We start from the raw sequence: 56,829 nt of genomic DNA, 5'->3' as shown, positions 1-56,829 counted from the left end.
ATGGCCTGAAGGCCAAGGGTGAAAAGATCACCATGCTGACCTGCTACGATGCGACCTTTGCCAAGGCCTGCAGCCAGGCCGGCGTCGACGTGTTGCTGGTGGGCGACTCCCTGGGCATGGTCCTGCAGGGCCATGACAGCACGCTGCCCGTCACTACGGCCGAGATGGCCTACCACACCGCCTGCGTCAAACGCGGCAACGATGGCGCGCTGATCCTCGCCGACCTGCCGTTCATGGCCCACGCCACCCCCGAGCAGGCCTTTGCCAACTGCGCCACGCTGATGCAGGCCGGCGCCCACATGATCAAACTCGAAGGCGCCGCCTGGCTGGCCGAAACCATCCGCCTGCTGGCCGAACGCGGCGTACCGGTGTGCGCGCACATGGGCCTGACACCGCAGACCGTCAACGTGCTGGGTGGTTACAAGGTGCAGGGCCGCCAGGAAGCGCAGGCGCGGCAGATGCGTGCCGACGCCATTGCCCTGGAACAGGCCGGCGCGGCGATGCTGCTGCTGGAGTGCGTACCCAGCGAGCTGGCGGCGGAAATCACCCAGGCAGTGAGCATTCCGGTGATCGGCATTGGCGCCGGCAGCGCCACCGACGGCCAGGTGCTGGTGCTGCACGACATGCTCGGCCTGTCGCTGAGCGGCCGCGTGCCGAAGTTCGTGAAGAACTTCATGGCAGGCCAGCCCGATATCCACAGCGCCCTCGCCGCCTACGTCAAGGCCGTCAAGGACGTGACCTTCCCCGCTGCCGAACACGGATTCAGCGCATGAACACAGTCAAGACCGTCCGCGAACTGCGTGCCGCCGTCGCCCGTGCCCGCGGTGAAGGCAAGCGCATCGGCTTCGTGCCGACCATGGGCAACCTGCACAGCGGCCACGCCGCGCTGGTGACCAAGGCCGCCCAACGTGCCGATTTCGTGGTCGCCAGCATCTTCGTCAACCCGCTGCAGTTCGGTGCCAACGAAGACCTCGACAAGTACCCGCGCACCCTCGCTGCCGACCAGCAGCGCCTGCTCGATGCCGGCTGCCACCTGCTGTTCGCGCCCACCGTCGAAGAGATGTACCCCGACGGCATGGCCGTGCAAACCCGCGTCAGTGTGCCCAGCCTCTCCGAGGGCCTGTGCGGTGCCAGCCGCCCCGGGCATTTCGAAGGCGTGGCGACCGTGGTCAGCAAGCTGTTCAACATGGTCCAGCCAGACCTGGCCGTGTTTGGCGAGAAGGACTACCAGCAACTGGCGGTGATTCGTGCCATGGTCCGCGACCTGAACATGCCGATCCAGATCATCGGTGAGCCTACCGTGCGCGCCGACGATGGCCTGGCGCTGTCGTCGCGCAATGGTTACCTGACGCCTGAGCAGCGCAGCACGGCGCCGGTGGTGTATCGCACGCTGAAACAGATCGGCGAAGCGCTTGGCCGTGGCCAGGTGGATTTTGCGGCCCTGATCGAGCAAGGCAAGGCGGATCTGATCGCTGCGGGCCTGCGCCCGGACTACCTGGAAGTACGCCACGCGGTGAACCTGCGCCCGGCCGCGTTCGGCGACCGTGACCTGGTGATCCTGGTGGCGGCCTACCTGGGTAACACTCGCCTGATCGACAACCTGTATCTGCATCTGGACGAGAAGACCGCATAACCTTCCGGGGCTGCTTCGCAGCCCATTCGCGGGCAAGCCCGCTCCCACATGCCTATAATGATGGCCAGCCTGAACCCGGCAATCACTGCCCTGTCCAAGGCTCACCACGCATCAAGGAATTCCGCGCAATGGCGTATTACCGTACCCCCCACGATGTGACGGCCCTGCCTGCCTGGCAGGCCCTGCAGAAACACCGCGACGCCATGCAAGGCTTCAGCATGCGCGAAGCCTTCGCCGCCGATGCCAAGCGCTTCGATCAGTTCTCCCTGAGCTGCTGCGGCCTGTTCCTCGACTATTCGAAAAACCTGATCACCGACGAAAGCCGCAACCTGCTGGTGGACCTGGCCGAACAAGTCGGCCTGCAGGATGCGATCAAGTCGATGTTCAGCGGCGAGATCATCAACGCTTCGGAAGGCCGCCCGGTGCTGCACACCGCGCTGCGCCGCCCGGTAGGCGACAAGCTCAGCGTCAACGGCGTCAACGTGATGCCGGAAGTGCACAAGGTACTCAACCAGATCACCGAGCTGGTCGGCCGCATTCATGACGGCCTGTGGCGTGGCTACAGCGAAAAGCCGATCACCGATGTGGTCAACATCGGCATCGGCGGCTCGTTCCTCGGCCCCGAGCTGGTCTCCGAGGCCCTGTTGCCTTATGCCCAGCGCGGCGTGCGCTGCCATTACCTGGCCAACATCGACGGCAGTGAATTCCATGAACTGTCGGCCAACCTGCGCGCCGAAACCACGCTGTTCATTGTCTCGTCGAAGTCGTTCAACACCCTCGAGACCCTGAAGAATGCCATGGCCGCGCGTACCTGGTACCTGGCCCAGGGCGGCTCGGAAGCCGAGCTGTACCGCCACTTCATCGCGGTGTCCAGCAACAAGGCCGCCGCCGTGGCCTTCGGTATCCGTGAAGAGAACATCTTCCCGATGTGGGACTGGGTAGGCGGGCGCTATTCGCTGTGGTCGGCCATCGGCCTGCCGATCGCCCTGGCCATCGGCACTGCCAACTTCAAGGAATTGCTGTCAGGTGCCTACACCATGGACCAGCATTTCCAGACCGCGCCTTTCGACAAGAACATGCCGGTGCTGCTGGCCCTGCTGGGTGTCTGGTATGGCAACTTCTGGGGCGCAAGCAGCCACGCGATCCTGCCGTACGACCATTACCTGCGCAACATCACCAAGCACCTGCAACAGCTGGACATGGAGTCCAACGGCAAGAGCGTGCTGCAGGATGGCACCCCGGTCAAAACCGATACCGGCCCGGTGATCTGGGGCGGCGTCGGCTGCAACGGCCAGCATGCCTACCACCAGTTGCTGCATCAGGGCACCCAGCTGATCCCGGCCGACTTCATCGTGCCCGTGGTCAGCTTCAACCCGGTGGCCGACCACCATCAGTGGCTGTACGCCAACTGCCTGTCGCAGAGCCAGGCGCTGATGCTCGGCAAGACCCGTGAAGAAGCCGAGGCCGAACTGCGCCAGAAGGGCCTGAACGAAGCGGACATCGAAAAGCTCGCACCGCACAAGGTGATCCCGGGCAACCGCCCGAGCAACACCCTGGTGGTCGAACGCATCAGCCCACGCCGCCTGGGCGCGCTGGTGGCGATGTATGAGCACAAGGTGTTCGTGCAGAGCGTGATCTGGGGCATCAACGCCTTCGACCAGTGGGGCGTGGAACTGGGCAAGGAGCTGGGCAAGGGCGTGTACCAGCGCCTTGTCGGCAGCCTCGAAGACAGCGCCGAAGATGGCTCCACCCAAGGCCTGATCAACTACTTCCGCGGCCGTCACCGCGGTTGACCCCCGCCCATTCGCGGGCACGCCCGCTCCCACAGGTACTGCACAAGTTTCAGAAACTGCGTGGTTCCTGTGGGAGCGGGCGTGCCCGCTAAGAGGCCGTCACAGGTTGAACACCACCCCCAGCTACACTGTCCATCGAATAGCCGCTGCAGTCCCTCGCCCCTCACAAGAGCAGGACCACCCGCCATGTTCGATATCAAGCAGTATCCCGAGGCCCTGGCCGTCAGCCAGTCCGCCAGCCTCTCCCCCGACGACTACCGCCGCCTCTACCGTCAGTCGGTTGAAGACCCCGACACCTTCTGGGCCGAACAGGCCAAACGCCTGGAGTGGATCAAACCCTGGTCGAGCGTGCAGCAATGCGACCTGAAGACTGGCAAGGCCCGTTGGTTCGACGGTGCCCAGCTGAACGTCAGCTACAACTGCATGGATCGTCACCTGGCCCAGCGCGGCGAGCAGACTGCCCTGCTGTGGGAAGGCGATGACCCCAACGACTCCAAGGCCATCAGCTACCGCGAACTGCACCGCCAGGTCTGCCGCCTGGCCAATGCCCTGAAGGCACGCGGCGTGAACAAGGGCGACCGGGTGTGCATCTACATGCCGATGATTCCCGAAGCCGCCTACGCCATGCTCGCCTGCACGCGCATCGGCGCCATCCATTCGGTGGTGTTTGGCGGTTTCTCCCCGGATGCCCTGCGTGACCGGATTCTCGATGCCGACTGCCGCACCGTGATCACCGCCGACGAAGGCGTGCGCGGTGGCAAGCGCATTGCGCTGAAGCAGAACGTCGACAAGGCCCTGAGCAGCTGCCCGGCGGTCAGCAGCGTGTTCGTGGTGCGCCGAACCGGCGGCGATGTCGCCTGGACCGAGGGCCGCGACCTCTGGTACCACGATGTCACCGAACGGGCAGGCGACGATTGCCCGCCCGAACCGATGGGCGCCGAAGACCCGCTGTTCATCCTCTATACCTCAGGCAGCACCGGCAAGCCCAAGGGCGTGCTGCATACCACCGCTGGCTACCTGCTGCAGGCGACCATGACGTTCAAGGTGGTGTTCGACTACCGCGACGGCGAAGTGTTCTGGTGCACGGCCGACGTCGGCTGGGTCACGGGCCACAGCTACATCGTCTACGGGCCGTTGGCCAACGGCGCTATCTCACTGATGTTCGAAGGCGTACCCAATTACCCGGATACCTCGCGCTTCTGGCAAGTGGTGGACAAACATCAGGTGAACATCTTCTACACCGCGCCCACCGCCCTGCGCGCGTTGATGCGTGAAGGTTCGGCACCGCTGCAAGGCACCTCGCGCAAAAGCCTGCGCCTGCTCGGCAGCGTTGGCGAGCCGATCAACCCGGAAGCCTGGGAGTGGTACTTCGAAGAGGTCGGGCAGAAGCGTTGCCCCATCGTCGATACCTGGTGGCAGACCGAGACGGGCGGCATCATGCTCACGCCGCTACCGGGCGCCCAAAAGCTCAAGCCCGGCTGCGCCACCCAGCCGATGTTCGGTGTGCAACCGGTGCTGCTGGACGAAAAAGGCAAGCTGATCGAAGGCCCGGGCGCCGGCCTGCTGGTGATCAAGGCCAGCTGGCCCGGGCAGATCCGCAGCGTCTATGGTGACCACCAGCGCATGGTCGATACCTACTTCAAACCCATGCCCGGTTACTACTTCACCGGCGATGGCGCACGCCGCGATGCCGACGGCGATTACTGGATCACCGGCCGCATCGACGATGTGATCAACGTCTCCGGCCACCGCATCGGCACCGCCGAGGTGGAAAGCGCGCTGGTGCTGCACGACAGCGTCGCCGAGGCTGCCGTGGTTGGCTACCCGCACGACCTCAAGGGCCAGGGCGTGTATGCCTTCGTCACCACCATGAATGGCATCACCCCGGACGACACACTCAAGGCCGAACTGCTGGCGCTGGTCAGCAAGGAAATCGGCAGTTTCGCCAAACCCGAGCTGATCCAGTGGGCACCGGCCTTGCCCAAGACCCGCTCGGGCAAGATCATGCGGCGTATACTGCGCAAGATTGCCTGCAACGAACTGGACAATCTCGGCGACACCTCGACCCTGGCCGACCCGAGCGTGGTGCAGGGCCTGATCGACAAACGCCTCAATCAATAGCGGGCGGCCACTTTACCATGGCCGTCCTGAAGTACAGGACGCCATGGAAGCCCTACGCCGACGCATCGAAACCCAGGTCATGAGCCTTACCGGGCTGGCCCTCGGCCAGCTCGACCTCGAATCCCCCAAGGGCGACCCCGGCCTGTTCGGCCCGCACAGCATCAGCTGGCGGGTGCATGGCGACTTCCCGAGCATGCTGGTCGGCGGCATCAGCGCCCTGATGTTGCAACTGCTGCACCCGCTGGCCCTGGCCGGGGTGTGGGACCACTCCAACTTCCGCGAAGACCTGCTCGGCCGCCTGCGCCGCACCAGCCAGTTCATCTCCGGCACCACCTTCGGCTCGACCCGCGATGCCGAATGGTTGATCGACAAGGTGCGCACCATTCACCTGCAGGTGACCGGCACTGCACCCGACGGTCGCCCGTATGCCGCCAGCGACCCCGACCTGCTGACCTGGGTGCATGTGGCCGAAGTCAGCAGCTTCCTCGCCGCCCACCTGCGCTACCGCGACCCGCAGCTGTCGCGCGCCGACCAGGATGCCTACTATGCGGAAATCGCCCTCATCGCCGAACACCTCGGGGCGCGCAATGTTCCCCGCTCCTGCCAGCAGGTTGAGGACTACCTGCAGCGAATGCGCCCACAACTGCAATGCAGCGCGCGTAGCCTGGAGGTTGTCGGGATCCTGCTTGAAGCCCCAGCCCCGAGCCGCCTTGCCGAGCCGGTCGGCAAGCTGATGCTGCATGCCGGCATCGACCTGCTGCCGGGCTGGGCCCAGGCCATGCTCGGCCTGCAGCAAGGGCCGCTGCAACGGCGCATGATCCGCCTTGGCCTGCAACGCACAGCCCCGATCCTGCGCTGGGCCATGCGTGATGGTTCGGCACATCGGGCCAGGCGGCGCATGGGCATCGAGTGACGGGAAAATGGTCGCCTCAGCGGAACCGATTTAACGTGCCATACTCCAAGCACTCCGGCTTAGACAGACGAAGCGACACATGTACAAAGGATTGACTCGCGCCCTGGGCGCCCTGTTGGCTCTCGTGGCCCTCTACAGCCTGCTCGGCTTCCTCATTCTTCCTGGTGTCGCCTTGCGTATCGCCAACCAGCAGCTGGCGCAATACGCCGCCGTGCCGGCGCACCTGCAACGTATCGAACTCAACCCCTTCAGCCTCGAGCTGACGCTCTGGGGCCTGCAGCTCGGCGAGCCCGGCAAGGAGCAGGTCGGTTTCGAACGGCTGTACGCCAACCTGGCGCTCGACAGCCTGTGGCGCGGCGCCCTGCACCTGCAGGCCATCGAGCTCGACAAACCACGCAACGAAGTGCTGTTCGCCAAGGACGGTACGCTCAACCTGACCAAGCTGTTCAACTTGCCTGCCAGCGAACCCAAGCCTGAGCAGCCGCCCAGCGACCCGTTCCCGCTGCGTATCGGCAGCATCAAGCTCAGTGGCGGCTATCTGCATTTCGAGGACCAGCGCCCGAGCGAGCCGATCGAGTTCGTCTACGACGACATGAACCTTGAGCTGAAAAACCTCAGCACCCTGCCGGACGACAACGCCGACATGACCCTGGTGGCCAAAGGGCCCAACGGTGGCCAGGTCGATTGGGCCGGCACCCTGAGCCTGGCGCCGCTGGGCTCGGAAGGCACCCTGAAAGTCACCGATGGCAAGATGAAGCTGTTCTGGCCCTATGTGCGCGATGCCGTGCCCCTGGTGCTGGAAGACGGCGTGTTCAACCTCGATACCCATTACAAGCTCAACCTGGCCAAGGAAACCGAGCTGTTGCTGGACAACACCTCGGTCAAGGTTGCACCGTTCGCCATCAAGGCACCGGATGGCCGGCCGCTGGCACGTCTGGCCAGTCTTGAGGTGAGCGAGACGTCCATCGATCTGGCCAAGCAGCTGGTCACTGTCGGTAAAGTGCGCAGCGAAAAGCTGGAAACCTGGGCGGCCCTGGAAAAGGACGGCCAACTCGACTGGCAGAAGCTCTTCGCCAGCCAGCCGGCCAAGGCCACACCGAAAGAAAAAGCCGAGCCGGCGGCTGCCGAACCCACGCCGCAGGAACAAGCCGCGAAGGCGCCGAGCAAGCCATGGCAGGTGCTGCTCAAGGACGTGCAACTGCGCAACTACCAGGTACACCTTGCCGACCGCAGCCAGCAGGAACCGGTGGCGCTGGATGTCGGCCCGCTGAACCTCGACATGCAGGGCTTCGACAGCCTCAACCAGTCACCTTTCACCCTCAAGCTCGACACGGGGGTTGGCAAACAAGGCAAGCTGCAGGCGGCAGGTGAAGTGAACCTGGCGCCAGTCACTGCCAAGCTCGATGTCAGCACCCGCGACATCGACCTGCGTATCGCCCAGGCCTACATCAGCCCGTTCATCCGCCTTGAACTGCGCAGCGGCATGCTCGCCAGCGACCTCAAGGTCAACCTCAAGAGCACCGAGCCACTGGCTTTCACGGTCGCGGGCAAGGCCCAGGTCAACCAGCTGCACACCCTGGATACCATCAAGGGCCGTGACTTCGTCAAATGGCAGCAGGTGAACGTCGATGGCCTGTCGTATGTGCACGGTGATGCCTTGTCGATCGACAAGGTGACCCTGCTGCAGCCTTACGCGCGCTTCATCATCAACGAAGACCGCACCACCAGCGTCGACGACCTGCTGATCCCGCAACCGGCCGGCGCGCCGGCCAGCAAACCGGCCAAACCTGCCAGTGCCGCAGCCAGCAAGCCCCTGGGTATCCACATCGGCCAGATCGACATCAACGATGGCTCGGCCAACTTCGCCGACCTGACCCTGACACCGAACTTCGCCACTGCCATCCAGCAGCTCAACGGCCAGATCGGCACCATCGACAACCGCAAGCCGGCCCCGGCCAAGGTCGACGTCAAAGGCAAGGTCGACCGATATGCCCCGGTCACCATCAAAGGCGCACTCAACCCGTTCAACCCGCTGGCCAGCCTGGACATCGCCACCAGCTTCAAGCGCGTCGAACTGACCACCTTGACCCCGTACTCCGGCAAGTTCGCCGGCTTCCGCATCCGCAAGGGCCGTCTGAACCTCGACCTGCATTACCTGATCACCAATGGCCAGCTGAAGGCCGAGAACAAAGTGGTGGTCGAACAGCTGCAGCTGGGTGAAAAAGTCGACAGCCCGGACGCGGTGGACCTGCCGATCCGCCTGGCGATTGCCTTGCTCAAGGACACCGAAGGGCGCATCTCCATCGAACTGCCGGTTTCGGGCGACCTGAACAACCCGCAGTTCAGTGTCATGCCGATCGTCTGGCAGACCCTGCGCAACCTGGTGCTGCGTGCAGCACAGGCACCGTTCAAGTTCATTGGCGGGCTGATTGCCGGGGGTGGGTCGCAAGATCTGGGTACCGTGGCCTTCGCCGCTGGCTCCAGCGAGCTCAGTGGTGATGCCCAGTCGACCCTGGACAAGCTGGCAGCAGCCCTCAAGGAGCGCCCGGAACTGCGCCTGGAAATCGAAGGCACCGCCGCCCAGAGCAGTGACGGCCCGTTGATCGCGCAGCAGCGCCTGGAGCGCGAATACCAGGCGACCTGGTACAAGATCCTGCAGCGCCGTGGCGACAAGGTACCGGCCAACGCCTCGATGCTGCAGGTCGATGACAGCGACAAACCCGCAATGCTCGAAGGCATCTACCGCAACCGCCTGAAGCAACAGCCTCCCGCCGAATGGGAACAGCTGAGCCGCGACGAGCGCACCAGCAAGTTGCGCGAGGCGGTGATCAAATCCTGGGCTGAAAGCACTGCATTGCTGCGCACCCTTGGCCAGGAGCGGGCCAGCAGCATCAAGGACTACCTGGTCGACAAGGGCAAGCTCGAGGATGACCGGGTGTACTTCATCGATACCAACCTGGGCCAGGCCGAGGGTGATGGGCGGGTAGTCACGCCGATGCACCTGGATGCTGAATAATTTCGCTTAACAGGTCCGGCCTCTTCGCGGGCACAGGCTTACACCAGCCGCTGCCCCGACACCGTCGGGTGATAAAGCGGCTGCACCTTGTTGCCGGCTGGGTCCAGCAGGTGGAAGCTGCGCGCACCATCCCCATGGTTGAACGGCTTGTCGAGCAAGGTCACACCACGCGCCTTGAAGTACTGGTACCAGGCTTCCAGCTCCTCCACGCTGTCGACGATGAACCCGTAATGGTCGAGGGTCTGCAGCCCATTGGCTGCCCCTGCCCCACGTCCCAACGACAGGTTGTCGTTACCGCAGGTCAGATAGACCAGATCCTCGTTGGCCCGGTTAAGCACCTCCATGCCCATCACGTCGACATAGAAACGCTCGCACTCCTCCAGGTTGGGCACCAGCAGGGCAATATGGCGCAGGCCATTCAGGCGGCCGGGACGCGCAGGTAATTCGGACATTGGCGAGACTCCATTTTTGTATACAATTCAGAATAGAATTTAAAACAAAAGGACCGCCCTGTGTATAGCCTGTTCATCAAGACCCGTGTCAAACCCGGCTGCGCCGACGATTTCCTCTCCGCCATCAAGGTCAATGCCGCAGCCTCGGTTGCCAGCGAGCCAGGCTGCCTGGTGTTCGACGTCTCCCAGGACAGGGTCGACCCTGACGTCATCTACCTGTACGAGATCTACCGCGACGATGAGGCGTATGAAGCGCATACCCAGACTGCTCACTTCCGCGACAGCCGCCCTTTGGTCGAGCCGCTGATCGTCGAGCAGGAATGCTTCGAGAGCGATGTGATCGCCCGCAACCCCGTTTACTGAGTGCCAATGAAAAGCCCCGGCACAGGCCGGGGCTTCGGGTAAGGTGGCCAAGTCCTTTTGGCCGACGGGACATTCCTTATTCGGCTTTGAGGCCATCAGCAGAAACAGCCTTCACGCCTTTGATCTTCTTGGTGATCGAGACGGCCATCTCTTTCTGGGATTCGGTAATGGCGGTGGTCGACGACAGCGATACAACGCCTTTGTTGGTCTCGACCTTGATATCGGAGCCCGGAATGCCCTTCTCGGTCATCAGATCGGACTTGACCTTGGTAGTGATCCAGGTGTCCGAGGTCGCTTCCTTGGCTTTGGTCACCTCACCGGCCGCCAGCGTCATGGGGGCCTGGGTGGACTGTTGGGCGAACGCCGCGTTAGCCATGGTCAGGGTCAGAGCGGTAGCAGTAGCGGCAGCAATGGCGAACTTCTTCATGTGGGTCACTCCTGTTTTTCGAAAGGTCTGCGCCGTAAGTCCTGGCGGCAGGTAAGAGTGTAGTTGCATGTGCTGTGCCAGCTTTTACGTTTCGCTTGCTTCCTTATAAATCAATAACTTACATAAATAGCTAGCCAATGGCCGTCGTGCATTTTGCAATCAGGCCGGAAAACCTGCATGCAAGATGCAAGTCCGCAAAAGGTTCCCGGGGCGCATAAAAAAAGGGCCCCGAAGGGCCCTTTTTCCTGTTGCGTGTCAGTCGCTTAGACGCCCGAGGCCTTGGCCGCGGCGACGTCCTTGATCGACAGCTTGATACGGCCGCGGTTGTCCACGTCCAGAACCAGCACTTCGACTTCCTGGCCTTCTTTCAGCACGTCGGTCACTTTCTCTACGCGAGCGTCGCTCAGCATCGAGATGTGTACCAGGCCGTCCTTGCCAGGCAGGATGTTGACGAAGGCGCCGAAGTCGACGATACGCTCGACCTTGCCGACGTAGATCTTGCCGATCTCGGCCTCGGCGGTGATGCCCAGGATGCGCTGCTTGGCGGCATCTGCAGCTTCCTTGGTTTCGCCGAAGATCTTGATCGAGCCGTCGTCTTCGATGTCGATCGAAGCCTTGGTCTCTTCGCAGATGGCGCGGATGGTGGCGCCGCCTTTGCCGATGACGTCACGGATCTTGTCGGTGTCGATCTTCATCGCGATCATGGTCGGGGCGTTGGCCGACAGCTCGGTACGCGACTCGCCGATGATCTGGTTCATCTGGCCGAGGATGTTCAGGCGCGCTTCCAGGGCCTGGCCCAGAGCGATTTCCATGATCTCTTCGGTGATGCCGTTGATCTTGATGTCCATCTGCAGCGCGGTAACACCTTTGGCGGTACCCGCTACCTTGAAGTCCATGTCGCCCAGGTGGTCTTCGTCACCGAGGATGTCGGTCAGGACTGCGAACTTGTCGCCTTCCTTCACCAGGCCCATGGCGATACCGGCAACCGGCGCCTTCATCGGTACACCGGCGTCCATCAGAGCCAGGGAAGCACCGCAGACCGAAGCCATGGAGCTGGAACCGTTGGATTCGGTGATTTCCGAAACCACACGGATGGTGTACGGGAACACGTCAGCGGCTGGCAGCATGGCCTGAACCGAACGACGGGCCAGACGGCCGTGGCCGATTTCGCGGCGGCCGGCGCCACCCATGCGGCCACACTCACCTACCGAGAACGGAGGGAAGTTGTAGTGCAGCATGAACGGGTCTTTCTTCTCGCCTTCGAGGGTGTCCAGCAGCTGGGCGTCACGCGCGGTACCCAGGGTCGCAACGACCAGGGCCTGGGTTTCGCCACGGGTGAACAGCGCCGAACCGTGAGTCTTCGGCAGCACGCCGACTTCGATGTTCAGCGGGCGCACGGTCTTGGTGTCGCGGCCGTCGATACGTGGCTTGCCGTTGACGATGTTTTCGCGAACGGTGCGGTATTCGATTTCGCCGAAGATGTCTTTGACTTCACCTGCCGAAGGTTGGCCTTCTTCACCGGAGAACTTGGCAACGGCCTGATCGCGCAGCTCGCCCAGGCGTGCGTAGCGGTCAGCCTTGACGGTGATGGTGTAGCCCTGCGAAACGGCTTCGCCGAACTCGGCGCGGATGGCGTTGAACAGTTCGGTGTTGGCAACGGCCGGTTTCCAGTCCCAGGTCGGCTTGGCAGCTTCAGCAGCCAGCTCTTTGACAGCCTGGATAACAGCCTGGAACTCGTCGTGGGCGAACAGTACGGCGCCCAGCATCTGGTCTTCGGTCAGCTCTTGAGCTTCCGATTCAACCATCAGCACGGCATCGGAAGTACCGGCAACGACCATGTCCAGGCTCGAGGCAGCCAGTTGCTCGTAGGTCGGGTTCAGCAGGTAGCCGGTGCTTTCGTGGAAGGCAACGCGGGCAGCGCCGATCGGGCCTTCGAACGGAATGCCGGAGATTGCCAGGGCAGCCGAGGTACCGATCATCGCAGCGATGTCCGGATCGGTCTTCTTGCTGGTGGAAACCACGGTGCAGACAACCTGCACTTCGTTCATGAAACCTTCTGGGAACAGCGGGCGGATCGGACGGTCGATCAGGCGCGAGGTCAGCGTCTCTTTCTCGGAAGGACGGCCTTCACGCTTGAAGAAGCCACCCGGGATCTTGCCGGCGGCGTAGGTCTTTTCCTGGTAGTGGACCGACAGCGGGAAGAAACCCTTGCCTGGATCGGCCTGCTTGGCGCCAACCACGGTCACCAGCACGGTGACATCGTTGTCGACGGTAACCAGCACGGCGCCGGTTGCCTGACGGGCGATACGGCCCGTTTCGAGAGTAACGGTCGATTGACCGAACTGGAATTTCTTGATTACCGGGTTCACGGTTTCCTACCTTTTTTCAGTGGCTCTGGGGGAACTGGTTTCTTGCGAATTCTTGGGCAGAACGGGGAATCGGCCCCATTGACCGTCCAGATACAACACGAGGTTGGGAGCCTGGCTGCTGAGCGGTAAACCGCTCAGCAACACCAGGCTGCCAACCTCGCAGATACGCGTGGCGTGCCCGACGGCGATGCTGCAAAGCAGCATAGCCGAAGCCTGCGACACGCCATGCACACCACTGACCAGGCCGCTATTAGCGACGCAGGCCCAGGCGACCGATCAGGGCGCTGTAACGAGTGGTGTCTTTGCCCTTCAGGTAGTCCAGCAGCTTACGACGCTGGTTGACCATACGGATCAGACCACGACGGGAGTGGTGGTCTTTATCGTTGGCCTTGAAGTGGCCTTGCAGCTTGTTGATGTTGGCGGTCAGCAGAGCAACCTGCACTTCCGGGCTACCGGTATCGCCGGCGGCTTGCTGGTAATCGGCAACGATCTGAGCTTTTTCTTCAACGCTGAGGGCCATGAGGCTTCTCCAAATTAAACGGATCCCGCAAGCGGGGTCCAATAGGCCAGGGACAAAACCCTGTATTAATAAAATGAGCTGTGACCGTGCCTACTGACAGCCACCCTCGTTCCACCGGTTTCAGCCAAAGCCTCGGCCTGTGGTTTCGGTCATTCCGACCGAATCAGTCGACGCGGCGCAATGCGCCCGTCTTCGCTCACTTCACCGATACCGATGAAGCGACCGTTGTGATCCTGTACACGGACCATGCCGAACTGCGGTGCATCCGGCGCACGCACTGCCTGGCCATGCAGCCAGTAGAAAGCGCTGTGCTCGGACAGGCACACCAGTGGCCAGTCCTGCAGCCCGCTGTCGGACGGCATCAGGAAGCGATCGAGCGCTTCGTTGCCACCTTCGGCATGGGCCTGCTCGAGTTCCTCGAGGGTTACCGTCTGGGCCAGGGCGAAAGGCCCGGCCTGGGTCCGGCGCAACTCGGCGACATAAGCGCCGCAGCCCAGTGCCTCGCCGATATCCTCCACCAGGGTACGGATATAGGTGCCTTTGCTGCAGCCTACCGACAACCGTGCACGGGTGCCTTCGCACTCGAGCAACTCCAAGCGGCCAATAGTAACAGAACGCGCCTCGCGCTCCACTACCTCTCCTGCACGCGCCAGTTTGTACAACGGCTGGCCGTCGCGCTTGAGCGCCGAGTACATCGGCGGTACTTGAAGGATTTCACCGCGAAAACGCGGGATCACGGCTTCGATATCGGCGCGACCAACGGTCACATCGCGGGTCTGCAGGACTTCGCCTTCAGCGTCCGCGGTGCTGGTCGTCTGCCCCATCTGCATGACCGTTTCGTAGCCCTTGTCGGAATCGAGCAGGTACTGCGAAAACTTGGTCGCCTCACCGAAGCACAGCGGCAGCACGCCGGTGGCCAGCGGGTCGAGGCTGCCGGTGTGGCCGGCCTTCTCGGCATTGAGCAACCAGCGAACCTTCTGCAGCGCGGCGTTGGAGGTGAAGCCCAGCGGCTTGTCGAGCAGGATGATGCCGCTGACGTTGCGGCGGATACGTTTGACCTGGGCCACCGCTTACTCCTTGGCGTCCGGCTCGTCGGCATCCTTGTGCAGGCGGTCTTCGGCCACTGCACGCTCGATCAGCGCCGACAGGTGGACACCGCGGCTGACACTTTCATCGAAGTGGAAATGCAACTGCGGCACGCTGCGCAGCTGCATCGAGCGGCCCAGGTGCAGGCGCAGGAAGCTGGCGGCGCTGTTCAGGGCCTTGAGCGACTGCTGCACGGCGTCCGGGGTTTCTTCGCCCATGACGGTGATGAAAACCTTGGCATGGCCCAGGTCGCGGCTGACATCCACAGCGGTGATGGTGACCAGACCGACGCGTGGGTCCTTGACTTCACGGCGGATCAGTTCGGCCAGCTCTCGCTGCATCTGATCACCGATACGTTGGGTACGGCTGTATTCTTTGGCCATTCTTGCTACCTGTAACTTAAAGCGGCAAACGCCCGGTCAGGCTTAAGCCTGACCGGGCGCTACCTACTGAGGCGCTGCCCACCGCCCTGCGGCGGGGGCTGGCGCCCTGCTCACCCTTAAAGGGTACGAGCAACCTGGACTTTCTCGAAGACTTCGATCTTGTCGCCGACCTTGACGTCGTTGTAGCTCTTGACGCCAATACCGCACTCCATGCCCGAACGCACTTCGGAAGCGTCGTCCTTGAAGCGACGCAGCGATTCCAGCTCGCCTTCGAAGATCACAACGTCTTCGCGCAGTACGCGGATCGGACGGTTGCGGTACACGGTGCCTTCGATGACCATACAGCCAGCGATGGCGCCGAACTTCGGCGAACGGAACACGTCACGGACTTCGGCGACACCCAGGATGTTCTCGCGAACATCGCTGCCGAGCATGCCGGTCAGGGCTTTCTTGACGTCTTCGATGATGTCGTAGATCACGTTGTAGTAACGCATATCCAGACCTTCCTGCTCGACGATCTTGCGCGCGCCGGCATCGGCACGCACGTTGAAGCCGAACAGTACTGCATTCGAAGCCAGCGCCAGGTTGGCATCGCTTTCGGTGATACCACCGACGCCGCCACCGATCACGCGCACCTGAACTTCGTCGTTGCCCAGGCCGCCCAGCGAGCCCTGCAGTGCTTCCAGGGAACCACGCACGTCGGTCTTGAGGACGATGTTGAGGGTCTTCTTCTCTTCCTGACCCATGGTCTCGAAGATGTTTTCCAGCTTGCCGGCGTGAGCACGGGCCAGCTTGACCTCGCGGTACTTGCCTTGACGGAACAGGGCAACTTCGCGGGCCTTCTTCTCGTCGGCAACCACGGACAGCTCGTCACCGGCTTCCGGGGTACCGTCCAGGCCAAGAATCTCGACCGGGATCGACGGGCCGGCTTCCTTCACAGGCTTGCCGTTCTCGTCGAGCATGGCGCGCACGCGGCCATAGTTGGAACCGCACAGGACCATGTCGCCCTGACGCAGGGTACCGTCCTGAACCAGGATGGTCGCCACTGGGCCACGGCCCTTGTCCAGGCGCGATTCGACCACGACGCCACGGCCTGGAGCGGTCGGGGTGGCGGTCAGCTCGAGGATCTCGGCTTGCAGCAGGACGGCTTCGAGCAGCTCGTCGACACCGGTACCCATCTTCGCCGAAACCTTGACGAACGGAGTGTCACCACCCCAATCCTCGGAGGTCACGCCTTCGACGGCCAGTTCGTTGCGGATGCGATCGAGGTCGGCACCCGGCTTGTCGATCTTGTTCACTGCAACCACCAGCGGAACGCCAGCTGCCTTGGCATGCTGAACGGCTTCGCGGGTCTGCGGCATCACGCCGTCGTCCGCCGCCACCACCAGGATGACGATGTCGGTGGCCTTGGCACCACGTGCACGCATCGCGGTGAACGCGGCGTGGCCCGGGGTGTCGAGGAAGGTGACCATGCCGCGGTCGGTTTCCACGTGGTAGGCACCGATGTGCTGGGTAATACCACCGGCTTCGCCAGCGGCAACCTTGGCACGACGGATGTAGTCGAGCAGCGAGGTCTTGCCATGGTCAACGTGACCCATGACGGTAACCACCGGTGCGCGCGACTCGGTCTGGCCTTCGAACTTCAGCGATTCGGCCAGGGAGTCTTCCAGGGCGGTATCGCTGACCAGGGTGACCTTGTGGCCCAGCTCTTCTGCGATCAGCTGAGCGGTTTCCTGGTCGAGCACCTGGTTGATGGTGACCGGGGTACCCAGCTTGAACATGAACTTGACCACTTCGGCGCCCTTGACGGACATCTGGTTGGCCAGTTCGGAGACGGTGATGGTCTCGCCGATGGTCACGTCACGAATGACAGGGCCAGTCGGGTTCTGGAAGCCGTGCTGGTTACGCTTCTTCAGCTTGCTCTTGCCACCACGGCCACGACGAGCGCCATCGCTCTCTTCGTCGGTGGTGCGCGGAGCGGCACGAGGCGTCGGAGCCTTTTCCTTCTCCTTGACCTTGACCTTGATCGAAACGCGCGGCGCTTCGCCACGACGCTCGCCACCACGACGGTCTTCGTCACGGGTACGGCCTTCGTTGCGACGGGCTTCGTCCTTCTTGCGCTCGGCAGCACGGGCTGCGGCGTCTTCGGACGCTGGCGCGTCGGCGACTACCGGGGCCGGGGCAGGCGCTGGCTCGGCCTTGGCGGCAGGCGCCGGGGCTGGAGCTGCAGCAGCGGCGTCGGCCGCCTGACGGCGAGCCTGCTCTTCGTTGCGCTGGCGAACTTCGGCCTCGACCTTGTCGCGAGCGGCATTTTCAGCCGCGCGGCGCTCATCCAGCTCACGCTTCTGCTCAGCCTGGATCTCTTCAGGGCTGCGCTGCACGAAAACTTTCTTCTTGCGTACTTCTACGCTGATGCTCTTGCTACCGGCGACACGCAGGGTGCTGGTGGTCTTGCGCTGCAAGGTAATCTTGCGCGGCTCTTCCGCCTTGCTCTTGTGGCTGCTCTTCAAATGGGTCAGCAGAGTCTGCTTCTCATTGTCGGTCACTACCTGACCGGCGTCGGTGTGCGGCAGACCTGCCTCACGCATCTGCTGCAGCAGGCGCTCTACCGGTGCCTCGACCTCTTGGGCCAGTTCTTTCACCGTGACTTGCGTCATGCACTTCTCTCCTCAGGCCGCGCCTAATTACTCGAACCAGTGGGCTCGGGCGGCCATGATCAACTTGCCGGCACGCTCTTCGTCGATGCCGTCGATGTCGAGCAGGTCGTCAATCGACTGCTCGGCCAGGTCTTCGCGGTTAACCACGCCGCGCACCGCCAGTTCCGCTGCCAGGTCCTTGTCCATGCCCTCGAGGGAGAGCAGGTCGTCGGACGGATGGGCGTCTGCCAGTTTTTCTTCGGTAGCGATGGCCTTGGTCAACAAACGGTCCTTGGCACGAGCGCGCAGCTCATTGACGATATCTTCGTCAAAGCCATCGATGTTGAGCATTTCTTCCAACGGTACGTAGGCAATTTCTTCGAGGCTGGTGAAGCCTTCGTCGACCAGCACTTGGGCCAGCTCCTCGTCGACTTCCAGCTCATCGATGAAATTGCGCAGGATGTCGCCGGTTTCAGCCTGTTGCTTGGCCTGGATGTCCTTCTCGGTCATCACGTTCAGGGTCCAGCCAGTCAGCTGACTGGCCAGGCGAACGTTCTGACCACCACGGCCAATGGCTTGCGCCAGGTTGTCTTCGGCAACGGCAATGTCCATTGCATGGGCATCTTCATCAACGATGATCGCCGCGACTTCGGCCGGCGACATGGCGTTGATGACGAACTGCGCCGGGTTCTCGTCCCACAGGACGATATCCACACGCTCACCACCCAGCTCGCCGGATACGGCCTGGACGCGCGAACCGCGCATGCCGATGCAGGCACCTTGCGGGTCGATGCGCTTGTCCTTGGAGCGGACGGCGATCTTGGCACGCGATCCCGGATCACGGGAGGCGGCCATGACTTCGATGAGGCCTTCGGCGATTTCCGGCACTTCGATGCGGAACAGCTCGATCAGCATCTGCGGCGCGGTGCGCGAGAGGATCAGCTGAGGGCCGCGGTTCTCGGTGCGAATTTCCTTGAGCAGCGCGCGCAGGCGCACGCCGACGCGGAAGGTCTCACGTGGAATGATGTCTTCGCGGGCCAGCAGGGCCTCAGCGTTGTTGCCCAGGTCGACGATGACGTTGTCACGGGTGACCTTCTTGACGGTGCCGGAGATGATCTCGTTGACCCGCTCGCGGTAGGCGTCGACCACCTGGGCGCGCTCGGCTTCACGGACCTTCTGCACGATGACCTGCTTGGCGGTCTGCGCGGCGATACGGCCGAACTCGATGGACTCGATCTTTTCTTCGATCACGTCACCGACTTTCGCTTCCGGGTGAGTGTCCTTGATCTTGTCCAGCCAGGTTTCGATCGCCGGATCGTCCAGGTCGTTCTCGTCGACCACGGTCCAGCGACGGAAAGTCTCATAGCTACCGGTGTGGCGGTTGATTTCCACACGCAGATCGACTTCGTCCTCAAAACGTTTTTTGGTTGCAGTAGCCAGGGCCACTTCCAGCGCTTCGAAAATGACGCCGGGCGGTACACCTTTTTCGTTGGATACCGATTCAACAACCAGCAGTACTTCTTTGCTCATCGTACGCCTCGCCTTGCGCAAGCCATTGGGCCCGGATAGTCCGCCGGGCCCGGCACGTCTCAGTCAAAACTGGGAATAATATTGGCCTTGTCGATCGAGTCGATCGGCAGCAGGAACTCCTGGTTGTCCACCTGGACCACCACGTCCTGATCCTCCACACCGCGGAGAAGGCCCTGGAAGTTACGACGACCCTCGAAGGGTGAACGCAGCTTGATCTTCACTTGTTCGCCGGCATGCGAGGCAAACTGTTCCAGAGTGAACAGTGGGCGATCCATGCCTGGAGAGGAGACCTCAAGGGTATATTCGCTGCTGATCGGATCTTCCACATCGAGGATCGCGCTGGCCTGACGGCTGACTGCTTCGCAGTCGTCCACCAGGATGCCGTCTTCCTTGTCGATATAGATGCGCAGTACCGAATGCTTACCCTGGGATACGAACTCGATCCCCCAGCACTGATAGCCCAGACCCTCGACCACCGGGGCCAACAAGGCCTGCAACTGTTCTAGCTTGCTCGACACCTGAACCCCCTCGTGCATGCTGTGCAAATAAAAAATGGGCGAAGCGCCCATCCCTGAAAGCGCCGTAGGACAACGACGCCGTAAATTGTTCGGCTAGCAAAAAGCCCCTGAAAAGGGGCTCCGCTGAAGCTGGTTGCGGGGGCTGGATTTGAACCAACGACCTTCGGGTTATGAGCCCGACGAGCTACCAAGCTGCTCCACCCCGCGACAAAGCTGGGGCGAAAGTATAAGACTTAACCTGCTTAAGGGTCAAACCCAAACCTTCACCTGCAAGAAAGCCCGCTAAAGCGGGCTCTCAAGCTTCAATTGGTACCGAGAAGGGGACTCGAACCCCTACACCCTATGGGCACAACCACCTCAAGGTTGCGTGTCTACCAATTCCACCACCTCGGCAATACTACTACTTGAAACCCGTTACTTCTGCTCTTCGGCCGGAGGAGGTACATCACCTTTGCTGGTGGTGTCGCTCTTCTGTTCCTGGAGCACCGGTACATCATCATTAACTGCCGGTTTCTGCGGCTCTTTCACTTCTAGCACCGCTGGATCTGGAAGACCTGCTTGGCTAAGCTGGTGAGCTTGTTGCTTCGCGAAGCATCCTAACCCAAGTGCTGTCAAAAAGAAAGTGGCAGCGAGTATAGCAGTTAATTTACTCAGGAAGGTAGCAGAACCTTGGCTTCCGAACACAGTGTTTGAGGCACCTGCGCCGAAAGATGCACCTGCTTCCGCACCCTTACCCTGTTGCAACAGAACCAGCACTACAAGCGACAGCGCTGCCAACAGATGAAAAACAACGATAACTGTTTCCAGCATTTGTTCAGTTTCCTGCGGCGCGACAAATTGCACCGAATTCGTCTGCGTTCAGGGACGCTCCACCAATGAGCCCCCCATCGATATCCGGCATGCCGAACAGTTCGGCCGCATTGGCCGCCTTCACGCTGCCGCCGTAGAGAAGCTGCACGTTTGCGGCAACTTCGGCGTCTTCGGCCGCCAACTGAGCGCGGATGGCTGCATGCACATCCTGAGCCTGTTGAGGCGAAGCCGTCAAACCTGTGCCAATGGCCCAAACCGGCTCATAGGCAATTACTGCATTGGCGAAAGCCTTAACACCGAACGCGTCGATGATACTGCTTAGTTGACCCCCGACAACTTCGAGTGTCTTGCCTGCCTCACGCTCTTCGAGAGTTTCCCCTACGCAGAGCACCGGCATTAAACCACTAAGTTGAGCGGCTGCAAACTTATCTTTCAGCACTTCTTCACTTTCGCCGATGATCTGGCGACGTTCGGAATGGCCAATCAAGACCAACTTGCAACCTGCTTCAACCAACTGACTCGGCGCAACTTCACCGGTCAGCGCGCCCTGTTCGGGCTTTACCGCAGAATTCTGTGCTCCGACAGTGATCCCCTTGCCTTGCAACCCATCAACCACCTGGTTGATGAACAGCGCTGAGGGGAACACCGCGACTTCAACACCGCTTGGCACGGACATATTGCCCAGGCCCAGGATCAGCTCAGCGACGCTGGCGCGGGTACCGTGCATCTTCCAGTTACCAGCTACCATGGGGCGACGCATGCTTTACCTCGTCGGTCAAAGTGGGCGCAGATCTTACCCAACCCGATCTGCGCTGGCAAGCCTCTTTCAGGCACAAACTTCCGCAACCAGCTTGGCCAGGGCTTCGGCGTGGCCACGCACCTGGTTTTCGTCGTCACCTTCGACCATTACCCGCACCAAAGGCTCGGTACCGGACTTGCGCAGCAGCACACGCCCGCGCCCCGCCATGGCCTCGGTGACCTTGGCGCTGGCTTCCTTGACGGCCGGATGCTCCAGAGGATCGACCTTGCTGGCGCCAAAGCGCACGTTGATCAATACCTGAGGGCATTTGCGCAGGGCCTGACGGGCCTGTGCCAGGGTCTCGCCGCGGCGCTTGAGCGCCATCAGCACCTGCAGCGCGGCAATGATCGCATCACCGGTGGTGGTGTGGTTGCAGCACACCACATGCCCGGAGTTCTCGCCACCCAGCAGCCAGTCCCGCTCGAGCAGCTCGGCCATCACGTAGCGATCGCCGACCTTGGCCCGCACGAACGGAATATCCAGGTCCTTGAGCGCCAGCTCCAGGCCCAGGTTGCTCATCAGCGTGCCGACCACCCCGCCTTGCAGCTTGCCACGCTCGTGCAGGTCGCGAGCGATGATGAACAGCAATTCGTCGCCATCGACGATGGCCCCGGTGTGGTCGACCATCAGTACCCGGTCGCCATCGCCATCGAAGGCGATGCCCAGGTCGGCATGGCCCACCAGCACGGCAGCCTGCAGCGATTCGATGTGGGTCGAGCCGCAACCCTCGTTGATGTTCAGGCCGTCGGGCTGCGCATGCAGCACGGTCACGTCGGCGCCGAGTTCGCGGAACACGCTCGGGGCCACCTTGTAGGTGGCGCCGTGGGCACAGTCGACAACAAGCTTGAGGCCTTCGAAGCTGGTGCTGCTTGGTACGCTGCTCTTGCAGAACTCGATGTAGCGGCCAGCCGCGTCGTTGATACGGGAAACCTTGCCCAGCTTGCTCGACTCGACCACGGTCATCGGCTGATCGAGCAATTCCTCGATCATCAGCTCGACTTCGTCAGGCAGCTTGGTGCCCTGCCCGGAGAAGAACTTGATGCCGTTGTCATCGTGCGGGTTGTGCGAGGCGCTGATGACGATGCCCGCTTCGGCATGGAAGGTGCGAGTCAGGTAAGCGATGGCCGGGGTCGGCATCGGCCCGAGCAGCATCACGTCAGCACCGGCTGCAGACAAACCGGCTTCGAGCGCGGACTCGAACATGTAACCGGAAATACGCGTGTCCTTGCCCACCAGCACACGGCAATTGCCCTGCTTGCGGAAGGCCATGCCTGCAGCCCAGCCCAGCTTCAGCATGAAGTCCGGAGTGATCGGGTATTCGCCGACACGGCCACGGATGCCGTCGGTACCAAAGTATTTTCTGCTCATAGGGACTCCAATGTTCTTATTCGGCGTTCTGTACCGCGGCAATCATGCGCACCACATCGACGGTCTCGGCCACATCATGGACGCGCAGGATGCTGGCCCCCTTGGTCATGGCCAGAGCCGCCAGCGCGAGGCTGCCGTACAGTCGCTCACCGACCGGACGATCCAGCGTCAGGCCGATCATGCTCTTGCGTGAAACACCCACCAGCAGCGGGCGCCCGAGGCGATAGAGCGCCTCCATGTGCTTGAACAGGCTGAGGTTGTGCGCCAGCGTCTTGGCGAAACCGAAGCCTGGATCAAGAATGATTCGTTCGGCGGGGATGCCCGCCGCTGCGCAAGCGGCCATCCGTTGTTCAAGATAGCGCGTTACGTCGGCGGTCACATCTTCGTAATGCGGGTCGTCCTGCATGGTACCGGGCTCGCCGCGCATGTGCATCAGGCACACCGGCAAGCCAGTGTCTGCCGCCGCATCCAGCGCACCATCGCGCTCCAGGGCGCGCACGTCGTTGATCAGGCCGGCACCCAGCCGGGCCGATTCGCGAATGACCGCAGGCGTCGAGGTATCGACCGAAATGACCACGTCGAAGCGACTGTTGATCGCCTCGACCATCGGCGCCACACGCTCGATCTCTTCGGTGACCGAAACCGCACGGGCGCCGGGGCGGGTCGACTCGCCACCGATGTCGATCAGCGTGGCACCCGCCGCGATCATCGCCTCGGCATGGCGCAACGCCTCGTCACGCTGGCTGAACCGTCCACCATCGGAGAAAGAGTCGGGCGTGATATTGAGAATACCCATGACATGGGTACGGGAAAGATCAAGAACCCGGTTGCCGCAAGGCAACCGGGTCGGGTACTGCACTGAGCTCATAGGTGCCCTTAGTGTTGAGCTGCTGGGCCGCCGATCGGCGATTCCGGGCGATCGTTCTGGGCAGTCGGGGCGCCAGAATCCTTGTCGTCATCCCAATCACGGGGTTCGCGCGGAGTACGGCCAGCCATGATGTCGTCAATCTGATCGGCATCGATGGTCTCGTACTTCATCAGGGCTTCGGTCATTGCCTCGAGCTTGTCGCGGTTGTCGATCAGCAGCTGCTTGGCCGTGGCATAGCACTGGTCGATGATGCTGCGCACTTCGGAGTCGATCAGCTTGGCAGTCTCGCCGGATACACTGGCGTGCTGGCTGGCGGCACTACGGCCGAGAAACACCTCGCCCTCCTCTTCGGCATACATCAGCGGGCCGAGCTTTTCCGACAGGCCCCACTTGGTCACCATGTTGCGAGCGATCTGGCTGGCCCGCATGATGTCGTTGGATGCACCGGTGGTGACACCATCGAAGCCCAGGGTCATCTCTTCGGCTATACGGCCGCCGTACAGCGAGCAGATCTGGCTGATCAGTGCGCGCTTGGACAGGCTGTAGCGGTCTTCTTCCGGCAGGAACATGGTGACACCCAGGGCACGACCACGCGGGATGATCGAAACCTTGTAGACCGGATCGTGCTCAGGCACCAGGCGACCGACAATCGCGTGCCCGGCCTCGTGATAGGCGGTGTTCCGCTTTTCCTTCTCGGACATGACCATGGTCTTGCGCTCGGCACCCATCATGATCTTGTCTTTGGCCAGCTCGAACTCTTTCATTTCGACCAGGCGCTTGTTGGAGCGCGCAGCGAACAGCGAAGCCTCGTTGACCAGGTTGGCCAGGTCGGCACCGGAGAAGCCTGGGGTACCACGGGCAATGACCGCCGGGTTGACGTTTTCGCCAACCGGCACCTTGCGCATGTGCACCTTGAGGATCTGCTCACGGCCGCGGATATCCGGCAGGCCGACCACGACCTGACGGTCGAAGCGACCTGGGCGCAGCAGTGCAGGGTCGAGCACGTCCGGGCGGTTGGTGGCGGCAATGACGATGATGCCATCGTTCATTTCGAAGCCGTCCATTTCCACCAGCAACTGGTTGAGGGTCTGCTCACGCTCGTCGTGACCGCCGCCCATGCCGGCGCCACGGTGGCGACCGACGGCGTCGATTTCGTCGATGAAGATGATGCACGGCGCGTGCTTCTTGGCCTGTTCGAACATGTCACGAACACGGCTGGCACCGACACCGACGAACATCTCGACGAAGTCCGAACCGGAAATGGTGAAGAACGGCACCTTGGCTTCACCGGCAATGGCCTTGGCCAGCAGGGTCTTACCGGTACCGGGCGGGCCGACCATCAGCACACCGCGCGGGATGCGGCCACCCAGGCGCTGGAACTTGCCCGGGTCGCGCAGGAACTCGACCAGTTCGCCCACTTCTTCCTTGGCCTCGTCGCAACCGGCGACGTCAGCCAGGGTAGTCTTCACCTGATCTTCGGAGAGCAGGCGTGCCTTGCTCTTGCCGAAGCTCATCGGCCCGCCCTTGCCGCCTGCACCACCTTGCATCTGGCGCATGAAGAACATGAACACGGCGATGATCACCAGGATCGGGAAGCTGGCCACCAGCAGCTGAGTCCAGATGCTCTGCTGCTCAGGCTGCTTGCCTTCGACGACCACGTGGTTGTCGACCAGGTCGCCGATCAGGCCATTGTCGGTGATGGCCGGGCGCACGGTCTTGAAGTTGTCACCGTCGGCGCGCTTGCCGGTAATGATGTAGCCGTCGACGGTCACACGCTCGACCTTGCCATCCTTGACCTGCTGGATGAAGTCGGAATAGTTGAGGGTCTGCGGCTCGTTAGGGCTGGAGAAGTTGTTCATCACTGTCACCAGGACAGCTGCGATGATCAACCACAGGATCAGATTCTTTGCCATGTCGTTCAATTCGCTACCCTCTGAGGCCGGCGCACGACGCAGCCGTGCCTCGCATGATATTCATCGCCCTAACTTACTACATTACCTACGCATCCGCAGGCACCGTCTGTAACCCTTTGTGAAAGCTAGACTACACGAAGTTCGGACGATCCTGACGGGGCAGCCGATTGGAAATAACTATCAGCCACCCCGCAATACGCCTCATGCCCCTTTGAAACCCCTGCCCAGCAGGTACTGCTCACGGGAACGGTCCCGCGAAGACGACGGCTTGCGCATCTGCACCTTGTCGAACTTGCTACGCACGTCCTTGAGGTACATGTCGAAACCTTCGCCCTGGAAGATCTTGATCAGGAAGTCCCCGCCAGGCTTGAGCACGCGGGTCGCCAGATCCAGGGCCAGCTCGCAGAGGAACATGGCGCGCGGCATGTCCACCGCAGGCGTACCACTCATATTGGGGGCCATGTCGGAAATCACAAGGTCTACGTGCGAATCACCGACCGCCTGAAGAATCTGCTGCAGCACTTCATCCTGGGTGAAGTCGCCCTGAATGAAGGTCACATCAGGGATCGAGTCCATTTCCAGAATGTCGGATGCGATCAGCCGGCCCTGGCCACCAATCAGACGACTGGTCACTTGCGACCAGCCTCCCGGTGCCGCACCAAGGTCGATCACGCTCATGCCGGGGCGGATCAGGCGGTCCTTTTCCTGGATCTCCAGCAGTTTGTAGCTCGCACGCGAGCGGTAGCCGTCCTTCTGCGCCTGTTTCACAAAAGGATCGTTGAAATGCTCTCGCAGCCAGTTTGCGCTGCTTTTGGAACGTTGTACCACGGGGCACCTCGATGATATGCGTCGTGATTGACTGGGCGGAGCCGGTGGCCCTCGGGTAAAATGCCGGTCAATTTTACAGAATCAGACGGAAAGGGTCAGATTATGCCGCTCAATAACGAGCAGAAGAAGCAATACAAGTCCATTGGTCACGACCTGAAGCCGGTCCTGATCGTTGCTGGCAACGGTTTGAACGAAGGCGTGATCGCCGAACTGGAGCGTGCGCTGGCTGATCACGAACTGATCAAGGTCGAAATTCGCTCGGAAGATCGCGAAGAGCGCGCCGCCGCCATTGCCGAACTGTGCAAGGTTGGCCGTGCCGAGCTGGTACAGACCATCGGCAAGAAAGCGCTGATCTATCGCAAGAACCCGCAGCCGAACAAGCAACTGTCCAACATCCACCGTTACAAGTGACGGTGGCTCCGCTCAGTGGCGCGCCTGGCGCGCCCTGACCGGGACTGGTTGGGCCACCAGCACGATGCCGGAGAAGCCCAGTACCAGGAAACAGAACATCTGCCAGCGCTCGCCGACCGAGATGCCGTAGCGCAAGGTGTAGTACCCCACGCAGGCCGCAAAGCCCAACAACAGCATCTGCCCGCGAAACTGCCGCCACCAGGCCGCCAGGCCGTCCACCCTCGCCAGCACCGCCAGTTGGGTCAACAAGCCAAGCAACGCCACGCCGATCAACCAGCGGTCGATCTGCCCGGCGACATCCTGCACCAGCAAGGGTGCAAGGCCACTGACTTTCAGCGCCGGCACCAACCCCACATGGAACACCCACAGGCCGCCGACCCAGAAAACCTGGGCCAGTTGCCAGAGGATCCCCTCGAGGGATGGCGCCCGCAGGCGCCGGTCAGATGTGTTTGACTTCGACAATCTCGTACTCGACCGTACCGCTTGGCGTCTTGACCACCACGGTGTCACCTTCTTCCTTGCCAATGATGGCACGGGCGATCGGTGCGCTGCTCGAAAGCTTGCCTTGTTTCACGTCGGCTTCATCTTCGCCAACGATCTGGTAGGTCACTTCGTCATCGGTTTCGGTGTTGGCCAGCACCACGGTGGTGCCGAAAATCACCTTGCCGGTGTGGGCGATGGTGGTGACGTCGATCACCACCGAGTTCTGCAGACGGCCTTCGATATCGCGGATGCGCGCTTCGACCATGCCCTGCTCTTCACGGGCGGCGTGGTATTCGGCGTTTTCCTTGAGGTCGCCCAGCTCACGCGCTTCGCCAATGGCTTGGCTCAGGCGCGGGCGCTCGGTCTTGCTCAGGAAGGTCAGCTCCTCTTCCAGGGCGCGAGCGCCCTGGACGGTCATCGGGTACTTGGTCATGCTCATGCTTTGAGTCCTGCATGCAGATCCTGCAGGCGACGAACAGTCTTCTCGGGACCGAATTTCAGCGCCTCGCAGATGGCTTCACCAGCCGCAATGGTAGTGGTGCAGTAGATCTTGTGCTGCAGCGCATTGCGACGAATCGAGTAGGAATCGGCGATCGACTGGCGGCCTTCGGTGGTATTGATGATCAGCGACACTTCGTCGTTCTTGATCATGTCGACCACGTGCGGACGACCTTCGGTCACCTTGTTCACACGGCGCACTTTCAGGCCCGCAGCTTCGATGACCTTGGCAGTGCCCGCCGTTGCAACCACTTCGAAGCCCAGGGCGATCAGGTCGCGGGCCACGCCAGCCACTTGCGGCTTGTCGTCGTCACGTACGCTGATGAACGCAGTACCGCCGGTCGGCAGCACTTCGCTGGCACCCATCTGGGCCTTGGCGAAGGCTTCACCGAAGCTGTCACCGACGCCCATGACTTCACCGGTCGATTTCATCTCAGGGCCGAGGATCGGGTCAACCCCCGGGAACTTGGCGAACGGGAAGACGGCTTCCTTGACGCTGTAGAAGTTCGGGATGATTTCCTGGGTGAAGCCCAGCTCTTTCAGGGTTTTGCCGGCCATGACGCGGGCGGCGATCATGGCCAGGGAGGTGCCGATGCACTTGGACACGAACGGTACGGTACGCGAGGCACGTGGGTTGACTTCGATCACGTAGATCTTGTCGCCCTGCAGGGCCAGCTGCACGTTCATCAGGCCGACAACGCCCAGTTCCAGGGCCATTTTCTTGACCTGTACGCGGACTTCGTCCTGCACTTCCTTGCTCAGCGAGTAAGGCGGCAGCGAGCACGCCGAGTCACCGGAGTGAACGCCGGCCTGCTCGATGTGCTGCATGATCGCGCCGATCACCACATCGGTGCCGTCGCAGACCGCATCCACGTCCATCTCGATGGCGCAGTTGAGGAAGTGGTCGAGCAGTACCGGGCTGTCGTTGGACACCTGTACGGCTTCACGCAGGTAGCGCTTGAGCTCGTCCAGCTCGTAGACGATCTCCATGGCGCGGCCACCCAGTACGTAGGACGGGCGCACGACCAGCGGGTAACCGATGCCACCAGCAGCGCGGATGGCTTCTTCTTCGCTGCGCACGGTGGCGTTTGGCGGCTGCAGCAGGTTCAGGCGCTGAACCATCTGCTGGAAGCGCTCACGGTCTTCGGCACGGTCGATGGCGTCCGGGCTGGTACCGATGATCGGTACGCCGGCCTCTTCCAGGGCGCGCGCCAGTTTCAGCGGGGTCTGGCCGCCGTAGTGAACGATGACGCCCTTCGGCTTCTCGACGCGGCAGACTTCCAGCACGTCTTCCAGGGTCAGCGGCTCGAAGTACAGGCGGTCGGAAGTGTCGTAGTCGGTGGAGACGGTTTCCGGGTTGCAGTTGACCATGATGGTCTCGTAACCGTCTTCACGCAGCGCGAGGGCTGCGTGCACGCAGCAGTAGTCGAACTCGATACCTTGGCCGATACGGTTCGGGCCGCCACCCAGGATCATGATCTTGTCGCGGGTCGACGGGTTGGCCTCGCACTCTTCCTCGTAGGTCGAGTACAGGTAGGCGGTGTCGGTGGCGAACTCGGCGGCGCAGGTGTCGACGCGCTTGTACACCGGGAACACTTCCAGCTTGTGGCGGTGACGGCGCAGGTTCTTGTCGGTGATGCCGAGCAGCTTGGCCAGACGCTGGTCCGAGAAGCCCTTGCGCTTGAGGCGCAGCATGTAGTCCTTGTCGATCGACGACAGGGCCAGGGTCTTGACCTTCTCTTCTTCCTTGATCAGGTCTTCCACCTGCACCAGGAACCACATGTCGATGCCGGTCAGTGCGAAGATTTCTTCACAGGTCATGCCCGAACGCATGGCGTCGGCGACGTACCAGATACGCTCGGCACCCGGCACGGTCAGTTCACGCTTGAGGATGCTGGCGGCTTCCGGGCTGGCCAGGTCGACTTTCGGGTCGAGGCCGCAGGCACCGACTTCCAGGCCGCGCAGGGCTTTCTGCAGGGATTCCTGGAAGGTACGGCCGATGGCCATGACTTCACCCACGGATTTCATCTGGGTGGTCAGGCGGGCGTCGGCTTTCGGGAATTTCTCGAAGGCGAAGCGTGGCAGCTTGGTGACGACATAGTCGATCGACGGTTCGAAGGACGCCGGGGTGCGACCACCGGTGATGTCGTTCTGCAGTTCGTCGAGGGTGTAACCAATGGCCAGCTTGGCGGCGATCTTGGCGATCGGGAAGCCGGTGGCCTTGGACGCCAGGGCGGACGAACGGGAAACGCGCGGGTTCATTTCGATCACGACCATGCGGCCGGTGTTCGGGCAGATACCGAACTGCACGTTGGAACCGCCGGTTTCAACACCGATTTCACGCAGCACCGCCAGCGAGGCGTTGCGCATGATCTGGTATTCCTTGTCGGTCAGCGTTTGCGCAGGTGCGACCGTGATCGAGTCACCGGTGTGCACGCCCATCGGGTCGAAGTTCTCGATGGAGCAGACGATGATGCAGTTGTCCTTCTTGTCACGGACCACCTCCATCTCGTATTCCTTCCAGCCGATCAGCGATTCGTCGATCAGCAGCTCCTTGGTCGGCGACAGGTCCAGACCACGGGTGCAGATTTCTTCGAACTCTTCACGGTTGTAGGCGATACCACCGCCAGTGCCGCCCATGGTGAACGACGGACGGATGATGCACGGGAAGCCGAGCTTCTCGAGGACCGCATTGGCCTCTTCCATGCTGTGGGCGATACCGGAGCGCGGGCACTCCAGGCCGATGTCCTTCATGGCCTTGTCGAAGCGCGAACGGTCTTCGGCCTTGTCGATGGTGTCGGCGTTGGCACCGATCATCTCGACGCCGAACTTTTCCAGAACGCCGTGGCGCTCCAGGTCCAGGGCGCAGTTCAGTGCAGTCTGGCCACCCATGGTCGGCAGTACGGCGTCCGGGCGCTCTTTTTCGATGATCTTGGCCACCGATTGCCATTTGATCGGCTCGATGTAGGTGGCGTCGGCCATGGCCGGGTCGGTCATGATGGTGGCTGGGTTGGAGTTCACCAGGATGACGCGGAAACCTTCCTCGCGCAGGGCTTTACAGGCCTGGGCGCCGGAGTAGTCGAATTCGCAGGCCTGGCCGATCACGATCGGGCCAGCGCCGAGAATCAGGATGCTTTTGATGTCTGTACGTTTTGGCATGGTTGTCACTCAAATCCGCGGGTCAGTCGGCAAGCCGTCTTGAACAATCTGGGTCAGGCGCTTCCGGGCGCGGCGCGAGCCGGCCCGGGGCCTTGATGCAGGATGCTCAGCGGCGCTTGGCCATGGCATCGGTGAAACGATCGAACAGTGGCGCGACGTCGGTCGGGCCTGGGCTCGCTTCAGGGTGGCCCTGGAAGCTGAACGCGCTCTTGTCGGTGCGCTCGATACCCTGCAGGGTGCCGTCGAACAGCGACTTGTGGATGGCGCGGACGTTGCCCGGCAGGGTGGCTTCGTCAACGGCGAAACCGTGGTTCTGGCTGGTGATCATGACCACGCCGGTGTCCAGGTCCTGGACCGGGTGGTTGGCACCGTGGTGGCCGTGGCCCATCTTCACGGTCTTGGCGCCGGAGGCCAGGGCCAGCAGCTGGTGGCCGAGGCAGATGCCGAATACCGGGATCTCGGTCTCGAGGATTTCCTTGATCGCCTGGATCGCATAGTCGCATGGCTCCGGATCACCAGGGCCGTTGGACAGGAACACGCCATCCGGATTCAGCGCCAGCACTTCGCTGGCCGGGGTCTGGGCAGGCACCACGGTCACGCGGCAGCCGCGGGCGACCAGCATGCGCAGGATGTTCAGCTTGACGCCGTAGTCGAAGGCGACCACGTGGTACGGCAGGTCGGCAGCATCGATGGTCGGGTGGCTGTCGGTTTTCAGTTCCCACACGCTGGAGCGCCACTCGTAGCGTTCCTTGGTGGAAACGACCTTGGCCAGGTCCATGCCCTTCAGGCCAGGGAAGCCGCGGGCAGCAGCGATGGCGGCTTCTTCGCTGATGTTGTCACCCGCCAGGATGCAGCCGTTCTGAGCGCCTTTTTCGCGCAGGATACGGGTCAGGCGACGGGTGTCGATGCCGGCGATGGCGACGACATTGTTGGCCTTGAGGTACTCAGGCAGCGACTGGGTGTTACGCCAGTTGCTGGCCAGCAGCGGCAGGTCGCGGATGACCAGGCCAGCGGACCAGACACGGTTCGACTCGGCGTCTTCCGGGGTGGTGCCGGTGTTGCCGATGTGCGGGTAGGTCAGGGTAACGATTTGCTGCGCGTAGGAAGGGTCTGTAAGGATTTCCTGGTAGCCGGTCATAGCGGTGTTGAATACCACCTCACCAACGGTCTGACCGTCGGCACCGATGGCTTCACCGCGGAAAATACTGCCGTCGGCAAGGGCGAGTATGGCTGGCTTTGTCAAGAAGACCTCCCGTAAATCAAGCATGAAAGGGCGATCGCAGGTTGCAAAAAAGCGGAGTGACGTATGGACACGTCACCCCGCTTTTATGTGCTGAATTCAATTCGCTGCGCGCTTTTAGTGGACACACTAAAGCTGTAGCTTACAGAAAAGTGCGTTTTCGGTCTACCGCATATGTGTCTCCAAAACACATGATTGCGACAGACTGACATCGGCGTCGCCTGTTTCGCGGGTAAACCCGCTCCCAAGGGGGCCGCACAGCGCCTAAGCCCTGCACCAATCCTATGGGAGCGGGCGTGCCCGCGAACAAGCCAACATCGACCAAACCGATCAGTGCAGCTCGAGCACGTCCTGCATGTCGTACAGGCCTGGCTCGCGCCCATCCAGCCACAGCGCCGCACGCACCGCGCCCTTGGCGAAGGTCATGCGGCTGGAGGCCTTGTGGGTGATTTCCAGGCGCTCGCCCTCAGCGGCAAACAGCACGGTGTGATCACCCACCACGTCCCCGGCCCGCACCGTGGCGAAGCCGATGGTCTTGCGATCACGCGCGCCGGTCTGGCCTTCACGGCCGTAGACCGCCACTTCCTGCAGATCACGCCCCAGCGCATTGGCAACCACTTCACCCATGCGCAGCGCGGTCCCCGAAGGGGCATCGACCTTGTGCCGGTGGTGCGCCTCGATGATCTCGATGTCGACATCATCGCCCAGCACCCGCGCCGCCATGTCCAGCAGCTTGAGGCTGAGGTTGACGCCCACGCTGAAGTTGGCGGCGAACACGATCGGGATATCCTTGCCCGCCTCGGCCAGCAACTGCTTTTCCTCGACGGAGAAACCGGTGGTGCCGATGATCATCGCCTTGCCGTGCTTACGGCAGAAGGCCAGATTCTTCAGGGTCACTGACGGGTGGGTGAAATCGATCAACACGTCGAATTCATCGGCGACCTTGGCCAGGTCATCGGACAGCAGAACACCAATCCGGCCAAGGGCCGCCAACTCACCGGCATCCGCGCCAACAAGCGAGCTGTCAGGGCGATCGATTGCCGCCGTCAGCCCCGCGCCCGGGGTTTGCTGCACGGCTTCGATGAGGGTCTTGCCCATGCGCCCTGCTGCGCCCATTACCGCAATACGTCGCATAACCTGTTCCTTCTCAAAGATCGCCGAAGAAGCGTTTCACGCCATCGAACCAGCCATTGGCCTTGGGCGAATGGGAGCTGTCGCCTTCCAGCGAACTGCGCAGCTCTTCGAGCAACTCGCGCTGACGGCGGCTGAGGTTGACCGGGGTTTCCACCGCCACACGGCACAACAGGTCACCGGCACCACCACCACGCACCGGCGCCACGCCCTTGCCACGCAGGCGGAACTGCTTGCCGGTCTGGGTACCTTCCGGAATCTTCAGCTTCACGCGACCATCGAGGGTCGGCACTTCCAGCTCGCCACCCAGGGCGGCGTCGGTGTAGCTGATTGGCACTTCGCAATACAGGTGCTTGCCATCACGCTGGAAGATCTCGTGCTCGCGCACGCTGATCACAACGTAAAGGTCGCCGGTCGGCCCACCATGGGTACCCGCCTCGCCCTCACCGGACAGACGGATGCGGTCACCGGTATCGACACCCGCCGGCACCTTGACCGACAGGGTCTTGTATTCCTCGACACGGCCTTCTCCGTGGCACGAGGTGCACGGGTCGGTGATGATCTTGCCCTGGCCATGGCAGCGCGGGCAGGTCTGCTGCACCGAGAAGAAGCCTTGCTGCATGCGCACCTGGCCGATGCCGCCACAGGTCGGGCAGGTCGACGGGGTCGAACCCTTCTTGGCACCGGAGCCGTCGCACGGCTTGCAGTTGACCAGCGTTGGCACGCGGATGCTGACCGTGGTGCCACGCACTGCTTCTTCCAGGTTCAGCTCCAGGGTGTAGCGCAGGTCGCTGCCGCGCTGGGCACCGCCACGTCCACCGCCGCGCCCACCACCGAAGAAGTCGCTGAACACATCACCGAAGATGTCGGAGAAGTTGGCGCCACCGAAGCCGGCACCGCCGCCACCCATGCTCGGGTCGACGCCGGCGTGACCGTACTGGTCGAACGCCGCACGCTTGCTCGCATCGGACAGCACTTCGTAGGCCTCGTTGGCCTCCTTGAACTTGTCTTCCGACTCTTTGTCGCCCGGGTTGCGGTCCGGGTGGTATTTCATCGCCAGGCGGCGGTAAGCCTTCTTGAGGTCAGCTTCGCTGGCGCCGCGCTCGACACCCAGGACCTCATAATAATCACGCTTGGACATAGGTCATTTGCACCTTGTGGGGCGTCCGGCATCTGCGCCGCGCCATCAGCACCTGCCTGCAAACCACGAGTGGCACGGACAAATGCTGTAAAAAATCTCGAATTCCAGATACGCCAACGCGGGAGCAAGCCCCCGCGCGGCGACATCCTACCAGTTCACCGGCACAAGCCGGTGAACGGGTCGACAACATGCAACGATTACTTCTTGTCGTCGCCTTTCACTTCTTCGAACTCGGCGTCAACCACGTCATCGTGCTTGGCTTCCGGCTCGGCTTGCTGCGCGCCGCCCTGAGGCTGTTCGGCCTGCTGCTCGGCGTACATCTTCTGAGCAACCGGAGCCGAAACCTTGGACAGCTCTTCGACCTTGGCGTCGATGGCGGCCTTGTCGTCGCCTTTGACAGCGGCTTCCAGGGCAACTACGGCCGCTTCGATCGCGGTTTTCTCTTCAGCAGTGACCTTGTCACCGGCGTCAGCGACCATCTTGCGAGTCGAGTGCACCAGTGCGTCACCCTGGTTACGGGCAGCGGCCAGCTCTTCGAACTTGCGGTCTTCCTCGGCGTTGGCCTCGGCGTCACGCACCATGCGCTCGATTTCTTCGTCCGACAGGCCGGAGTTGGCCTTGATCACGATCGACTGAGCCTTACCGGTGGCCTTGTCTTTGGCGCCGACGTGCAGGATGCCGTTGGCGTCGATGTCGAAGGTCACTTCGATCTGCGGTACGCCACGTGGCGCTGGCGGAATGTCAGCCAGGTCGAACTTGCCCAGCGACTTGTTCTGCGCAGCCTGCTTGCGCTCACCTTGCAGCACGTGAATGGTCACGGCGCCCTGGTTGTCGTCGGCAGTCGAGAACACCTGCGACTTCTTGGTCGGGATGGTGGTGTTCTTCTCGATCAGCGCGGTCATCACGCCACCCATGGTTTCGATACCCAGGGTCAGCGGGCTGACGTCCAGCAGCAGTACGTCTTTCACGTCACCGGCCAGTACGGCGCCCTGGATGGCAGCACCCATGGCCACGGCTTCGTCCGGGTTGACGTCCTTGCGCGCTTCCTTGCCGAAGAAATCGGCAACGGCCTTCTGCACCATCGGCATACGGGTCTGGCCACCGACCAGGATCACGTCGTCGATCTTGCTGGCGTCGATGCCGGCGTCTTTCAGGGCGATGCGGCAAGGCTCGATGGTACGTTGAACCAGATCTTCTACCAGCGACTCCAGCTTGGCGCGGGAGATCTTCACGTTCAGGTGCTTAGGACCGGTGGCATCTGCAGTGATGTACGGCAGGTTGACGTCGGTCGACTGAGCGGAGGACAGCTCGATCTTGGCCTTTTCAGCGGCTTCTTTCAGGCGCTGCAGAGCCAGTGGATCGTTCTTCAGGTCCATGCCGGACTCTTTCTTGAACTCGTCGACGAGGTAGTCGATCAGGCGCATGTCGAAGTCTTCGCCACCCAGGAAGGTGTCGCCGTTGGTGGCCAGCACTTCGAACTGGTGCTCGCCATCAACTTCGGCGATTTCGATGACCGAAACGTCGAAGGTACCGCCACCCAGGTCATAAACGATGACAGTGTGGTCGCCCTTGGCCTTGTCCATGCCGTAGGCCAGCGCAGCGGCGGTCGGTTCGTTGATGATGCGCTTCACGTCCAGACCAGCGATGCGACCGGCGTCTTTGGTGGCCTGGCGCTGGCTGTCGTTGAAGTAAGCCGGAACGGTGATGACCGCTTCGGTAACTGGCTCGCCGAGGTAGTCTTCGGCGGTCTTCTTCATTTTCTTCAGGACTTCGGCGCTGATCTGAGGTGGCGCCATGTCCTTGCCAGCGGCCTGTACCCAAGCGTCGCCGTTACCGCCCTTGACGATCTTGTACGGCACCAGCTTGATGTCTTTCTGCACGACGTCTTCTTCGAAGCGGCGGCCGATCAGGCGCTTCACGGCGAACAGGGTGTTGTGCGGGTTGGTCACAGCCTGGCGCTTGGCCGACTGACCGACCAGGATTTCGCCGTCGTTAGCGTAGGCCACGATCGAAGGGGTAGTACGCGCGCCTTCGGCGTTTTCGATGACCTTGACGTTACCGTTTTCCAGAATGGAGACGCACGAGTTGGTGGTCCCCAGGTCAATACCGATGATTTTGCCCATGTTATCTCTCCCGAAACTTGAATTTGGTGGCAGCGGCTACTGCTGGCCAACTGCGGTAATACTTGAACGCTTGACACCTAGATGGGGATGCCCCGACAGATTTCAAGCCTTCTCATCGATAGAAGGTTGCGGGGCTGCCGGTGCCTTGCTCACCACCACCATGGCGGGGCGCAGCAGGCGACCGTTGAGCAGGTAGCCCTTCTGGAACACGTTGAGCACGCTGTTCGGCTCGACGTCGGCGCTTTCCTGCATGGCCATCGCCTGGTGGTGCTCGGCGTTGAATGGCTGGCCGTGCGGGTCGATGGCTTCGAGGTTGTAGCGCTTCAGGGTGTCCTGGAACATCTTCAGGGTCAGCTCGACGCCATCACGGATGGTCTTGACCTGTTCGTCATCAGCATTGGAGTGCGCCAGGGCCAGCTCCAGGCTGTCGATCACCGGCAGCAGGTCGCCAGCGAACTTCTCGAGGGCGAACTTGCGCGCCTTGTCGACTTCCTGCTCAGCGCGGCGAATGCTGTTCTGCGCTTCTGCAGCGACACGCAGGGACTGATCCTTGGCGGCGGCCAGCTGCTCCTCGAGCTCCTGAACGCGGGCGCCGTTATCCACTGCACCAGCCTCTTCGGCGTTAAGGTCTTTTTCATTCAGCTGTTCGTCAGCCATGAGTTCTCTCCTGGGCAATTTCTGTTGTACGAGCAAAGCTCGCCGTGTCTGCCGGCTATATGGGGCCGGAAAAACCAGCTTCAAGGGGCAAGCGGGTTTTGCAGGCCGCAACAGAATCCGCCAGAGGGCATTGGCAGGGCCGAAAAAAGTACTGTATAAATAACCAGACCTGAACTTCGGGAGCCGCCCCCATGCTGGTGCACCTGTCCATTCACAACTACGCCATCGTCGAGCACCTCGACCTCGAAATCGCCCGTGGCATGTCGGTCATCACCGGCGAGACCGGTGCGGGCAAGTCGATCATGCTCGACGCCCTCGGCCTGGCCCTCGGCGACCGCGCCGACAGTGGCGTGGTGCGCCCCGGCACCGACAAGGCGGACATCCTTGCCACGTTCGACCTGGTGGACATCCCCGAAGCCCATGCCTGGCTGGCCGAACGCGATTTGGACAACGACGGGTTGTGCATCCTGCGCCGGGTCATCACCGCCGAAGGCCGCAGCCGTGGCTACATCAACGGCACCCCCTGCCCGCTCGGCGACCTCAAGGCGCTGGGCGAGCTGCTGATCGACATCCACAGCCAGCATGAACACCAGTCGCTGCTCAAGACCGATACCCACCGCCGCCTGGTGGACGAATACGCCGGCGCCATCGACCTGGCCCGCCAGGTGCAACTTGCCGCCAAGCGCTGGAACCAGACCCGCCTTGAGCTCGAGCGACTGAGCAATTCCGGCGACGAGCAACGCGCCCGCCACCAGCTGCTCAGCTATCAGCTTGAAGAGCTCGACAACCTCGGCCTGGGCGAAAACGAACTGGAGCACCTGGAGCAGGAGCACAAGAACCTGACCAACGCCGAAGCCCTGTTCGGCATCTGTCGCCAGGTCATCGACCAGTGCAGCGAGAGCGATTCGGGCAACGTGCTCAGCGCCCTCACCTCCAGCCTCAACCGCCTCGGCGCTGCAGCGAACGCTCCGCGCGCGCTGGGTGAGGCCGCGAACATGATCGCCAGCGCACAGATCCAGGTAGAAGAAGCGATGGGCGAACTCAACCGCTTCCTCGACAATTTCGATGCCGACCCCATGCGCCTGCAAGCACTGGAAGAGCGCCTCGACACAATCTATACCCTGGCGCGCAAGCACCGCGTGCACCCCACCGAGCTGCCGCACCTGCAGCAACAGCTGATGGACGAACTGGAAGGCCTGAACGCCAGCGATGAGTCGATCGAGCGCCTGGGCGAGGAGCTTGGCGCCTTTGCCCAGCACTATAAAGAGAAGGCATTGGAGCTGAGCGCCTTGCGCCAGCAGGCGGCCAAGCAGCTGGCCGTGGCCGTGGAGCAGGAAATCCAGCGCCTGGGCATGCCGGGTGGCCGGTTCTGCATCGAGCTCACACCCAACGAAGGCCACGACCTGTCGCCGCACGGCCTGGAGCAGATCGAACTGCTGGTCAGCGCCAACCCTGGGCAGCCACTCAAGGGCCTGGCCAAGGTAGCGTCCGGCGGCGAGCTGTCGCGTATCAGCCTGGCGATCCAGGTGATCACGGCGCAAACCTCGCGCATTCCAACCCTGGTGTTCGACGAAGTGGACGTCGGCATCGGCGGCCCGACGGCCGAAATCGTTGGGCAGCTGCTGCGCCGCCTGGGCGAGCGCGGCCAGGTACTGACCGTGACGCACCTGCCGCAGGTTGCGGCGCAAGGGCACCATCACCTGTTCGTGCACAAGGTGCGTAACAGCGACACCACCCATACCGCGGTGGCCAGCCTGGGCAAGCGCGAGCGGGTCGAGGAAGTGGCGCGGATGCTCGGCGGCATTGACCTGACCAAGGAATCCCTGGCGCATGCGCGCAAGATGGTGGTTTCCGGCAAGGCTTGAGATCTTCTTCGCCCCCATTCGCGGGCAAGCCCGCCCCCACAGGACGCTCAAAGACTTCAAGGCTTGTGCAGTACTTGCGGGAGCGGGCTTGCCCGCGAAGAGGCCGGAACAAGCAGTGCATCTTCTGCCAGCCTCTAAAGCACAAAGGCGACCCGAAGGTCGCCTTTGTCATTCATAACGCGCTAAATCGTTACTTTTTCTTACGCACATACAGGACCAGGTTGTGGTCCACGAGCTCGTAGCCATGCTCGGCCACGATCTCTTTCTGGCGACGCTCGATTTCAGCGTCCATGAACTCGATCACTTCGCTGGTCTCCACGTTGACCATATGGTCGTGGTGACCGCCGTCAGCCAGCTCGAACACCGCGTGGCCGCCGTCGAAGTTGTGGCGTACCACCAAGCCAGCCGCTTCGAACTGGGTCAGTACGCGATAGACGGTTGCCAGACCGACGTCCTCGCCAGCCTCCATCAGCGCCTTGTAGACATCCTCGGCGCTCATGTGACGTTGCTCGGTAGAGTCGAGCATTTGAAGGATCTTGACTCGAGGCAGTGTCACCTTGAGACCGGCTTTGCGCAATTCGCTATTTTCAACCATGGTCAGCTTTCTCGCCGATGCTGCTTCGCAGCTTCTCTTAATACGGGTATGATCGGGGTTTACGTTGTCCAGCCAAGATAGTGGAAGTCGCCCACCGATGCAAAACACCAAGCTCTTGCTAAACAGCCTCGCCCTCGCGGGACTGCTCGCACTCGCCGGTTGCTCGTTTCCCGGGGTTTACAAAATCGACATCCAGCAGGGCAATGTCGTCACGCAAGACATGATAGACCAATTACGCCCCGGAATGACCCGTCGGCAAGTAAGGTTTATCATGGGTAACCCGCTGCTTCAGGACACCTTCAACACCAACCGTTGGGATTATCTGTACAGCCTGCAGCCGGGTGGCGGCAAACGCCAGCAGGAACGCATGAGTATCTTCTTCAACGACAGCGACCAACTGGTCAGCCTGTCCGGCGACTTCATGCCAGGCGTGAGCCGCGACCAGGAAATCCTCGGTGGCAGCAGCGACACGACTGTCAGCCCGAGCGCCCAGCCAGAGCAGGCCAAGCCGCAGCCGGAAGAGAAACCGGCCAAGCCAGGCTCGACGGAAGAGTCCATCCAGCGCGAGATCGACACCATCGAGACCACCCCGGTGCCGACCCCGGCACCGCTGGAAACCTCACCGCAGTAATTGCCGGCCAGATGAAAAAGCCCGGACCATGGTCCGGGCTTTTTATTGCCAGCCAGTTCAGCTAGCGCTTGGCCTTGGCCTGTGCAGCACGCTGCCTGCGCGCCTCTTTCGGGTCGAGCAATAGAGGCCGGTAGATCTCCAGGCGATCCCCTTCCTCGACCACGCGCTCGTGCGCATCCGCCACCTGCTTGCCGAAAATACCCACAGGGCATTGCTCGACATCCAGCCCGCCGACCTGCGCGGCAATCCCGCACAAGCGCAGCGCTTCACGCACGCTTGCCCCATCCGGCACTTCACAGGCCAACAGCCACTGGCGCTCGGCCGTGGCGTAGGCCACTTCGACCTTAACCATTGAGCTGCTTGGCACGCTGGCAGAACGCATCCACCAGGGTATTGGCCGCCTGGTTGAACAGCGGCCCGAGCGTGGCACGCACGATCGCGCCGGCGTAGTCGAAGGTCAGGTCCAGGCTGATCTTGCAGGCTTTGTCACCGAGCGGTTTGAACACCCACAGGCCATGCAGCTGGGTGAACGGCCCCTCTTCCAGGTACATCTCGATGGACTGCCCCGGCACCAGCACATTGCGGGTGACGAACTGCTGGCTCATGCCGCCCTTGGCCACTTCCAGCTTCGCCCGCATGTGCGTGTCGCTGGCCTCGATCACTGTCGACGCCGAGCACCACGGCAGAAATTCAGGGTAACTGGCCACATCATTGACCAGATCGTAGAGCGCCTGGGCAGGGTACGGCAGCAGGGCGGAGCGTTGAATATGGGTAGTCATCCAGGCGTCACTTCCAAGGCTGGTTGGCGGCGCTTCGCAGCGTGCCGAAAACAGGTTCTGTGCATAGAACAGGCCTTGTATTGTCCGGTATTCATTGCAGTGGCTCAAGCACACCGAAATCCCATAGCCGATCACGCGATGACTTGCCTATAATGCCGCCCCTATGGCTAAACAAAAGAAACATCCGACCGGGACCATCGCGCAAAACAAAAAGGCGCGACACGATTACTTCATCGAACACAAGTTCGAGGCCGGGCTGGTCCTGTCCGGTTGGGAAGTAAAAAGCCTGCGGGCCGGCAAGGCGCACCTGACCGACAGCTACGTGCTGCTCAAGGATGGCGAAGCCTGGCTGTTCGGCAGCCACATCACCCCGCTGACTACCGCCAGCACCCACGTCATCGCCGACCCCACGCGCACCCGCAAGCTGCTGCTGAACAAGCGCGAGCTCGAGCGCGTGGAGGCCGCCGTGGCGCAGAAGGGCTACACCTGCGTGGCCCTGGCGCTGTACTGGAGCAAGCACCTGATCAAGTGCGAGATCGCGCTTGGCAAGGGCAAGAAGGAGTTCGACAAGCGCGACACCATGCGCGAACGCGACTCCAACCGCGAGCTGCAGCGTGCGGTGCGGAACAAGGGCAAGGAAGAGTAATCACTCTTTAAGCCTGTTCCGGCCTCTTCGCGGGCAAGCCAGCTCCCACAGGACTGCACTGGGCCTGAAATTTGCTCAGTACTTGTGGGAGCGGGCATGCCCGCGAAGAATCCAGCACCGATCTCAACGCCCGCTGCGCCGCTCTGCCCGTGCCACCCGCTGGGCTTCATCCTGCGCCTCTTCCAGCACCTCCTGCACATACAGAATGTGCCGGCTGGACACCTCCCGCGCATCTTCCGCCCTGCCCTCGACAATCGCCAGGTACAACTCGCGGTGCTGACTGATCAGCATGTCGCGTGTTTCCGTACGCTGCTGATACATGCCTCCGATGTTGGTCACCACGTTGCGCTTTAGCAGGTCGAACAAGCCACGGATCGTATGCAGCAACACCGCGTTGTGGCTGGCCTCGGCAATCGCCAGGTGGAAGCGCGCATCGGCCGCGCCCTCCTCCGCCCGCGTCACCTCGTCAGCGCGCGCATAGCAATCCTGCAAGGTATCGAACGCCGCCTTCAGCCGCGCACGATCCGGCTCGGTGGCACGCTGGGCCGCGTAATAGGCGCATGACGCCTCCAGGGTATGGCGAAACTCAAGCAGGTCGCGCTGCGCCTCGGCACTGTGCTCGAGCAACTGCAGCAACGGGTCGCTGAAGGTCGAACCGAGCGATTCAGCCACGTAGTTGCCGCCACCCTGGCGGCTCACCAGCAGACCCTTGGCCACCAGCTTCTGGATCGCCTCACGCAGTGACGGGCGCGACACACCGAACTGTTCGGCCAGGACGCGCTCGGCCGGCAGCCGCTGCCCAGAGGTCAGCGTGCCTTCCAGAATCATCCCTTCCAACCGATCGACGATGTCGTCGGACAGGCGCCGTTGGCGGACCTGATCAAAAACCATCACATGCTCTCCACAAAACCCCCGGCCAATTTCAGGGGGTGCCTATTCTCGCCGATCCACGCCGCGCCAGCACGCATCAGCCGATGATTTTCACAAGGCTCCAGGCGCCCGTTCATCGACCCACGACCAAAGTTTTGCACAGGACAAATTGACACACCCACGACAGCGCTTTTAACCTAGCGACCAGCCATTGTAAATTGGTCTTACCAATTATCCAATGCCAGTGCCTGACCAACAACAATTAGGGGCCACCCCATATGCAAACCTGGCAACAACTCTATACCCCGCTCGGTAGTCTCGGCCTGTCCGCGCTGGCGGCGGTCATCCCCATCGTGTTCTTCTTCCTGGCCCTGGCCGTGTTCCGTCTCAAAGGCCACGTGGCTGGCAGCATCACCCTTGCCCTGTCGATCCTGGTGGCGATCTTCGCCTTCCAGATGCCTGTCGACATGGCCCTGGCTGCCGCAGGGTACGGCTTCCTTTACGGCCTCTGGCCAATTGCCTGGATCATCGTTGCCGCGGTGTTCCTGTACAAACTCACGGTCAAGAGCGGCCAGTTCGAAGTGATCCGCAGCTCGGTGCTGTCGATCACCGACGACCAGCGCCTGCAGGTGTTGCTGATCGGCTTCTGCTTCGGTGCCTTCCTCGAAGGCGCGGCCGGCTTCGGCGCCCCGGTGGCCATCACCGCCGCGCTGCTGGTGGGCCTGGGCTTCAACCCGCTGTACGCCGCCGGCCTGTGCCTGATCGCCAACACCGCACCGGTCGCCTTCGGCGCCCTGGGCATCCCGATCATCGTGGCCGGCCAGGTCACCGGCATCGACGCCTTCCACATCGGCGCCATGACCGGCCGCCAGCTGCCGCTGCTGTCGCTGTTCGTACCGTTCTGGCTGGTGTTCATGATGGACGGCCTGCGCGGCGTGAAAGAAACCTGGCCCGCGGCCCTGGTCGCCGGCCTGAGCTTTGCCGTGACCCAGTACTTCACCTCGAACTTCATCGGCCCTGAACTGCCGGACATCACCTCGGCCCTGGCCAGCCTGATCTGCCTGACGCTGTTCCTGAAAGTCTGGCAGCCCAAGCGCGCCTTCGCCGAAGCCAAAGGCAGCGTCGGCGCCGCCGTGGTGCAGCCAAGCGGCAGCCAGCCGACCCCATACAGCTTCGGCGAGATCTTCAAGGCCTGGTCGCCGTTCCTGATCCTGACCGTGCTGGTCACCATCTGGACCCTGAAACCGTTCAAGGCGGCCTTCGCCCCGGGCGGCGCGATGTACAACTTCGTGTTCAACTTCGCCATCCCGCACCTCGACCAGCTGGTGATCAAGACCGCGCCGATCGTCACCGCGCCGACTGCCATGCCAGCGGTGTTCAAGCTCGACCCGATCTCCGCCACCGGCACCGCGATCTTCCTTTCGGCGCTGATCTCCATGTGGGTGCTGAAGATCAACTTCAAAACTGGTCTGACCACTTTCAAGGAGACCTTCTGGGAACTGCGCTGGCCGATCCTGTCGATCGGCATGGTGCTGGCCTTCGCCTTCGTCACCAACTACTCGGGCATGTCGTCGACCATGGCCCTGGTGCTGGCCGGCACGGGCGCCGCGTTCCCGTTCTTCTCGCCGTTCCTCGGCTGGCTGGGCGTGTTCCTGACCGGTTCCGACACCTCGTCCAACGCCCTGTTCAGCTCGCTGCAGGCCACCACCGCGCACCAGATCGGGGTCAACGACACCCTGCTGGTTGCCGCCAACACCAGTGGCGGCGTGACCGGCAAGATGATCTCGCCGCAGTCGATCGCCGTGGCCTGCGCCGCCACCGGCCTGGTCGGCAAGGAATCCGACCTGTTCCGCTTCACCGTCAAGCACAGCCTGTTCTTCGCCACCATCGTCGGCCTGATCACCTTGATCCAGGCCTATTGGCTGACCGGCATGCTGGTTCATCACTAAAGTGAAAGGGGCCGGGCGCCCTGACGCGCCCGGCATCTCCTTCAACCCACGCTGCGAGAATCCATGATCATTTCCGCCTCCACCGACTATCGCGCCGCGGCCCAACGCAAGCTGCCTCCCTTCCTCTTCCACTACGCCGACGGCGGCGCCTACGCCGAGCACACCCTGCGCCACAACGTCTCGGACCTGGCCAGCATCGCCCTGCGCCAGCGCGTGCTGAAGAACATGTCCGAACTCAGCCTCTCCACCCGCCTGTTCGACGAAACCCTCAGCATGCCCGTGGCCCTGGCCCCGGTCGGCCTCACCGGCATGTACGCCCGGCGCGGCGAAGTGCAGGCGGCGCGTGCGGCGGCGGCCCACGGCATTCCGTTCACCATGTCGACCGTATCGGTGTGCCCGATCGAAGAAGTGGCGCCTGCCATCGACCGGCCGATGTGGTTCCAGCTGTACGTGCTCAAGGACCGCGGCTTCATGCGCAACGCGCTGGAGCGGGCCAAGGCCGCCGGCGTGAAGACCCTGGTGTTCACCGTCGACATGCCGGTGCCCGGCGCCCGCTACCGCGACGCCCACTCTGGCATGAGCGGCGCCAACGGCCCGATGCGCCGCGTGCTGCAGGCCATGACCCACCCCGAGTGGGCGTGGGATGTTGGCGTGATGGGCCGCCCGCATGATCTGGGCAACATCTCCAAGTACCGTGGCAACCCCACCGGCCTTGCCGACTACATCGGTTGGCTGGGCAACAACTTCGACCCGTCCATTTCGTGGAAGGACCTGGAGTGGATCCGCGAATTCTGGGACGGCCCGATGATCATCAAGGGTATCCTCGACGCCGACGACGCCCGCGACGCGGTCAAGTTCGGTGCCGACGGCATCGTCGTGTCCAACCACGGCGGCCGCCAGCTCGACGGCGTGCTGTCCAGTGCCCGCGCCCTGCCGGCGATTGCCGATGCGGTAAAAGGTGATTTGAAGATCCTCGCCGACTCCGGCATCCGCAGCGGCCTCGACGTGGTGCGCATGATCGCCCTCGGCGCCGACAGCGTGCTGATCGGCCGCGCCTTCCTCTGGGCCCTGGCCGTGCATGGCCAGGCCGGGGTGAAGAACCTGCTCGAACTGTTCGAGAAGGAAATGCGCGTGGCCATGGTGCTGACCGGCGCCAAGTCGATCAGCGAGATCACCCGCGACTCGCTGGTCCGCGAACTGGGCGCCTGAGCGCCCGCCTACGATACCGCCTGAATGACCGGGGCACGCCGCGCGCCAGACGCCGCGGCCCCGCGAGGAGATTGCATGAGCCTGCCTGCTGCGTTCCTGCGTGATGTCGAGCGCCTGATCCCCGCCGAACGCCGTTTCGACGACCCGACCTCCACCCTGGCCTTCGGCACCGACGCCAGCTTCTACCGGCTGATCCCCAAGCTGGTGGTGCGCGTCGAGTCCGAGGACGAAGTGGTCGGGCTGATTCAACTGGCCCAGCGCGAATGCGTGCCGGTGACCTTCCGCGCCGCCGGCACCAGCCTGTCCGGCCAGGCCATCAGCGACTCGGTGCTGATCGTCCTCGGCGACAACTGGGGGGGTAAAGAAATCCGCGGCCAGGGCGAGCAGATCCGCCTGCAACCCGGTGTCATCGGCGCCCAGGCCAACGCCTGGCTGGCCCCCTACGGGCGCAAGATCGGCCCCGACCCGGCCTCGATCAACGCCTGCAAGATCGGCGGTATCGTCGCCAACAACGCCAGCGGCATGTGCTGCGGCACCGCGCAGAACACCTACCACACCCTCGCCGGCCTGCGCCTGGTGCTGGCCGACGGCACCCGCCTCGACAGCGAAGACCCCGCCAGTGTCGCAGCCTTTGCAAACAGCCACGGCGAACTGCTCGAAGCGCTGGCCCGCCTGGGCCGCGAAACCCGCGCCAACACCGAACTGGCCAACCGCATCCGGCACAAGTACCGGCTGAAGAACACTACCGGCCTGTCACTCAACGCACTGGTGGACTACGACCAGCCGCTGGATATCCTGCAGCACCTGCTGGTCGGCTCCGAAGGCACCCTGGGCTTCATCAGCGCCGTCACCTACGACACCGTGCCCGACCACCCGCACAAGGCCAGCGCCCTGCTGGTGTTCCCCAGCGTGGAAAGCTGCTGCCGCGCCGTCACCGTGCTCAAGCGCCAGCCCGTGTCCGCCGTGGAGCTGCTCGACCGCCGCAGCCTGCGTTCGGTGCAGAACATGCCGGGCATGCCACTGTGGGTAAAAGGCCTGTCAGACAACGCCTGCGCCTTGCTGATCGAATCCCGCGCTGCCAGCCAGAGCCTGCTGCACGAACAGCTGCAACAGGTGATGGCCTCGATCGCCGACTACCCGCTGGAACAGAAGGTCGAGTTCAGCGAAGACCCGGCCGTGTACAACCAGCTGTGGAAAATCCGCAAGGACACCTTCCCCGCCGTCGGCGCCGTGCGCCAGACCGGCACCACGGTGATCATCGAAGACGTCACCTTCCCCGTCGAGCAACTGGCCGAAGGCGTCAACCGCCTGATCCAGCTGTTCGACAAGCACCACTACGACGAAGCGATCATCTTCGGCCACGCGCTGGAAGGTAACCTGCACTTCGTCTTCACCCAGGGCTTCAACAGTGCCGAGGAAGTCGCGCGCTACCAGGCCTTCATGGACGACGTCGCGCAGCTGGTGGCCGTCGAGTTCGGCGGCTCGCTCAAGGCCGAGCACGGCACCGGCCGCAACATGGCACCCTTCGTCGAGCTGGAATGGGGCCATGACGCCTACCAGCTGATGTGGAAGCTCAAGCGCCTGCTCGACCCCAACGGCATCCTCAACCCCGACGTGGTGTTGAGCGAAGACCCAGACATCCACCTGAAAAACCTCAAGCCGCTGCCTGCCGCCGACGAGATCGTCGACAAGTGCATCGAGTGCGGCTTCTGCGAACCGGTTTGCCCCTCCAAAGGCCTGACCCTCAGCCCACGCCAGCGCATCGTCATGTGGCGCGACATCCAGGCAAAGAAGCGCGCCGGCGTCGACACCCGCGAGCTGCTGCAGACCTACCAGTACCAGGGCATCGACACCTGCGCCGCCACCGGCCTGTGCGCCCAGCGCTGCCCGGTGGGCATCAATACCGGCGAGCTGGTGAAGAAGCTGCGCAGCCAGGCCGCCGACCACGCCAAGACCGCCGACTGGCTGGCCGAGCATTTTCACACAGCCCTGGGTGGCGCCCGCTTCACCCTGACTGCCGCCAACACCGCCCGCAAACTGCTCGGCGCCCCACGCCTGGGGCGCCTCAGTGCATCATTGAGCAAGGCCAGCAAAGGCCGCCTGCCGCAATGGACCCCGGCCATGCCGCAGCCATTGCGCACCATGGACTTTGGCCCGGCGAGCAACGATGCGCGGCCTCGCGTGGTCTACCTCGCCGCTTGTGTTTCACGGGTAATGGGCCCCGCCTACGCCGACCGCGAGCAAAGCTCGCTGCTCGACAAGACCCGCACCCTGCTGGAAAAGGCCGGTTACCAGGTAGTGTTCCCGGACAACGCCGACGGCCTATGCTGCGGCCAGCCGTTCGCCTCCAAAGGCTATGCCGAGCAGGCCGAGCACAAGCGCCAGGAGCTGATCAACGCCCTGCTCCACGCCAGCCGCGGCGGCCTCGACCCGATCTATTGCGACACCAGCCCCTGCACCCTGCGCCTGGTACAAGACCTGGGCGAAACCCGGCTGGACCTGTACGACCCGGTGCGCTTCATCCGCACCCACCTGGTCGACAAGCTGGAGTTCACCCCCCAGGACGAACCGGTGGCCGTGCACGTGACGTGCAGCACCCAGCATCTGGGTGAAAGCCAGGCGCTGATCGACCTGGCACGCCGTTGCAGCAAGCAGGTGGTAGTGCCGGAAGGCATTCACTGCTGCGGCTTCGCTGGCGACAAGGGTTTCACCACACCCGAGCTCAACGCTCATTCGCTGCGCAGCCTGAAGGACGCGGTGCAATATTGCAGCGAAGGCATCTCCACCAGCCGTACCTGCGAAATCGGCCTGTCGAGCCATAGCGGCATTGACTATCACGGCCTGGTCTACCTGGTAGACCGCGTCACCCGCCCGCGCAGCATCTGACCCTCGATAACTGGCGGGCGGCGCAAACCCTGTGGGAGCGGGCGCGCCCGCGAACACGGGCGAAGCCCGTGCCATCCACCGCAGCGCCTGCTTCGCGGGCACGCCCGCTCCCACAAGCCATCACTCCAATGGAACCCTCGCCAAACCCCGGCAGTCCACCCTTACAGGCCCACCTCCCAGCGGCCATAAAAGGAGACACCCATGAAAGGTACCGCGCTTTCGGCCCTCTTCGCGGCCGCTACCCTCCTGGCATCCCCGGCCTTCGCCGCCGATGACCTGTGCACCGCCAACCTGCAGAAGATCGACGACAGCATGGCCACCGCCGGCGCCACCTCCGAAGGCCTGGACAAAGCCCTCACCGAACAGGTCGACAAGGCCAAGGCCGCCCAGGCGTCCGGTGACACCAAAGGCTGCATCGCCATCACCAGCAAGGTGCTGGAGCGCCTGGAAAAAACCGAGAAAGGCAGCGGTTCGGCCGGCGGCAGCGGAGCTTGAGCCCTCGCTGCGCGGGCGACAGGACCGGCTGTCGACGTCGCCCGCGCAATGGCGTATACTCCGCCTCACGTGCCGTAAGGTGCGTTAGCCAAGAGCTAGTGTGGGGCCGATCAGGATTCGACGCCGGTAGCGAAACTCTAGGTGCATGCCGAGTTGGTAACAGAACTCGTAAATCCACTGTTGCAACTTTCTATAGTTGCCAATGACGAAAACTACGAGGGCTACGCTCTCGCTGCGTAAGCAGCTGAGCCCGCTCTCCTGGTAGCTTCGGCTCCAGCAATCATCAGGGGATGCCTGTAAACCCGAAATGATTGTCATACAGAACAGGATCGTCGTGTAGCACGTTGGGGGCAAAGCGACTAAAACTTACCCAACTCATCCAAAGCACCCTGCCCGTCGGGCGGCTGCGGATTAAATCAGTAGACACGGCTAAGCATGTAGTACCGACAGCGGAGTACTGGCGGACGGGGGTTCAAATCCCCCCGGCTCCACCAAATCCAAAAAAAGAAGACGCCCTTGGGCGTCTTTTTTTGTGTCTAAAATCTTCCGACGTCGTAACACGCTGTTACGCTGAAAATCAGATTTAACCCTACTGCAGCGGGACATAGATATCCGTCTGCCACTCGTCCATCGGCGTCTCAGGAAAGACGCTCAGATAATGAAAGAACAGCGGGTGGTCACGGAGTTCTTCGTTGCTGCCGGGCAGCCAGTCGCGATAGATCGGATAGATGCTCTCGCCGATGTGATCGGGCGAGCCGGTGTGACGAACGACCACACAGCGGCCGCCGGGAATGATCAGCTCGCGGACGCCGTAGTCGTTCGGCGCCACGGCCCCGTCGATCTCGCCGCAGATATCAAAGCGAAATGCTTGCGCTGGCGTTGTGTCGGGGTTGCCGTATGGAATGCCGAAGGTACGGCTCGCGCCTACCGGCGACTGCCCGCTGCCCATGCGCCACTGGATGAATTGGCGCACACTCTCGTCAAGCTGCGCGGGAGGGCCGCGGTGCTCGAGGGCGGCGACCCGGACTTCGGCGAAATCGACCATCCGTACCTGCATGGTAATGCTCCTGGAAAAGTGGGGAACAGCGAAAACCGCATGCCAGGCCTGCCAGTTCGGCTGCCGTCGAAAGGCGCTGGGCGTCATGCCGAAGTCCCTTCGAAAGGCCCGGCTGAATGCCTCGGGGCTGTCGAAGCCGGCGTCGAGCGAGGCGTCCAGCACCGAGCATTCACCGGACGCCAGGCGATGCGCCGCACGCCGCAGGCGCATCAGCTGCACATAACGTGCAACCGGCACACCCACATAGGCGGTGAACTGCCGATGGAAGTGAAACGCCGAAAAATGCGCCACCTCGCTCAGCGTGCTCACCGAGAGGTCACCCTCAAGATGGCCATCGATGTAAGCAAGCACGGCATCGAAGCGTTTGGCGTAGACAGTCGGAATATCGGGCACCGGGCGCAAGCTCCTGGTTATGCGGTCCGCGACAGGTTCACTCAACGCGGTGAAGGCGTGCCTAGCAGGACTTGCTCAGTTAACGCCTGTGGCGGAGCGTTTGCCCCTGATGTCGTGGTGGTCGTTGATGCGGGTATGCGTACGCCGGAACTCAGGCTTTACCCTCGCCCTGCGCCTAGCGCCCGCCTCACTTTCTCCAACAACTCACCCAAGCGGAATGGCTTCACCAGCATATCCATGCCTTCCCCCAGAAACGCCTGCCGGTCCAGCGCCTCATCGGCATACCCGGTCATGAACAAAACCGGCAACCCGGGCCTATAGGTCCTGGCCATGTCCGCCAACTCGCGCCCACTCAAGGTCGGCAACCCGACATCGGTCAACAGCAAATCCGGCCCCGGTTCCTGCCGCAACTGTTCAAGCGCTTCATCGATGGTCGATGCCAATGTGCAGCGGTACCCCGCGTCGGTCAGCGCTTCGGCCACCGACAAGCGCACCGAAGCCATGTCCTCGACAATCAGCACATGCTCACCATTGCCCTGCGCGTCTTCTGCTGCCTCACGGTGCGGGGCCACAGCGCAGTCGCCGGTGGCGGGCAACATCAGGGTAACCTCGGTGCCCTGGCCCAGCACACTGTGCAGCGCCACATGCCCACCCGACTGGCGGGCAAAGCCATAGATGGTCGACAGCCCCAGCCCTGTGCCCTGCCCCACCGGCTTGGTGGTGAAGAACGGGTCGAACACCTTGTCCAGCAGCGCCGTTTCGATCCCGCAGCCATCGTCACGCACCGTCACCGACACATAAGACCCGTCACGCAGGTTCGGGTCACCGTGGACCAGCGCCGTGCAGGTGGTGACCCAGATATGCCCGCCCTTGGGCAAGGCATCGCGGGCGTTGATCACCAGGTTGAGCACGGCGCTTTCCAGCTGCACCGGGTCGACCAGGGCGATGGCCGACTGATCGGACAGATCCAGGTTGAGGATGATGCGCTCGCCAATGGTCCGTGCGAGCAAAACCTCCAGCGAGCGGATGTGCTGGTTGACGTCCACCGGGCGAGTATCCAGCGGCTGCTGGCGGGCGAAGGCAAGCAGGCGGTGAGTCAGCACGGCGGCGCTGCTGGCCGAGCCCAGCGCCGCCTCGATGTACTTGGGGACCTTTTCCGTGCGCCCTTCAGTGACGCGCTTGCGGATCAGTTCGAGGCTGGTGATCACGCCGGTCAACAGGTTGTTGAAGTCGTGGGCGATGCCCCCGGTGAGGCTGCCCAAGGCATCCATTTTCTGCAGCTGCAACAGCTGGGCTTCGGTGCGGGCGTGCTCCGCCACTTCCTTGGCCAACTGTGTGGTGGCATCGTCCAGCCGGGCCAGGTGAAAGCGCTCGCGGTGGCGATGCTCGGTCACATCCTCGACAAAGACCAGGCAAAGGCCGGGGGTACGGTAAGGTGACAGCTGCCACTCGGTGTCGCGTGGCTGGCCGTGCACCAGCATGCCCAACTGGCCCTTCCAGCGCTCGCCCGAGCCGATGTGTTCGCGCAACTCGCACAGCGCGGCGTCCTGCTGGCTGGCAAAGCATTCGCGCAGGTACTCGGGGTGGTGATTGTCCTGCACGAGCTGGACGAAGGCCGTGTTGCACTCGTGCACCTTGAGCTCGGCGTCGAGCACCGCAATGGGCGCCGACACGCCGCGGAAAATCTCCTGAAAGCGCGCCTCGCTCTCGCGCAGAGCCCGTTCGCTGTCGCGCACGCGCAGCAGGGTGCGCAGGGTGGCCAGCAAGACGTCCGGGTCCACGGGGTGAATCAGGTAAGCATCGGCGCCGGCATTCAGGCCGGTGATGATGTCGCCGCTCTGGATCGACGCTGCCGACACATGAATCACCGGCAGCAAGGCGGTGCGGGCGTCCTCGCGCAGCAGGCGGACAATATCGAAACCGCTCATGTCAGGCAGGTTGACGTCGAGGATGAGCGCGTCTATCTGCTGCTCACGGATCAGCGCCAGCCCTTCGCCGCCGGTGCCCGCTTCAAGCACCTCGTAACCCTGCACGCCCAGCCGCCGGCGCAACGCGTAGCGGGTGGCCGCGTTGTCGTCGACGATCAGCAGGCGCAGGTCAGGTTTCATCGGCATTCTCCTGGGCCAGGGCCAGCGGAATGATCACGTAGAAGCAGGAGCCGACCCCAGGCTCGCTGGTCACGCCCACCTCGCCGCCCAGCAGCAGGGCGAAGCGCTTGCACAGCGACAGGCCCAGGCCGGTGCCGCGCAGGCGTTTCTGCAAGGGCGAATCGACCTGGGCGAAGTCCTCGAACAAGGTGTTCAGCAGCCCGCCCGGGATGCCGATGCCGGTGTCGCTGACGGCGAAGCGGATCTGGTCCTCGCCTTGCAGCCGGGCCGAAACGCGTACCTCCCCGCGGGCGGTGAACTTCAACGCATTGGCAATGAAGTTGCGCAGGATTTGCGCCAGCTTCTTGTCGTCGGTGTACAACCTGGGCAGGCCCACCGGCTCCTCGAAGATCAGGTCCACCGCGCTGCCTTCGACAATCGGCCGGAACATACCGCGCAAGGCGGCGAACAGGTCGAGCATGTCGAACCAGGCCGGCGAGATGGTGATGCGCCCGGCCTCGATCTTGGCCAGGTCGAGCAGGTCGTCGACCATGTCCGACAGCTCGCGGGTGGCGGTGCTGACGAACGCCACCTGGCGGTGCTGCTCTTCGGACAACGGGCCGTCCAGCTCGTCGGCGAGCAGGCTGGTGATGCTCAGGATCGAGCCCAGCGGGGTGCGGAACTCGTGGCTCATGTAAGACAGGAAGCGGCTTTTCAGGTCCGAGGCCTGGCGCAGCTGTTCGGCCTGGATGTCCAGCTCGGCATACAGCGCCAGCACACCCTGGTTGGTCTCTTCGAGTTCTGCGCGCAGGGCGTCGTTTTCGGCCTGCAGGCGGGCCACCAGTGCCGCCTGGTCGGTTACGGGTTCAGCCATGGGAGGGCTCCAGGTCGACGACCAGTACCGTCACGTCATCCCGACCTCGGCAGAAGTCACGGTGCAGCACGGTCGCGATCACGGCCGGGTGGCGATGCACCAGGCCAGGGTAGTCTTCAAGTTTCCAGCGCGATTGCAGGCCGTCGCTGTACAGGATCAGCAAGTTGCCGTTCACCTGAGCGTAGTCGAACACCTGGGCCTTGCGGTACTGCCCGCCGACGATGCCCGGGTGCGAGGCCAGGCCACGGGCGTGCACGCCGTCGATCAGGCTGGCGCCGATGTTGCCGATACCGGTGAAGGCCAGGCGGTTGTGGCTGGCGTCATGCTGGGCGACGGCCACGGCACCGCCACGGGTTCCCGTCATGGCCTGGTGCAGGCGCCCGATCAGCAGCAACGGGTCGAGGAACGGCTCGGCAGCGAACGCCCTGGCACCGGCCTGCGCGGCGGTTTCGGCGTCAGGGCCGTGGCCCAGGCCATCCACCAGCAGGGCACTGAGGCGGTTGCCGTCGATTGCCACATGCCAGGTGTCGCCGCAGGCCGGGTCGTCATGCAGGGCATGGTGACTGACGCCGATACGAACATCAGCGTCGGCGCTGTGGCGCCGGTACAAGCGCGCCAGGATCACCGAGCCGCGCTCATCGGTGTGCACGTCGAACACCTGGGCCAGGCGCGCTATCGCGCCCAGGCCGATGCCTTGGGTGCCGCCGGTGGAATAGCCATCGGCCAGGCAGGTTGCGGTATCGAAGCCCTGCGCGCGGTCAACGGCCAGCAGTTCGATACCGCAGCCGTGGGCACCGGGCACCGCGCGCAGGTGCAGTTCACCGCGCTGCGCATGCTTGAGCACATTGCTGCCGAGCTCGGTGGCCAGCAGTGCCACGCGCCCGGCGTCCTCGCCATCGAAGCCTTGCTGCTCGGCCAGTTTCTGCGCCATGCGCCGTGCGTGGCCGACCTGGCTGCTGTCTTCGAGTGGCAGCACCTGCGTACGGCTGGCGTGGATGTTCATGCCCATCGTGTGATCGTCACCCGTGTGCCCTCGCCAGGAGCGGTATCCAGCTCGAACTCATCGACCAGGCGCCGGGCACCGGTCAGGCCCAGGCCCAGACCGTTGCCGGAGGTCCAGCCGTCGGTCAGCGCCAGCTTGATGTCGGGAATGCCGGGGCCTTCATCGCGGAACACCAGGCGCAAGCCCGTGCGCCCTGCCTCTTCCAGCACCTGCCAGTCCATGTCGCCGCCACCGCCGTAGACCACGGTGTTGCGGGCCAGTTCGCTGACGGCAGTGACCAGCTTGGTCAGGTCGACCAGGCGCATGCCGCATTCACCGGCGAGCTTGCGGGCCAGCTGGCGGGCCAGCACCACATCCTGCTCGATACGTACCGGCAGGCTGCCACTGTCCTGGGCACTCATGCGCGCCTCACAGTCTGGCGAAGCCGTTGCATGCCACGCTCGACGTTCAGCGCGGTACTGACACCCGGCAAGGTGAGGCCCAGTTCGACCAGGGTGATGGCCACTGCCGGCTGCATGCCCACCAGCATCACCTGGGCATCCATCAGCCGCGACAGGCTGGCGATGTCGGCGATCATCCGGCCGATGAACGAGTCGACCATGTCGAGCGCGGAAATATCGATCAACAGGCCACGGGCCGAAGTGCTGCTGATGCGGTCGGTAAGGTCATCCTGCAGGCGCATGGCCAGCTCGTCATGCATGTCGACCTGAATGGTCACCAGCAGGAATTCGCCCATTTGCAGGATCGGTATGCGTTCCATGGCCTATACCCGCTCGGCCAGGCTCACACCCAGGCGCGACAAGGCCAGTTTCAAGGCGTCGGCAAGGTTGGCCTTGGTGGTCAGGGTGCCCAGGTCCAGCCCCAGGTGCACGATGGTCTGGGCAATCTGCGGGCGCACGCCACTGATGATGCAATCGGCGCCCATCAGGCGGATCGCGGTGACCGTCTTGAGCAGGTGCTGGGCTACCAGGGTGTCGACGGTCGGCACACCGGTGATGTCGATGATGGCGATTTCCGAACCTGTGTCGACGATGCGTTGCAGCAGCGATTCCATCACGGTCTGGCTGCGTTGCGAGTCCAGTGTACCGATCAACGGCAATGCCAGCACACCGTCCCACAGCTTCACCACCGGCGTGGACAGCTCCAGCAGCTCTTCCTGCTGGCGCTTGATCACCGCTTCGCGCGTCTTCTGGTAGGTGCGGATGGTGTGCATGCCCAAGTTGTCGAGCAGTTCGGAGACGACCCACAGCTGCTCGGCCAAGCGTGCGGGTTCGTTGCTGTAGTGGGCCTGCAGCAAGCCGAACAGCGGGCCCTTGAGGGCGAAGATGAAATACACCGTCTGGTGCGAGTCATGCCCTAGCTGGGCCCGGCTGGCAGAGAGTCTTTCCAGGAACCGGCGGATTTCGTCCCACCCTGCCGCGCCAATGTCGTTGCCGCTGTCTGCCTGCAGGCCTTCGATCAGCAGTTGCAGGAACTCGCGGGTTTCCTGGCCGAGCGTCTGATCCTTGAGGTTGCGGGCGGCGCCGCTGGCTTCCAGGCTTGAAACCCACTCATTGAGCACCTGTGCCTGGTTGGTCTTGATTGCGTCCAACGTGCTGCCGTGCAGTGCTGCCATGTGCCTTTCGCTCCTGTGCGTTAAGGCCGGTATCCCCATGACATCGCCGGCCTGCAGAAAATGACATCTGCGCTTTCAAATAGTTGTGGGGCACAGGAAAGATAGTTGCAATAAGCCAGCTTAGCGCGCGGTTTGCAGTACCGCGGTCGGCAACGGACGGCTCAATAGCGCACCGACGAACACGGCGAATACCAGTGCTGCGCAGCCGGCACACAGCAGCATCGCCTGGAACCCGCCCATGAAGGCCTGCCGGGTGAGCGGCGCGAGGGTTTCGCGCAGGCCCGGTTCGACCAACGCCAGCGCTGCTGGCATATCACCCGCCGCAACGCGTGTGGCCATGGCAGCGACATTGCCCAACTGCCCGGGCGCCACCTGCTGCAGCGCGTGTCGCAGCAATTGCTCGCCACGCGTAGCCAGCACACCACCGAAAATACCGATGGCGAGCACAATGGCAGCAAACCGGGTGGTGGTGCTCAGCCCGGATGCCATGCCGGTACGCGCCCGCGGCACACAGGCCATGATGTTCTTTTGCGTATCCCCATTCAGCAGCCCTGCACCCGCCCCCAACACCAGGCTGGCCAGGGCAAACGCGACATACCCCCCAACCCCCACAACCCCGGCACACAACCGATTCCCCCCCCCCCCCCACACCAACCCCAAGGCCAAAACCCTCCCCCGGGCCAAAA

Annotated in this window: 50 protein-coding genes, 2 tRNA genes and 1 other RNA gene (1 of these 53 only partly in view); 16 read left to right on the top strand and 37 right to left on the bottom strand. The window is 62.7% G+C overall.

Annotated features, from left to right (window positions below; all coding sequences use genetic code 11):
- The 6 genes from panB to CAF78_RS25555 all read left to right on the top strand — a co-directional run.
- Positions 1-773: the 3' portion of a 3-methyl-2-oxobutanoate hydroxymethyltransferase gene (gene panB, locus CAF78_RS25580; RefSeq protein WP_085677223.1), read on the top strand. The gene continues 28 nt to the left of window position 1, outside the view; 773 of the gene's 801 nt are visible here — the last part of the coding sequence; the start codon falls outside the window, past its left edge; its stop codon occupies positions 771-773.
- Positions 770-1,633, top strand: a complete 864-nt coding sequence (panC, locus tag CAF78_RS25575) for a pantoate--beta-alanine ligase (RefSeq protein WP_085677222.1) — start codon at positions 770-772, stop codon at positions 1,631-1,633. The genes panB and panC overlap by 4 nt, the downstream gene beginning before the upstream one ends.
- 128 nt (positions 1,634-1,761) lie before the next feature.
- On the top strand, positions 1,762-3,426 hold the full coding sequence (gene pgi / locus CAF78_RS25570; protein ID WP_085677221.1) for a glucose-6-phosphate isomerase: 1,665 nt from the start codon (positions 1,762-1,764) through the stop codon (positions 3,424-3,426).
- Positions 3,427-3,612: 186 nt separating this feature from the next.
- Positions 3,613-5,547, top strand: a complete 1,935-nt coding sequence (gene acs, locus CAF78_RS25565; protein WP_085677220.1) for an acetate--CoA ligase — start codon at positions 3,613-3,615, stop codon at positions 5,545-5,547.
- A gap of 43 nt (positions 5,548-5,590) precedes the next feature.
- Entirely contained in the window at positions 5,591-6,460 is an 870-nt protein-coding gene (locus CAF78_RS25560; RefSeq protein WP_085677219.1) for an oxygenase MpaB family protein, read from the top strand.
- 79 nt (positions 6,461-6,539) lie between these two features.
- On the top strand, positions 6,540-9,476 hold the full coding sequence (locus tag CAF78_RS25555; protein WP_085677218.1) for a DUF748 domain-containing protein: 2,937 nt from the start codon (positions 6,540-6,542) through the stop codon (positions 9,474-9,476).
- Between the two features lie 38 nt (positions 9,477-9,514).
- On the opposite strand, the gene CAF78_RS25550 is transcribed toward CAF78_RS25555, so the two are convergent.
- Positions 9,515-9,928, bottom strand: coding sequence for a VOC family protein (locus CAF78_RS25550; protein ID WP_085677217.1), 414 nt, complete (start codon positions 9,926-9,928; stop codon positions 9,515-9,517).
- Between the two features lie 60 nt (positions 9,929-9,988).
- Here CAF78_RS25550 and CAF78_RS25545 point away from each other — a divergent pair, with 60 nt between their 5' ends.
- A complete protein-coding gene (locus CAF78_RS25545; RefSeq protein WP_085677216.1) occupies positions 9,989-10,291 on the top strand; it encodes a putative quinol monooxygenase in 303 nt (100 codons plus the stop codon).
- A 76-nt stretch (positions 10,292-10,367) separates the two neighbouring features.
- On the opposite strand, the gene CAF78_RS25540 is transcribed toward CAF78_RS25545, so the two are convergent.
- The 16 genes from CAF78_RS25540 to rlmE all read right to left on the bottom strand — a co-directional run bounded on the left by CAF78_RS25540 (position 10,368) and on the right by rlmE (position 26,346).
- Entirely contained in the window at positions 10,368-10,718 is a 351-nt protein-coding gene (locus CAF78_RS25540) for a BON domain-containing protein (RefSeq protein ID WP_085677215.1), read from the bottom strand.
- Positions 10,719-10,981: 263 nt separating this feature from the next.
- Positions 10,982-13,087 (bottom strand): polyribonucleotide nucleotidyltransferase, encoded by a 2,106-nt coding sequence (pnp, locus tag CAF78_RS25535; RefSeq protein WP_085677214.1) that lies wholly within the window; start codon positions 13,085-13,087, stop codon positions 10,982-10,984.
- Between the two features lie 250 nt (positions 13,088-13,337).
- Entirely contained in the window at positions 13,338-13,607 is a 270-nt protein-coding gene (gene rpsO / locus CAF78_RS25525; protein WP_016391796.1) for a 30S ribosomal protein S15, read from the bottom strand.
- 149 nt (positions 13,608-13,756) lie between these two features.
- Positions 13,757-14,674, bottom strand: a complete 918-nt coding sequence (gene truB / locus CAF78_RS25520; protein WP_085677212.1) for a tRNA pseudouridine(55) synthase TruB — start codon at positions 14,672-14,674, stop codon at positions 13,757-13,759.
- Positions 14,675-14,677: 3 nt separating this feature from the next.
- On the bottom strand, positions 14,678-15,076 hold the full coding sequence (gene rbfA, locus CAF78_RS25515) for a 30S ribosome-binding factor RbfA (RefSeq protein WP_085677211.1): 399 nt from the start codon (positions 15,074-15,076) through the stop codon (positions 14,678-14,680).
- A 116-nt stretch (positions 15,077-15,192) separates the two neighbouring features.
- Positions 15,193-17,733, bottom strand: a complete 2,541-nt coding sequence (gene infB, locus CAF78_RS25510; protein ID WP_085677210.1) for a translation initiation factor IF-2 — start codon at positions 17,731-17,733, stop codon at positions 15,193-15,195.
- A gap of 27 nt (positions 17,734-17,760) precedes the next feature.
- Entirely contained in the window at positions 17,761-19,242 is a 1,482-nt protein-coding gene (gene nusA / locus CAF78_RS25505) for a transcription termination factor NusA (RefSeq protein WP_027917685.1), read from the bottom strand.
- A gap of 59 nt (positions 19,243-19,301) precedes the next feature.
- Positions 19,302-19,760 (bottom strand): ribosome maturation factor RimP, encoded by a 459-nt coding sequence (rimP, locus tag CAF78_RS25500; RefSeq protein ID WP_054885662.1) that lies wholly within the window; start codon positions 19,758-19,760, stop codon positions 19,302-19,304.
- 130 nt (positions 19,761-19,890) lie between these two features.
- Positions 19,891-19,967, bottom strand: a tRNA-Met gene (locus CAF78_RS25495).
- Between the two features lie 100 nt (positions 19,968-20,067).
- Positions 20,068-20,153 (bottom strand) — tRNA-Leu (locus tag CAF78_RS25490).
- A gap of 21 nt (positions 20,154-20,174) precedes the next feature.
- Positions 20,175-20,570, bottom strand: a complete 396-nt coding sequence (secG, locus tag CAF78_RS25485) for a preprotein translocase subunit SecG (RefSeq protein ID WP_085677209.1) — start codon at positions 20,568-20,570, stop codon at positions 20,175-20,177.
- A gap of 4 nt (positions 20,571-20,574) precedes the next feature.
- Positions 20,575-21,330: a triose-phosphate isomerase gene (tpiA, locus tag CAF78_RS25480; RefSeq protein ID WP_085677208.1), complete on the bottom strand. Its 756-nt coding sequence runs from the start codon at positions 21,328-21,330 to the stop codon at positions 20,575-20,577.
- A gap of 66 nt (positions 21,331-21,396) precedes the next feature.
- Entirely contained in the window at positions 21,397-22,737 is a 1,341-nt protein-coding gene (glmM, locus tag CAF78_RS25475) for a phosphoglucosamine mutase (RefSeq protein WP_085677207.1), read from the bottom strand.
- 16 nt (positions 22,738-22,753) lie between these two features.
- Positions 22,754-23,605 carry a dihydropteroate synthase gene (folP, locus tag CAF78_RS25470; protein WP_085677206.1) on the bottom strand — a complete coding sequence of 284 codons (852 nt, stop codon included), beginning with the start codon at positions 23,603-23,605 and terminating at the stop codon, positions 22,754-22,756.
- An 8-nt stretch (positions 23,606-23,613) separates the two neighbouring features.
- Entirely contained in the window at positions 23,614-25,518 is a 1,905-nt protein-coding gene (gene ftsH, locus CAF78_RS25465; protein WP_085677205.1) for an ATP-dependent zinc metalloprotease FtsH, read from the bottom strand.
- A 201-nt stretch (positions 25,519-25,719) separates the two neighbouring features.
- The gene (gene rlmE / locus CAF78_RS25460) at positions 25,720-26,346 is read right to left on the bottom strand and encodes a 23S rRNA (uridine(2552)-2'-O)-methyltransferase RlmE (protein WP_054885642.1); all 627 of its coding nucleotides are present in this window, start codon (positions 26,344-26,346) and stop codon (positions 25,720-25,722) included.
- Positions 26,347-26,448: 102 nt separating this feature from the next.
- Between rlmE and CAF78_RS25455 the strand changes: the two genes are divergently transcribed.
- Entirely contained in the window at positions 26,449-26,757 is a 309-nt protein-coding gene (locus CAF78_RS25455; RefSeq protein ID WP_085677204.1) for a YhbY family RNA-binding protein, read from the top strand.
- 12 nt (positions 26,758-26,769) lie between these two features.
- Here CAF78_RS25455 and CAF78_RS25450 read toward each other — a convergent pair whose 3' ends face one another.
- The 8 genes from CAF78_RS25450 to grpE form a co-directional block, all read right to left on the bottom strand.
- Positions 26,770-27,219 (bottom strand): MFS transporter, encoded by a 450-nt coding sequence (locus CAF78_RS25450; RefSeq protein ID WP_079226471.1) that lies wholly within the window; start codon positions 27,217-27,219, stop codon positions 26,770-26,772.
- A complete protein-coding gene (gene greA / locus CAF78_RS25445; protein WP_177326679.1) occupies positions 27,197-27,679 on the bottom strand; it encodes a transcription elongation factor GreA in 483 nt (160 codons plus the stop codon). Before greA ends, CAF78_RS25450 begins: the two co-directional genes overlap by 23 nt.
- Positions 27,676-30,897: a carbamoyl-phosphate synthase large subunit gene (gene carB / locus CAF78_RS25440; protein WP_085677203.1), complete on the bottom strand. Its 3,222-nt coding sequence runs from the start codon at positions 30,895-30,897 to the stop codon at positions 27,676-27,678. The genes greA and carB overlap by 4 nt, the downstream gene beginning before the upstream one ends.
- A 106-nt stretch (positions 30,898-31,003) precedes the next feature.
- A complete protein-coding gene (gene carA, locus CAF78_RS25435) occupies positions 31,004-32,140 on the bottom strand; it encodes a glutamine-hydrolyzing carbamoyl-phosphate synthase small subunit (RefSeq protein ID WP_003249935.1) in 1,137 nt (378 codons plus the stop codon).
- Between the two features lie 327 nt (positions 32,141-32,467).
- Positions 32,468-33,271, bottom strand: a complete 804-nt coding sequence (gene dapB / locus CAF78_RS25430) for a 4-hydroxy-tetrahydrodipicolinate reductase (RefSeq protein WP_085677202.1) — start codon at positions 33,269-33,271, stop codon at positions 32,468-32,470.
- Between the two features lie 13 nt (positions 33,272-33,284).
- Positions 33,285-34,409, bottom strand: coding sequence for a molecular chaperone DnaJ (dnaJ, locus tag CAF78_RS25425; protein ID WP_085677201.1), 1,125 nt, complete (start codon positions 34,407-34,409; stop codon positions 33,285-33,287).
- A 197-nt stretch (positions 34,410-34,606) separates the two neighbouring features.
- Positions 34,607-36,532: a molecular chaperone DnaK gene (gene dnaK, locus CAF78_RS25420; RefSeq protein ID WP_085677200.1), complete on the bottom strand. Its 1,926-nt coding sequence runs from the start codon at positions 36,530-36,532 to the stop codon at positions 34,607-34,609.
- 102 nt (positions 36,533-36,634) lie between these two features.
- Positions 36,635-37,189 (bottom strand): nucleotide exchange factor GrpE, encoded by a 555-nt coding sequence (gene grpE, locus CAF78_RS25415; protein ID WP_085677199.1) that lies wholly within the window; start codon positions 37,187-37,189, stop codon positions 36,635-36,637.
- Positions 37,190-37,380: 191 nt separating this feature from the next.
- Between grpE and recN the strand changes: the two genes are divergently transcribed.
- The gene (recN, locus tag CAF78_RS25410; RefSeq protein WP_085677198.1) at positions 37,381-39,054 is read left to right on the top strand and encodes a DNA repair protein RecN; all 1,674 of its coding nucleotides are present in this window, start codon (positions 37,381-37,383) and stop codon (positions 39,052-39,054) included.
- A 190-nt stretch (positions 39,055-39,244) separates the two neighbouring features.
- Here recN and fur read toward each other — a convergent pair whose 3' ends face one another.
- On the bottom strand, positions 39,245-39,649 hold the full coding sequence (gene fur / locus CAF78_RS25405) for a ferric iron uptake transcriptional regulator (RefSeq protein ID WP_008096237.1): 405 nt from the start codon (positions 39,647-39,649) through the stop codon (positions 39,245-39,247).
- Positions 39,650-39,746: 97 nt separating this feature from the next.
- Between fur and CAF78_RS25400 the strand changes: the two genes are divergently transcribed.
- Positions 39,747-40,280: an outer membrane protein assembly factor BamE gene (locus tag CAF78_RS25400; RefSeq protein WP_085677197.1), complete on the top strand. Its 534-nt coding sequence runs from the start codon at positions 39,747-39,749 to the stop codon at positions 40,278-40,280.
- 61 nt (positions 40,281-40,341) lie between these two features.
- Here the strand turns inward: CAF78_RS25400 and CAF78_RS25395 are convergent, their stop codons facing one another.
- Positions 40,342-40,632 (bottom strand): RnfH family protein, encoded by a 291-nt coding sequence (locus CAF78_RS25395; RefSeq protein ID WP_085677196.1) that lies wholly within the window; start codon positions 40,630-40,632, stop codon positions 40,342-40,344.
- Positions 40,625-41,059 (bottom strand): type II toxin-antitoxin system RatA family toxin, encoded by a 435-nt coding sequence (locus CAF78_RS25390; protein ID WP_085677249.1) that lies wholly within the window; start codon positions 41,057-41,059, stop codon positions 40,625-40,627. Before CAF78_RS25390 ends, CAF78_RS25395 begins: the two co-directional genes overlap by 8 nt.
- Before the next feature lie 163 nt (positions 41,060-41,222).
- Between CAF78_RS25390 and smpB the strand changes: the two genes are divergently transcribed.
- Entirely contained in the window at positions 41,223-41,705 is a 483-nt protein-coding gene (smpB, locus tag CAF78_RS25385) for an SsrA-binding protein SmpB (RefSeq protein WP_003249914.1), read from the top strand.
- Between the two features lie 123 nt (positions 41,706-41,828).
- Here the strand turns inward: smpB and CAF78_RS25380 are convergent, their stop codons facing one another.
- Complete coding sequence (locus CAF78_RS25380) at positions 41,829-42,596, bottom strand: FCD domain-containing protein (protein ID WP_085677195.1); 768 nt, start codon at positions 42,594-42,596, stop codon at positions 41,829-41,831.
- Positions 42,597-42,853: 257 nt separating this feature from the next.
- Between CAF78_RS25380 and CAF78_RS25375 the strand changes: the two genes are divergently transcribed.
- The 5 genes from CAF78_RS25375 (at position 42,854) to ssrA (ending at position 49,608) form a co-directional block, all read left to right on the top strand.
- Entirely contained in the window at positions 42,854-44,524 is a 1,671-nt protein-coding gene (locus CAF78_RS25375) for a lactate permease LctP family transporter (RefSeq protein ID WP_085677194.1), read from the top strand.
- Positions 44,525-44,587: 63 nt separating this feature from the next.
- On the top strand, positions 44,588-45,733 hold the full coding sequence (lldD, locus tag CAF78_RS25370) for an FMN-dependent L-lactate dehydrogenase LldD (protein ID WP_085677193.1): 1,146 nt from the start codon (positions 44,588-44,590) through the stop codon (positions 45,731-45,733).
- Between the two features lie 75 nt (positions 45,734-45,808).
- On the top strand, positions 45,809-48,619 hold the full coding sequence (locus CAF78_RS25365) for an FAD-binding and (Fe-S)-binding domain-containing protein (RefSeq protein ID WP_085677192.1): 2,811 nt from the start codon (positions 45,809-45,811) through the stop codon (positions 48,617-48,619).
- A gap of 201 nt (positions 48,620-48,820) precedes the next feature.
- Complete coding sequence (locus CAF78_RS25360; protein ID WP_060509394.1) at positions 48,821-49,114, top strand: hypothetical protein; 294 nt, start codon at positions 48,821-48,823, stop codon at positions 49,112-49,114.
- Positions 49,115-49,216: 102 nt separating this feature from the next.
- Positions 49,217-49,608, top strand: a transfer-messenger RNA (tmRNA) gene (ssrA, locus tag CAF78_RS25355).
- 95 nt (positions 49,609-49,703) lie between these two features.
- On the opposite strand, the gene CAF78_RS25350 is transcribed toward ssrA, so the two are convergent.
- The 8 genes from CAF78_RS25350 to CAF78_RS25315 all read right to left on the bottom strand — a co-directional run bounded on the left by CAF78_RS25350 (position 49,704) and on the right by CAF78_RS25315 (position 56,662).
- Positions 49,704-50,564, bottom strand: a complete 861-nt coding sequence (locus CAF78_RS25350; protein ID WP_085677191.1) for an AraC family transcriptional regulator — start codon at positions 50,562-50,564, stop codon at positions 49,704-49,706.
- Between the two features lie 158 nt (positions 50,565-50,722).
- Positions 50,723-52,672, bottom strand: a complete 1,950-nt coding sequence (locus tag CAF78_RS25345) for a response regulator (RefSeq protein WP_085677190.1) — start codon at positions 52,670-52,672, stop codon at positions 50,723-50,725.
- Positions 52,662-53,525: a sensor histidine kinase KdpD gene (locus CAF78_RS25340; RefSeq protein ID WP_085677189.1), complete on the bottom strand. Its 864-nt coding sequence runs from the start codon at positions 53,523-53,525 to the stop codon at positions 52,662-52,664. The genes CAF78_RS25345 and CAF78_RS25340 overlap by 11 nt, the downstream gene beginning before the upstream one ends.
- A complete protein-coding gene (locus CAF78_RS25335) occupies positions 53,518-54,528 on the bottom strand; it encodes an ATP-binding protein (protein WP_085677248.1) in 1,011 nt (336 codons plus the stop codon). The genes CAF78_RS25340 and CAF78_RS25335 overlap by 8 nt, the downstream gene beginning before the upstream one ends.
- Positions 54,525-54,929: an anti-sigma regulatory factor gene (locus tag CAF78_RS25330; protein WP_085677188.1), complete on the bottom strand. Its 405-nt coding sequence runs from the start codon at positions 54,927-54,929 to the stop codon at positions 54,525-54,527. Before CAF78_RS25330 ends, CAF78_RS25335 begins: the two co-directional genes overlap by 4 nt.
- Positions 54,926-55,288 carry an STAS domain-containing protein gene (locus CAF78_RS25325; protein WP_085677187.1) on the bottom strand — a complete coding sequence of 121 codons (363 nt, stop codon included), beginning with the start codon at positions 55,286-55,288 and terminating at the stop codon, positions 54,926-54,928. Before CAF78_RS25325 ends, CAF78_RS25330 begins: the two co-directional genes overlap by 4 nt.
- A gap of 3 nt (positions 55,289-55,291) precedes the next feature.
- Positions 55,292-56,143: an STAS domain-containing protein gene (locus tag CAF78_RS25320; RefSeq protein WP_085677186.1), complete on the bottom strand. Its 852-nt coding sequence runs from the start codon at positions 56,141-56,143 to the stop codon at positions 55,292-55,294.
- A 120-nt stretch (positions 56,144-56,263) separates the two neighbouring features.
- On the bottom strand, positions 56,264-56,662 hold the full coding sequence (locus tag CAF78_RS25315; protein ID WP_256576950.1) for a hypothetical protein: 399 nt from the start codon (positions 56,660-56,662) through the stop codon (positions 56,264-56,266).
- Between the last annotated feature and the right edge of the window lie 167 nt (positions 56,663-56,829).

Origin of the sequence: Pseudomonas sp. R28(2017), assembly GCF_002112505.1 — a bacterium.
Classification (GTDB): Bacteria; Pseudomonadota; Gammaproteobacteria; order Pseudomonadales; family Pseudomonadaceae; genus Aquipseudomonas.
The sequence above is the reverse complement of the archived record's forward strand: the minus strand, read 5'-3'. Positions and strand labels throughout refer to the sequence as shown.

What these genes read in the sequence shown, in the direction of transcription:
- CAF78_RS25395 (WP_085677196.1), bottom strand. Translation starts at nt 40,632, where the DNA reads ATGGTTAAGGTCGAAGTGGCCTACGCCACGGCCGAGCGCCAGTGGCTG.
- CAF78_RS25345 (WP_085677190.1), bottom strand. Translation starts at nt 52,672, where the DNA reads ATGAAACCTGACCTGCGCCTGCTGATCGTCGACGACAACGCGGCCACC.
- grpE (WP_085677199.1), bottom strand. Translation starts at nt 37,189, where the DNA reads ATGGCTGACGAACAGCTGAATGAAAAAGACCTTAACGCCGAAGAGGCT.
- CAF78_RS25550 (WP_085677217.1), bottom strand. Translation starts at nt 9,928, where the DNA reads ATGTCCGAATTACCTGCGCGTCCCGGCCGCCTGAATGGCCTGCGCCAT.
- CAF78_RS25400 (WP_085677197.1), top strand. Translation starts at nt 39,747, where the DNA reads ATGCAAAACACCAAGCTCTTGCTAAACAGCCTCGCCCTCGCGGGACTG.
- CAF78_RS25560 (WP_085677219.1), top strand. Translation starts at nt 5,591, where the DNA reads ATGGAAGCCCTACGCCGACGCATCGAAACCCAGGTCATGAGCCTTACC.
- folP (WP_085677206.1), bottom strand. Translation starts at nt 23,605, where the DNA reads ATGAGCTCAGTGCAGTACCCGACCCGGTTGCCTTGCGGCAACCGGGTT.
- rbfA (WP_085677211.1), bottom strand. Translation starts at nt 15,076, where the DNA reads ATGGCCAAAGAATACAGCCGTACCCAACGTATCGGTGATCAGATGCAG.
- CAF78_RS25320 (WP_085677186.1), bottom strand. Translation starts at nt 56,143, where the DNA reads ATGGCAGCACTGCACGGCAGCACGTTGGACGCAATCAAGACCAACCAG.
- recN (WP_085677198.1), top strand. Translation starts at nt 37,381, where the DNA reads ATGCTGGTGCACCTGTCCATTCACAACTACGCCATCGTCGAGCACCTC.
- CAF78_RS25330 (WP_085677188.1), bottom strand. Translation starts at nt 54,929, where the DNA reads ATGAGTGCCCAGGACAGTGGCAGCCTGCCGGTACGTATCGAGCAGGAT.
- CAF78_RS25390 (WP_085677249.1), bottom strand. Translation starts at nt 41,059, where the DNA reads ATGACTACCCATATTCAACGCTCCGCCCTGCTGCCGTACCCTGCCCAG.
- CAF78_RS25380 (WP_085677195.1), bottom strand. Translation starts at nt 42,596, where the DNA reads ATGGTTTTTGATCAGGTCCGCCAACGGCGCCTGTCCGACGACATCGTC.
- CAF78_RS25340 (WP_085677189.1), bottom strand. Translation starts at nt 53,525, where the DNA reads ATGGCTGAACCCGTAACCGACCAGGCGGCACTGGTGGCCCGCCTGCAG.
- dapB (WP_085677202.1), bottom strand. Translation starts at nt 33,271, where the DNA reads ATGCGACGTATTGCGGTAATGGGCGCAGCAGGGCGCATGGGCAAGACC.
- infB (WP_085677210.1), bottom strand. Translation starts at nt 17,733, where the DNA reads ATGACGCAAGTCACGGTGAAAGAACTGGCCCAAGAGGTCGAGGCACCG.
- lldD (WP_085677193.1), top strand. Translation starts at nt 44,588, where the DNA reads ATGATCATTTCCGCCTCCACCGACTATCGCGCCGCGGCCCAACGCAAG.
- smpB (WP_003249914.1), top strand. Translation starts at nt 41,223, where the DNA reads ATGGCTAAACAAAAGAAACATCCGACCGGGACCATCGCGCAAAACAAA.
- CAF78_RS25375 (WP_085677194.1), top strand. Translation starts at nt 42,854, where the DNA reads ATGCAAACCTGGCAACAACTCTATACCCCGCTCGGTAGTCTCGGCCTG.
- dnaK (WP_085677200.1), bottom strand. Translation starts at nt 36,532, where the DNA reads ATGGGCAAAATCATCGGTATTGACCTGGGGACCACCAACTCGTGCGTC.
- fur (WP_008096237.1), bottom strand. Translation starts at nt 39,649, where the DNA reads ATGGTTGAAAATAGCGAATTGCGCAAAGCCGGTCTCAAGGTGACACTG.
- CAF78_RS25365 (WP_085677192.1), top strand. Translation starts at nt 45,809, where the DNA reads ATGAGCCTGCCTGCTGCGTTCCTGCGTGATGTCGAGCGCCTGATCCCC.
- CAF78_RS25335 (WP_085677248.1), bottom strand. Translation starts at nt 54,528, where the DNA reads ATGAACATCCACGCCAGCCGTACGCAGGTGCTGCCACTCGAAGACAGC.
- panC (WP_085677222.1), top strand. Translation starts at nt 770, where the DNA reads ATGAACACAGTCAAGACCGTCCGCGAACTGCGTGCCGCCGTCGCCCGT.
- CAF78_RS25555 (WP_085677218.1), top strand. Translation starts at nt 6,540, where the DNA reads ATGTACAAAGGATTGACTCGCGCCCTGGGCGCCCTGTTGGCTCTCGTG.
- CAF78_RS25360 (WP_060509394.1), top strand. Translation starts at nt 48,821, where the DNA reads ATGAAAGGTACCGCGCTTTCGGCCCTCTTCGCGGCCGCTACCCTCCTG.
- rpsO (WP_016391796.1), bottom strand. Translation starts at nt 13,607, where the DNA reads ATGGCCCTCAGCGTTGAAGAAAAAGCTCAGATCGTTGCCGATTACCAG.
- dnaJ (WP_085677201.1), bottom strand. Translation starts at nt 34,409, where the DNA reads ATGTCCAAGCGTGATTATTATGAGGTCCTGGGTGTCGAGCGCGGCGCC.
- greA (WP_177326679.1), bottom strand. Translation starts at nt 27,679, where the DNA reads ATGAGCATGACCAAGTACCCGATGACCGTCCAGGGCGCTCGCGCCCTG.
- CAF78_RS25315 (WP_256576950.1), bottom strand. Translation starts at nt 56,662, where the DNA reads ATGGCCTGTGTGCCGCGGGCGCGTACCGGCATGGCATCCGGGCTGAGC.
- acs (WP_085677220.1), top strand. Translation starts at nt 3,613, where the DNA reads ATGTTCGATATCAAGCAGTATCCCGAGGCCCTGGCCGTCAGCCAGTCC.
- CAF78_RS25455 (WP_085677204.1), top strand. Translation starts at nt 26,449, where the DNA reads ATGCCGCTCAATAACGAGCAGAAGAAGCAATACAAGTCCATTGGTCAC.
- CAF78_RS25540 (WP_085677215.1), bottom strand. Translation starts at nt 10,718, where the DNA reads ATGAAGAAGTTCGCCATTGCTGCCGCTACTGCTACCGCTCTGACCCTG.
- tpiA (WP_085677208.1), bottom strand. Translation starts at nt 21,330, where the DNA reads ATGCGTCGCCCCATGGTAGCTGGTAACTGGAAGATGCACGGTACCCGC.
- pgi (WP_085677221.1), top strand. Translation starts at nt 1,762, where the DNA reads ATGGCGTATTACCGTACCCCCCACGATGTGACGGCCCTGCCTGCCTGG.
- secG (WP_085677209.1), bottom strand. Translation starts at nt 20,570, where the DNA reads ATGCTGGAAACAGTTATCGTTGTTTTTCATCTGTTGGCAGCGCTGTCG.
- glmM (WP_085677207.1), bottom strand. Translation starts at nt 22,737, where the DNA reads ATGAGCAGAAAATACTTTGGTACCGACGGCATCCGTGGCCGTGTCGGC.
- CAF78_RS25325 (WP_085677187.1), bottom strand. Translation starts at nt 55,288, where the DNA reads ATGGAACGCATACCGATCCTGCAAATGGGCGAATTCCTGCTGGTGACC.
- nusA (WP_027917685.1), bottom strand. Translation starts at nt 19,242, where the DNA reads ATGAGCAAAGAAGTACTGCTGGTTGTTGAATCGGTATCCAACGAAAAA.
- carB (WP_085677203.1), bottom strand. Translation starts at nt 30,897, where the DNA reads ATGCCAAAACGTACAGACATCAAAAGCATCCTGATTCTCGGCGCTGGC.
- ftsH (WP_085677205.1), bottom strand. Translation starts at nt 25,518, where the DNA reads ATGGCAAAGAATCTGATCCTGTGGTTGATCATCGCAGCTGTCCTGGTG.